We start from the raw sequence: 41,783 nt of genomic DNA on the forward strand, positions 1-41,783 counted from the left end.
CCGTCCGCCACTCGTCAGCAAAGCAGCAAGCTGCTTCCTGTTACCGTTCGACTTGCATGTGTTAGGCCTGCCGCCAGCGTTCAATCTGAGCCATGATCAAACTCTTCAATTTAAAAGTTTGATGCTCAAAGAATTAAACTTCGTAATGAATTACGTGTTCACTCCTGAGACTTGGTATTCATTTTTCGTCTTGCGACGTTAAGAATCCGTATCTTCGAGTGCCCACACAGATTGTCTGATAAATTGTTAAAGAGCAGTTGCGACGCGGCTTTCAGCTCACTGTCGCGAGGTGGCGTATATTACGCTTTCCTCTTTCAGAGTCAACCCTGAACTTCAGGATTTTTTCTCTTTGTTGTTACGACCATCTTGTGAAGTGTTTCACGTTGTCGTCTCAACGGAGGCGCATTATAGGGATCCCAATTTTTTGCACAAGTACTTTTTTGATCTTTTTTTCTGTTTGTTGCTTTTTCACCCTTTTTGCTGCATTCGCACACAAAACGGTGCTTTTTTGCATGCTAAAAGACTTGCACAAGGCCAATAATGCACCCAAAGTCATTAGTAAATCATTTATTGTTGAGGTGAGTATGTCTGATGTTTTACGCCCATACCGCGATCTTTTTCCACAAATCGGTCAGCGCGTAATGATCGACGATAGCAGCGTCGTGATTGGTGACGTTCGTTTGGCTGATGATGTGGGGATCTGGCCGCTCGTTGTGATTCGTGGAGATGTACATTATGTACAGATCGGAGCACGCACCAATATCCAGGATGGCAGTATGTTGCATGTCACTCATAAATCCTCGTACAACCCAGATGGCAACCCATTAACCATTGGCGAAGATGTCACTGTTGGTCACAAGGTGATGCTCCACGGCTGCACCATTGGCAATCGAGTTTTGGTTGGGATGGGCTCAATTTTACTTGATGGCGCAATAGTAGAAGATGATGTGATGATTGGTGCGGGTAGCCTGGTCCCACAAAATAAACGGCTGGAGAGCGGATATCTGTATCTCGGTAGCCCCGTCAAACAGATCCGCCCGTTAAGTGATGAAGAGAAGGCTGGGTTACGCTATTCCGCAAATAACTACGTGAAATGGAAGGACGAATATCTGGATCAAGGTAACCAGACCCAACCTTGATCATCTTCACTTTGTTCCTGAATTAAGTTTTCCGCTTCTTCTTCCAGGTCCCAGCGATGCTGACGAAAACTCGCTAACCACTGTTCTGGCGTATCTCCAGTAAAGCGATACGCCAGACTCTCGCCAGAGATCGCACATGTCAGTTGCATACCATTCACGAGAGCGGGAAAACATACACATCTTTTATTCTCGTCCCACTCTTCCCTATCCGGAAACTGGATGGCCTGATTCACGCTGACAATTCCTGTTGCAATAGTTTGATGACCGGTTCTACATCAGGCAGAACGCCATGCCAAAGAAGGAAGGCATGAGCCGCCTGTGCCACCAGCATTCCTAAACCATCAGCATTACGCTTTGAGCCTCGCTGCTCACACCATGCCAGAAAAGGAGTTTTTCCTTTCTGATAGAACATGTCATAGCAATAAATGCCTGGATGAATGAGCGATGACGGGATCGCCGGAATATCACCACTGATGCCACTGGATGTTGCATTAATAATGAGATCAAACTCATGACCTTCCAGTTCGTCCATACCCAACGCCTGAATACTGCCAGTGTGCGCAAACAATTTAGTCAACTCTTCTGCGCGAGATACCGTCCGATTAGTGATTGTCACCGCACAGTCCAGGGAAAGGAGTGGCAGTAGTACGCCGCGAGATGCTCCACCAGCGCCAATGAGCAGAATACGTAAACCAGGACGGATAAAAGACAGACGTTCCAGATCGCTTAACAAACCTATACCATCGGTATTGTCACCCAGCAGGCGTCCATCTTCTAACCGCTTGAGGGTATTAACAGCACCAGCCAACGCTGCCCGTTCAGTAAGCTCATCCGCTCTGGCAAAAGCCTCTTCTTTAAAAGGTACCGTCACATTCGCACCTTTACCACCAGCACTAAAGAAAGCGTTCAGTGTGTTGATGAAATCATTGATGGGTGCCAACACGCGTCCATAGGGATGTTCAATATTCAGTTGCTGAGCAAATTGCTGATGAATGAATGGCGATTTGCTGTGGGCTATCGGATTACCAAAAACAGCATAGGTTTCCATTATGTTACCCCTGTCGAAACAGTTCACCCGTCAGGGCATCGCGGATTTCTGAAGGATTTAAACGCCCCCCCGTTTCACCAGGCACAACCGGGAACGCCGCGCCAAATTGTGCGCGAACTTCGTCTACTGTTCGACAAGGTGGCAATCCACTCAAGTTGGCACTGGTAGAAACCAGCGGTTTACCATAAGCCTGGCACAAAGCAACCACCAACGGATGGTCGGTGACTCGTACAGCAAGCGAATCAAAGCGGCCCGTCAACCAGCGCGGTGTTGTCGCAGGCGCGGGAAAAACAAAGGTGACAGGACCTGGCCAGCGAGAAAATATAGTTTCACGCTGCGCGTCAGTCAGCATGGTGTCATCAATATAGGGTTTAAGCTGCTCGTAATTTGCGGCGATTAGAATCAGCCCCTTATCAACCGGACGCTGTTTTAACTCCAACAGTCGCATCACTGCTGTTTCGCTATCAGGATCGCACCCGACACCGAAAACGGCTTCCGTTGGATAGGCGATGACACGTTCTTCATTGAGGACATCTATCGCAGCTGCGATAGCGTCTCCTTGCAGGTTATTATTCACGTTATTATTCCGCCGAAATCGGCTTTCCACATTGTTTACTGGCACAAAAGTGTTTTACACCCTGCGCGGTTTTCTTTTCGATGAGTAGCGGATAATGGCACTCAGGGCATTCTCCAGCTATGGGTTTGAAGTTAATGGCAAATTGACACTCCGGGTAGCGATCACAGGAGTGAAATGTTTTGCCATAACGGGAGCGGCGCTGAACCAGATGGCCCGTCCGGCATTGGGGGCATGTAATTGCTGTTTCGTCCGGTTTATCGATAAGTTCGGTATGTTCGCATTCAGGGTAGTTACTGCAACCAATAAACATACCAAAGCGTCCCTGGCGTAATACCAGATTTGCGCCACATGCAGGGCAAACCTGCCCCTCCAGAACTTTGACAATATGTCCATCCGCTGAAGATTTCAGAGGACGGACGTAGTCACACGCCGGATACTGTGAGCATCCAAGAAACGGACCGTGTTTCCCGGATCGAATAACTAGTTCAGCCCCGCACTTTGGGCAGGACTCATTATTACGCACCGTGAACAGTGCTGATTTCGCCATAACTACTTATGCTGAATTAAAGAAATGATTAATGCAGCATACCTTCATTCACTTCAAAGAGTAATTCTTCCATTTGCTGGTACGCATTTTCGCAGCCCGGAATATTGAACAACACCATCAGGATTACCCATTTCAGGTCTTCCAGGTCGAACTCAGCGGTATCCAGCGCGAGCACTCGCTCTATCACCATTTCACGGGTTTCAAGGTTAAGCACCTGAATTTGCTCAAGGAAAAGCAGAAAACCACGACAGCTGGCATCCAGTCTTTCACACTCTTCAGGGGTATAAATACGCATGGAGAGTGGATCAGAGGCCAGTTGCATCGGTTCTGCCAGTCCTTCCTGATAATCCGCAAGCTTTTCCAGCCAAAGCAGGGCATTGTAGATATCTTCTCGATCAAATCCTGCGTCGGTAAGATCCTGTTCAAGTTTGTCTTGATCCACACGCAACTCAGCTTCTGTGTGAATATAGGTTTCAAACAAATACATTAGTACGTCGAACATGGCATGCCCTCCTCAATCGGACATAGCCGCCGGGTACAGCTGCGATCCATCCTGCTAACTCCAGTTCGAGTAGTTGAGTAACTACCTCTGGCACAGGTTGGCCGGCACGTTCAGCGACGACGTCAACAGGTGTTACCTCATCTCCTACGTTAGCCAGGAGCTCAGGAAATGGCAATGCCACGTCTTCCTGATCTGGTGAATAAAATGAATTTTCAGGGGCGTCTGGCAACCAGTGCAATCCAAATTGCAAGTTTTCCAGAATTTCTTCCGGTTCCGTCACAAGAATCGCACCTTGTTTTATTAACCAGTGAGGCCCTTCGCTTCCCGGATTCCCTATTGGACCTGGCAAAGCAAAAACTTCACGCCCCTGCTCAAGCGCACAACGTGCTGTCACCAGCGAACCACTGCGCAAAGCCGCTTCCACCACCAGTACACCTTTACTTAGACCACTGATAATGCGATTTCTTCGTGGGAAATTGTAAGCAAGGGGTGGAACATCGAGGGGAAATTCCGAGACGAGAGCACCACCTTGCTCAAGTAGACTGGCAGCCAGTGGAGCATGGCGGCGGGGATGAATGGTATTAAGTCCATTCCCCAATACAGCAATGCTAACGCCATTTACCTGTAAGGCCGCTTTATGCGCCACACCATCGATTCCACGCGCCAGTCCACTCGTAATTGTCACTCCACGCGTCGCCAGAGTTTCGCAAAATAATCGTCCCCATCGCTCGCCATACCATGAATGCGCCCGACTCCCCACTACGGCAAGCTGAAATGAATGCAACGCGTGCAGTTCTCCTTCAACAAACAGTGCGCCGGGGTAATCTGTCGTCGCCAGAAGTTGAGGAGGATAAAATTCGCTGTCCGCAGGGATTAAATGATGGTTGGGTTGCTCCAACCAACAAAGTGAGCTTTCGATACTCTTTCGCGGAAATGAAAGAAAGCGTTGTGCCTGCCGCAATGTAAGCCCTGTTTGCTGCAATACAACCGCATCAATATGCGACTGTTTTGCCAGCCAGTGAGCTATACGGACCATATCATCGCCATACAAGCTGCTGATGCTAATTAAACGCAGCCAAATTTCTGTATCGACCATCCTTATCTCCCTGCCATAAGCAGCCTTAGCAATCTTTGCGATTGGTCAGTGATGCTGTCAATCAGAGGGGGATTTGTCTAGAATAGAAGAAATAATCTTTCTAACTCCTGAACACATCTCTGGAGATTTATGTCAGTTTTGCAAGTGTTACATATTCCGGACGAGCGGCTTCGCAAAGTTGCTAAACCGGTAGAAGAAGTGAATGCAGAAATTCAGCGTATCGTCGATGATATGTTCGAGACGATGTACGCAGAAGAAGGTATTGGCCTGGCGGCAACCCAGGTTGATATCCATCAACGTATCATTGTAATTGATGTTTCGGAAAACCGTGACGAACGGCTGGTGTTAATCAATCCGGAGCTTTTAGAAAAAAGCGGCGAAACAGGCATTGAAGAAGGTTGCCTGTCGATCCCTGAACAACGTGCTTTAGTGCCACGCGCAGAGAAAGTTAAAATTCGCGCCCTGGACCGCGACGGTAAACCATTTGAACTGGAAGCAGACGGTCTGTTAGCCATCTGTATTCAGCATGAGATGGATCACCTGGTCGGCAAACTGTTTATGGATTATCTGTCACCGCTGAAACAACAACGTATTCGTCAGAAAGTTGAAAAACTGGATCGTCTGAAAGCCCGGGCTTAAGGATAAGAATTAACGTGTCAGAATCACTACGTATTATTTTTGCGGGTACACCTGACTTTGCAGCGCGTCATCTCGACGCGCTGTTGTCTTCTGGTCATAACATCGTTGGCGTGTTTACCCAGCCAGACCGACCGGCAGGACGCGGTAAAAAACTGATGCCCAGCCCGGTTAAAGTTCTGGCTGAGGACAAAGGTCTGCCCGTTTTTCAACCTGTTTCCCTGCGTCCACAAGAAAACCAGCAACTGGTCGCCGATCTGCAGGCTGATGTTATGGTCGTCGTCGCCTATGGTTTAATTCTGCCTAAAGCTGTGCTGGAGATGCCGCGTCTTGGCTGTATCAACGTTCATGGTTCACTGCTGCCACGCTGGCGCGGTGCTGCACCAATCCAACGCTCACTATGGGCGGGTGATGCAGAAACTGGTGTGACCATTATGCAAATGGATGTTGGTTTAGACACCGGTGACATGCTTTATAAGCTCTCCTGCCCGATTACTGCAGAAGATACCAGTGGTACGCTGTACGACAAACTGGCAGAGCTTGGCCCACAAGGGCTTATTACTACGTTGAAACAACTGGCAGACGGCACGGCGAAACCAGAAGTTCAGGACGAAACTCTTGTCACTTACGCCGAAAAGTTGAGTAAAGAAGAAGCGCGTATTGACTGGTCACTTTCGGCAGCACAGCTTGAACGTTGCATTCGCGCTTTCAATCCATGGCCAATGAGCTGGCTGGAAATTGAAGGGCAGCCGGTTAAAGTCTGGAAAGCATCTGTCATCGATACGACAACAAAGGCTGCGCCAGGAACAATCCTTGAAGCCAATAAACAAGGCATTCAGGTAGCGACAGGTGATGGCATCCTGAATCTGCTCTCAATGCAACCTGCAGGTAAGAAAGCGATGAGCGTGCAAGACCTCCTGAATTCTCGTCGGGAATGGTTTGTACCGGGCAACCGTCTGGCCTGATAGTCCACTCTTCTAAGCCCGGTCTTACCGGGCATCTTTATATTTATACTTATGAAAAAACAACGTAATTTACGTAGCATGGCGGCCCAGGCCATTGAACAAGTCGTTGAGCAAGGGCAATCACTGAGCAACATTCTGCCACCGCTCCAGCAAAAAGTTTCCGATAAAGATAAAGCTCTTCTCCAGGAGTTATGCTTTGGCGTACTGCGTACGCTCTCACAGTTAGACTGGCTGATTAATAAGCTAATGGCCCGTCCGATGACAGGCAAACAGCGTACTGTTCATTACCTGATTATGGTTGGTTTGTATCAACTGCTTTATACCCGCATTCCACCTCATGCCGCGCTGGCTGAAACGGTTGAAGGCGCAGTTGCAATTAAGCGCCCGCAACTTAAGGGATTGATTAACGGTGTATTACGTCAGTTCCAGCGTCAGCAAGATGAGTTATTAGCCGAGTTTAATGCCAGTGATGCACGTTATCTGCATCCTTCCTGGTTGCTGAAGCGTCTGCAAAAGGCGTATCCCGAGCAGTGGCAATCCATCGTCGAAGCCAATAACCAGCGTCCGCCAATGTGGCTGCGCGTTAATCGTACGCATCATTCCCGCGACAGCTGGCTTGCATTGCTGGATGAAGCAGGAATGAAAGGTTTCCCGCATGCGGATTACCCTGATGCTGTACAGCTGGAAACACCTGCACCTGTTCATGCGCTACCCGGTTTTGAAGAAGGATGGGTTACCGTTCAGGATGCTTCAGCACAAGGTTGCATGACCTGGCTTGCTCCACAAAATGGTGAACACATTCTGGATCTTTGCGCCGCCCCAGGCGGTAAAACAACGCATATTCTTGAGGTTGCTCCAGAGGCGCAAGTTCTGGCGGTCGATATTGATGAGCAGCGCCTCTCTCGCGTTTACGACAATTTAAAACGCCTTGGTATGAAGGCAACCGTAAAACAAGGTGATGGCCGTTACCCTTCCCAATGGTGTGGTGAGCAACAGTTCGATCGCATTTTATTAGATGCACCTTGTTCGGCAACTGGTGTAATTCGTCGCCATCCGGATATTAAATGGTTACGCCGCGATCGCGATATCCCAGAACTCGCGCAGTTGCAGTCTGAAATTCTCGACGCCATCTGGTCGCATTTAAAATCCGGAGGAACCCTGGTCTATGCCACCTGTTCGATGTTACCGGAAGAGAATAGCCTGCAGATTAAAGCCTTTTTGCAACGTACCGCTGATGCCGAACTTTGCGAAACAGGAACACCAGAGCAACCGGGTAAACAAAATTTGCCCGGTGCCGAAGAGGGCGACGGCTTCTTTTACGCTAAGCTAATCAAAAAGTGATGAGATAACGGGTCGCGACTGATGAAAATTATCATTCTGGGTGCCGGCCAGGTTGGCGGCACACTGGCGGAAAACCTGGTTGGCGAGAACAACGATATTACTGTTGTCGATACCAACGGTGAGCGTCTGCGGACCTTACAGGATAAATTTGACCTGCGAGTCGTGCAGGGGCATGGCTCTCATCCACGCGTATTGCGGGAGGCAGGTGCCGACGACGCCGATATGCTGGTTGCTGTAACCAGTTCAGATGAAACCAATATGGTTGCCTGCCAGGTAGCCTACTCACTTTTCAACACCCCTAATCGCATCGCTCGTATCCGCTCACCAGACTACGTGCGCGATGCCGATAAGCTATTTCATTCAGATGCTGTTCCGATTGATCATCTGATCGCACCAGAGCAGTTGGTTATCGATAATATTTACCGACTGATTGAGTATCCCGGCGCATTGCAGGTGGTGAACTTCGCTGAGGGTAAAGTCAGCCTGGCTGTGGTTAAAGCCTATTATGGCGGCCCGCTGATTGGTAATGCACTTTCGACCATGCGCGAACATATGCCACATATCGATACTCGTGTGGCAGCAATTTTCCGCCACGATCGCCCCATTCGTCCGCAAGGTTCGACCATTGTTGAAGCTGGTGATGAAGTGTTCTTTATTGCCGCTTCACAGCATATCCGCGCGGTGATGAGTGAATTACAGCGACTGGAAAAACCGTATAAGCGGATCATGCTGGTTGGTGGCGGTAATATCGGTGCAGGGCTGGCGCGTCGTCTGGAAAAAGATTACAGCGTTAAACTCATCGAACGTAATCAGCAGCGCGCTGCCGAACTGGCGGAAAAGTTGCAGAATACGATCGTCTTTTTTGGTGATGCGTCGGATCAAGAACTGCTGGCCGAAGAACATATCGATCAAGTTGATCTGTTTATTGCCGTCACCAACGATGACGAGGCCAATATCATGTCCGCCATGCTTGCCAAACGTATGGGTGCGAAAAAGGTGATGGTATTGATCCAACGTCGCGCTTATGTGGATCTGGTTCAGGAGAGCGTGATCGATATTGCGATTTCACCACAACAAGCAACTATTTCTGCGTTGCTTAGCCATGTGCGAAAAGCAGATATTGTTGGTGTTTCCTCATTACGCCGCGGCGTAGCAGAAGCTATTGAAGCCGTTGCTCACGGTGATGAAAGCACCTCACGCGTTGTCGGCAGAGTCATTGACGAAATCAAGCTACCGCCAGGAACGATTATTGGAGCGGTGGTACGTGGAAACGATGTGATGATTGCCAATGACAATCTGCGCATTGAGCAAGGCGATCACGTAATTATGTTCCTCACAGATAAAAAGTTTATTACCGACGTCGAAAGACTCTTCCAGCCAAGTCCTTTCTTCTTGTAATTAATAAGGCGTCTAATGACGCCTTATTATTTCCCTTTGATTATTAAGGATTAATTAAATCCATTCCTGGCAGGAAAATGGCTTAACATTTGTTAGACTTATGGTTGTCGGCTTCATAGGGAGAATAACATGAGCATTATTAAAGAATTTCGCGAATTTGCGATGCGCGGGAACGTGGTGGATTTGGCAGTGGGTGTCATTATCGGAGCGGCATTCGGGAAGATTGTATCTTCACTGGTTGCCGATATCATCATGCCACCTCTGGGCTTATTAATTGGCGGGATCGACTTTAAACAGTTTGCTGTCACGCTACGCGAGGCCCAAGGGGATATCCCTGCTGTTGTGATGCATTACGGTGTCTTCATTCAAAACGTCTTTGATTTTCTGATAGTGGCCTTTGCCATCTTTATGGCGATTAAGCTAATCAACAAACTGAATCGGAAAAAAGAAGAACCAGCAGCAGCAACACCTGCACCAACTAAAGAAGAAGTATTACTGACAGAAATTCGTGATTTGCTGAAAGAGCAGAATAACCGCTCTTAACAAGCGTCTGAAAGCAGAAGGCCAGTGGTAAAAAAGTGATTTACTTTCTTGCCACTGGCCTCCCAGTTCCCCCGATTGCCATGTTTTCCTTTTCGCATGTAACTGCCTTTCCCTTTCTTATTTTTCTCTACTCGCTGTCGGAATAAGGGATCATGTAGTAATGCTTCTATCGCATTATCCTTTATCTGCCCTTTAGTATGCTGATATCGGCTCATAAAAACTCCAGTTGGTTATTTAACGGCGCGAGTGTAATCCTGCCAGTGCAAAAAATCAACAGCCACTCTTAACGCCACTCGCCCCTTGTTCAAGAGCTTCAAGAATCGAGCAATAAACACTGCTATGGGCGGTCCCACAACAGGTATCATTAAGGCGTTGCAAGGAACGCTGCATACTCTGCAACTCGGCTATACGAGCTTCGACTTCCTGCAATCGTTCCTGCACAATGCCTTTTGACTCCTGACAGGTATGGTGTTCCGGATCGATACGGATCGACAGCAACTCGCGGATCGACTCCAGACTGAAACCTAGTTGTCTGGCATGGCGGATAAATTTCAATCGCTGGAGATCGCTTTCGGTATACAGGCGAAACCCACCTTCGGTGCGTACTTCATGCTCCATCATCTGCTGCTTTTCGTAATAACGAATCGTGTCGGGTGTTACTTCCGCCATTTTTGCCAGCTCACCAATGCGATACATACATACTCCACTAGTTATCGTTGATTTTGTTCAACAACTTGTCAGCATAATCGCCGCGTAAAAAATCGGTACTCAATCCAGCTTGTCGCAGCTTCAATTCCAGTAATGACAATCGACGACTAACCTCTTGATATTGCGGATCATCATGACGGATACCTTTGAGAATATCCAGAAGCTGTATTGCTTCCCTCCTATGCTCAAGTTCTGGCGGTAAGCAACCAGCATTCTTCAGCAAGCGATACCCCGCACGTAATTCCGGTGGCACATGAGAATCATCATCCAGTATCAATGGTTCGCCGCTACCTACCAGGTTATCAAACTCACCTTTCGCTTGCGCTTCTGCTATATGACGCTCTGCCCACTGGTCAAGTAACCACATAAATACTCCAGGGGATGAATAAAAAGAGTACAGCTATTGTAGATAAGTGGGGATGCTACGGGTATAAAAAAACCCGCCGGGGCGGGTTTTTTTACGTTGCTTCAGATTACTCTGCAGCAGCTTCTGCTTTCTCTGAACGATCAACCAGCTCGATGTAAGCCATCGGCGCATTGTCGCCTGCACGGAAGCCACACTTCAGAATACGAGTGTAACCACCGGCACGGCTCGCGAAACGCGGGCCCAGTTCGTTAAACAGTTTTGCCACGATCTCGTTATCACGAGTACGGGCGAATGCCAGACGACGATTAGCAACGCTATCAGTCTTGGCAAGAGTAATCAGCGGCTCAACTACGCGGCGCAGCTCTTTCGCTTTAGGCAGAGTCGTCTTGATGATTTCATGACGAACCAGTGAACCTGCCATATTGCGGAACATAGCCTGGCGATGGCTGCTGTTGCGGTTCAGTTGACGACCACTCTTACGATGGCGCATGACCTTATCCTTCTCAGTAAAACCTTAACCTGTGATCCGGTTACTCGTCAGCGATGCTTGCCGGTGGCCAGTTTTCCAGGCGCATGCCCAGAGACAGTCCACGGGAAGCCAGCACGTCTTTAATCTCAGTAAGAGATTTTTTACCAAGGTTAGGCGTTTTAAGGAGCTCAACCTCGGTACGCTGTACCAGATCACCGATATAGTGGATAGCTTCTGCTTTAAGGCAGTTAGCAGAGCGGACAGTCAATTCCAGATCGTCAACAGGGCGCAGCAGGATCGGATCGAACTCTGGTTTCTCTTCTTTCACTTCAGGCTGACGTACATCACGTAAGTCAACGAAAGCTTCCAGTTGTTCAGCCAGAATGGTTGCCGCACGACGAATCGCCTCTTCAGGATCGATTGTGCCGTTGGTTTCCATTTCGATGACCAGCTTGTCCAGGTCGGTACGCTGTTCTACACGCGCTGCTTCAACATTGTAGGCAATACGCTCCACAGGGCTGTAGCATGCGTCGACCAGCAGACGGCCGATTGGGCGCTCATCTTCTTCCGAATGAATTCGGGTAGAAGCCGGCACATAACCACGACCGCGCTGAACTTTGATACGCATGCTAATAGACGCGTTCTCATCGGTCAGGTGGCAGATCACGTGCTGCGGCTTGACGATTTCGACATCACCGTCGTGGGTGATATCGGCTGCAGTCACAGGGCCAATGCCAGATTTATTCAAGGTAAGAATAACTTCATCTTTGCCCTGAACTCTCACCGCCAGCCCTTTCAGGTTGAGCAGGATTTCCAGGATATCTTCCTGAACGCCTTCTTTGGTGCTGTACTCATGTAGTACACCATCAATCTCAACCTCGGTCACCGCGCAACCCGGCATCGATGAGAGCAGAATACGGCGCAGTGCGTTACCCAGAGTATGGCCAAAGCCACGCTCTAAAGGCTCAAGGGTCACCTTGGCGTGCGTCGAACTCACTTGCTCGATATCAACCAGGCGCGGTTTTAGAAACTCTGTCACAGAACCCTGCATTGTGTCCTCTCTTTGGTACTAAGCTTTACTTGGAGTAAAGCTCGACGATCAGGTGTTCGTTAATGTCCGCAGACAGATCAGAACGCTCCGGCTTACGCTTAAACGTACCTTCCATCTTGCCAGCATCAACTTCCAACCAGGTTGGCTTTTCACGCTGCTCAGCCAGCTCCAGAGCGGCTTTCACGCGAGACTGCTTCTTCGCTTTCTCACGAATGCTTACAACGTCATTCGGACTAACCTGATAAGAAGCGATGTTAACAACACGACCGTTTACCATAATTGCTTTATGGCTAACCAGCTGACGTGCTTCTGCACGAGTGGCACCGAAGCCCATACGGTATACAACGTTGTCCAGACGACCTTCCAGCAGAGCCAACAGGTTTTCACCGGTGTTGCCTTTCAGACGTGCTGCTTCTTTGTAGTAGTTACGGAACTGACGCTCCAGCACACCATAGATACGGCGAACTTTTTGCTTTTCACGCAACTGCACACCATAGTCAGACAGACGCGGTTTACGCGCACCGTGCTGGCCAGGAGCTTGTTCAATTTTACACTTGGTATCGATCGCGCGAACGCCAGACTTAAGGAATAAGTCGGTGCCCTCACGACGGCTCAGCTTGAGCTTAGGACCCAAATATCTTGCCATTTTCTTTCTCCAACAAACCTGGAAAACGAGGCGTTATACGCGACGTTTTTTCGGCGGACGACAACCGTTATGAGGGATCGGAGTCACATCAGTAATGTTAGTGATGCGGAAACCTGCGGCGTTCAGAGCACGAATAGTAGATTCGCGGCCTGGACCCGGACCTTTAACCATAACTTCCAGATTCTTGATGCCGTATTCTTTCACGGCGTCAGCGCAACGCTCTGCTGCAACCTGTGCTGCAAACGGAGTGGATTTGCGAGAACCACGGAAACCGGAACCACCGGCTGTTGCCCAACCCAACGCGTTACCCTGACGATCAGTGATAGTCACGATGGTGTTGTTGAAAGAAGCATGGATATGAGCCACGCCGTCAGAGACTTGTTTTCTTACACGTTTACGTGCACGAATTGGTGCCTTTGCCATTATTCAATCACCCCGATTATTTCTTGATCGGTTTGCGCGGACCCTTACGGGTACGTGCGTTGGTCTTGGTACGCTGACCGCGAACCGGGAGACCACGACGATGACGCAAACCGCGATAGCAACCAAGATCCATCAGGCGCTTGATGCTCATGCTGATTTCACGGCGCAGATCACCTTCAACGACAAATTTGGCAACTTCGTCACGCAGCGTGTCGATTTGTCCTTCAGACAGCTCACTGATCTTAACATCTTCAGCGATACCCGCTGCAGCCAGGATGGCTTTAGAACGGGTCTTGCCGACGCCATAAATCGAAGTTAATGCGATTACGGCATGCTTATGATCAGGAATGTTAATGCCTGCTATACGGGCCACTATGCACTCCTACTATTTAATATGTACGTTCCATGCTGAAAAGCCCGTTTTCAGGATACTCAAATGGAAACGCACAGACATACAAAAGATTGGCTGGCTAATCTAGCCAGCTCAACCCAACTTTGCAAGAAAAATATGCGAAAAAATCAGCCTTGGCGCTGTTTATGCTTCGGCTCGGCACTGCAAATCACACGGATGACACCATCACGCTTAACGATTTTGCAGTTACGGCATAATTTCTTGACGGAAGCACGAACTTTCATTTTTACTCTCCGTAACTTCTCGGGCGACCAATTATCGGCCGTAGCCTTTCAGGTTCGCCTTCTTCAATGCAGACTCATACTGACTGGACATCATCAGAGTTTGCACTTGAGCCATAAAGTCCATAATCACGACAACAACGATAAGCAGTGAGGTCCCACCGAAGTAGAACGGTACTTTCATTGCATCACGCATGAACTCCGGGATCAGGCAGATAAAGGTAATGTACAGCGCACCAACCAAGGTCAGGCGGGTCATTACTTTATCGATATACTTCGCCGTTTGCTCTCCCGGACGAATTCCTGGTACAAATGCACCGGACTTCTTCAGGTTATCTGCTGTTTCACGCGGGTTGAAAACCAACGCCGTGTAGAAGAAACAGAAGAAGATGATTGCAGACGCATAGAGTAACACATAAAGCGGTTGCCCAGGCTGCAAATACAGCGAAATTGTTGTCAGCCAGTTCCAACCAGTACCGCCCCCGAACCATGACGCGATGGTCGCCGGGAACAGAATAATACTGGAAGCGAAGATTGCCGGGATTACCCCCGCCATATTCACTTTCAGCGGTAAATGTGTGCTCTGTGCAGCATAGACACGACGACCTTGCTGACGTTTCGCGTAGTTTACCACAATGCGGCGTTGACCACGCTCAACAAATACAACAAAGAACGTCACTGCAAATACTAATACTGCAACCAACAGCAACACGAGGAAGTGCAGGTCGCCTTGACGCGCTTGCTCGATAGTATGGGCAATGGCTGGCGGGAGTCCCGCGACAATACCGGCGAAGATAATGATTGAAATACCGTTGCCGATACCTCGTTCAGTGATCTGTTCGCCCAACCACATCAGGAACATGGTTCCTGTGACCAGACTTACAACAGCGGTGAAGTAGAATGCAAAGCCCGGGTTAATGACCAGGCCTTGCATACCAGGCATATTCGGCAGACCGGTAGCAATACCGATCGACTGGAATATTGCCAGCACCAGAGTACCGTAGCGGGTGTACTGGCTGATCTTACGACGACCAGACTCCCCTTCTTTCTTAATTTCTGCCAACGTTGGATGAACCACCGTCAGTAGCTGGATAATGATCGACGCCGAAATATACGGCATGATCCCCAGAGCAAAGATAGAAGCACGGCTGAGAGCACCACCAGAGAACATGTTAAACATCTCAATGATGGTGCCTCGCTGTTGCTCAAGCAGTTTGGCAAGTACAGCGGCATCAATACCAGGGATCGGAATAAAAGAGCCAATACGGAACACAATCAGCGCACCGATAACAAACAGCAGTCTGCGTTTCAGCTCGCCTAAGCCACCTTTGGCACTTTGAAAATCTAATCCCGGTTGTTTAGCCATCTGCTACTTATTCCTCGATTTTACCGCCAGCAGCTTCGATAGCAGCACGAGCGCCTTTAGTAACACGCAGGCCACGAACAGTTACCGGAGTCGTTACTTCGCCAGCCAGGATCACTTTCGCGAACTCGATCTGGATACCGATAATGTTAGCCGCTTTCAGCGTGTTCAGGTCTACAACACCGCCTTCTACTTTAGCCAGGTCAGACAGACGAACTTCGGCTGTAATCGCTGCTTTACGAGAAGTGAAGCCGAATTTCGGCAGACGACGGTACAGAGGCATCTGACCACCCTCGAAACCGCGACGTACGCCACCGCCAGAACGAGATTTCTGACCTTTGTGACCACGACCACCGGTTTTACCGAGGCCAGAACCGATACCACGACCCAGGCGTTTACCCGCCTTTTTGGAGCCTTCGGCCGGAGACAGAGTATTTAAACGCATCTCTTACTCCTCAACTTTAACCATGAAGGAAACCGCGTTGATCATACCGCGAATAGCAGGAGTATCCTCGCGCTCTACGGTGTGACCAATACGACGCAGACCCAGGCCAAGCAGCGTTGCCTTGTGTTTCGGCAGACGACCGATTGCACTGCGGGTTTGAGTAATTTTAATAGTCTTTGCCATGGTTTATTTCCCCAGAATTTCTTCAACGGATTTACCACGCTTGGCAGCGACCATTTCTGGAGAATTCATATTTTCCAGGCCATCGATAGTTGCACGAACCACGTTAATCGGGTTGGTGGAACCATACGCTTTAGCCAGAACGTTATGAACCCCAGCGACTTCCAGAACGGCGCGCATTGCACCACCGGCGATGATACCGGTACCTTCGGAAGCCGGCTGCATGAATACGCGAGAACCCGTATGAACACCTTTAACAGGGTGTTGCAGAGTACCGTTATTCAGCGCGACGTTAATCATATTGCGACGGGCTTTTTCCATCGCTTTCTGGATCGCTGCTGGAACTTCACGCGCTTTACCGTAACCAAAACCAACGCGACCGTTACCATCGCCAACTACAGTCAGAGCTGTGAAGGAGAAAATACGACCACCTTTAACGGTTTTAGATACGCGGTTTACCGCGATCAGCTTTTCCTGCAGTTCGCCAGCTTGTTTTTCGATGTGAGCCATCTTACACCTCTACCTTAGAACTGAAGGCCAGCTTCACGGGCAGCATCTGCCAGTGCCTGGACACGACCATGATATTGGAACCCGGAACGGTCAAAGGATACATCTTTGATGCCTTTTTCCAGAGCGCGTTCAGCGACAGCTTTACCCACAGCTGCAGCCGCGTCTTTGTTACCGGTGTACTTCAGTTGTTCAGCGATAGCTTTTTCTACAGTAGAAGCAGCTACCAGAACTTCAGAACCGTTCGGTGCAATTACCTGTGCGTAAATGTGACGCGGGGTACGATGTACCACCAGGCGAGTTGCGCCCAGCTCCTGGAGCTTGCGGCGTGCGCGGGTCGCACGACGGATACGAGCAGATTTCTTATCCATAGTGTTACCTTACTTCTTCTTAGCCTCTTTGGTACGCACGACTTCGTCGGCGTAACGAACACCCTTGCCTTTATAAGGCTCAGGACGACGGTAGGCGCGCAGATCCGCTGCAACCTGGCCGATCACCTGCTTATCAGCGCCTTTCAGCACGATTTCAGTCTGAGTCGGACATTCAGCAGTGATACCCGCAGGCAGCTGATGGTCAACAGGATGAGAGAAACCCAGAGACAGGTTAATCACATTGCCTTTAACCGCTGCACGGTAACCTACACCAACCAGCTGCAGCTTCTTAGTGAAGCCTTCGGTAACACCGATAACCATTGAGTTCAGCAGGGCACGCGCGGTACCAGCCTGTGCCCAACCGTCTGCGTAACCATCACGCGGACCGAAGGTCAGGGTATTATCTGCATGTTTAACTTCAACAGCATCGTTGAGAGTACGAGTCAGCTCGCCGTTTTTACCTTTGATCGTAATAACCTGACCGTTGATTTTTACGTCAACGCCGGCAGGAACAACGACCGGTGCTTTAGCAACACGAGACATTTTTTCCTCCGATTAGGCTACGTAGCAGATAATTTCGCCACCAAGACCAGCCTGGCGCGCTGCACGATCAGTCATAACACCTTTAGAGGTAGAAACAACTGCGATACCCAGACCCGCCATAACTTTCGGCAGCTCATCTTTACGTTTATAGATGCGCAGACCTGGGCGGCTGACACGCTGAATGCTTTCTACAACAGCTTTGCCCTGGAAATACTTCAGAGTAAGTTCCAGTTCAGGCTTGGTGTCGCCTTCAACTTTAAAATCTTCAATAAAACCTTCTTCCTTCAGCACGTTGGCGATTGCCACTTTCAGCTTGGAGGAAGGCATGGTGACCGCAGCTTTGTTCGCGGCCTGACCGTTACGGATACGGGTCAGCATATCCGCGATCGGATCTTGCATGCTCATCTGTCTTTACTCCCGTGATTCAATTGGTGACAATTACCAGCTAGCCTTTTTCAGACCCGGGATTTCACCGCGCATAGCGGCTTCACGGACCTTAATACGGCTCAACCCGAACTTCCGCAGGAAACCATGCGGACGACCTGTTTGACGGCAGCGGTTACGCTGACGAGACGGGCTGGAATCACGCGGCAGAGTCTGCAGCTTGAGAACAGCGTTCCAACGATCTTCGTCGGAAGCGTTCACATCAGAGATGATCGCTTTCAGTTCAGCGCGTTTCGCGAAGTATTTATCAGCTAAAGCTACGCGTTTTACTTCGCGTGCTTTCATTGATTGCTTAGCCATTTAGTAACCCTACCTTACTTGCGGAACGGGAAGTCAAAGGCAGCCAGCAGAGCGCGGCCTTCTTCGTCAGATTTCGCAGTAGTGGTAATGGTAATATCCAAACCACGAACGCGGTCGACTTTATCGTAGTCGATTTCTGGGAAGATGATCTGCTCACGGACACCCATGCTGTAGTTACCACGACCGTCGAAAGACTTAGCGGACAGGCCACGGAAGTCACGGATACGAGGTACAGCAATAGTGATCAGGCGCTCAAAGAACTCCCACATGCGTTCGCCACGCAGAGTTACTTTACAGCCGATCGGATAGCCCTGACGGATTTTGAAGCCTGCAACAGATTTGCGTGCTTTGGTGATCAGCGGTTTTTGACCGGAGATTGCTGCCAGGTCTGCTGCTGCGTTATCCAGCAGTTTTTTGTCAGCGATCGCTTCACCAACACCCATGTTCAGGGTGATCTTCTCGACCCGAGGGACTTGCATGACAGAATTGTAGTTAAACTCAGTCATGAGTTTTTTAACTACTTCGTCTTTGTAGTAATCATGCAGTTTCGCCATCGTACTACTCCAAATTACTTGATAGTTTCGCTGTTAGACTTGAAGAAACGGACTTTTTTACCGTCTTCGAATCTAAAGCCTACACGGTCAGCCTTGCCGGTTGTCGCATTGAAGATTGCTACGTTGGAAACCTGAATAGCGGCTTCTTTTTCAACGATGCCACCCGGTTGGTTCAGGGCCGGAACCGGCTTCTGATGTTTCTTAACCAGGTTGATACCTTCAACAATGACCTTGCCGGAAGACAGGACATTCTTAACTTTACCGCGTTTACCTTTATCTTTACCGGTTAACACGATAACTTCGTCATCACGACGGATTTTCGCTGCCATGATTCGCTCCTTAGAGTACTTCTGGTGCCAGAGAGATAATTTTCATGAACTTCTCACTACGAAGCTCACGAGTTACCGGCCCAAAAATACGCGTACCGATAGGCTGCTCGCTGTTGTTGTTCAGAAGAACACAAGCATTACCATCGAAGCGAATGACAGAACCGTCCGGGCGACGAACACCCTTCTTGGTGCGCACCACTACCGCCTTCAGCACATCACCTTTTTTGACCTTACCACGCGGAATTGCTTCTTTGATGGTGATCTTGATGATGTCGCCTACGCCTGCGTAGCGACGGTGCGAGCCACCCAGAACCTTGATACACATTACGCGACGTGCACCGGAGTTGTCGGCGACGTTCAGCATAGTCTGTTCTTGGATCATTTTAGTGCTCCGCTAATGTCAACTACTACTGAGACCCGAAAATCAGGTCGTTAAAAATCCCCATATCGAGGGCGCGGCATTATAACACCGCTTCAAGGATATGGGTAGAAAAAATAAACGGCTCATTTCTGAGCCGTTTATTCGTATCGAGAGAGTGTACTGTATTACAGAACCGCTTTCTCTACAACGCGAACCAGCGTCCAGGATTTAGTCTTGGACAGCGGACGGCATTCGCGGATTTCAACCACGTCACCGATACCGCATTCGTTGTTCTCGTCATGTACGTGCAGTTTGGTCGTACGCTTGATGAATTTACCGTAGATCGGGTGTTTCACAAAACGTTCGATAGCAACAACAATGGATTTCTCCATTTTGTCGCTAACAACGCGACCTTGCAGAGTACGGATTTTATCGGTCATTACGCACCCGCCTTCTCGTTCAGTAAAGTCTTAACGCGTGCGACATCGCGACGCACTTGCTTCAACAGGTGAGACTGTTGCAGCTGGCCACTTGCAGCCTGCATACGCAGGTTGAACTGCTCACGCAGCAGGTTCAGCAGCTCGGTGTTCAGCTCTTCAACGCTCTTCTCACGCAGCTCTTTTGCTTTCATTACATCACCGTCTTAGTTACAAAGGTGGTTTTAATCGGCAGTTTCGCTGCTGCCAGCTTGAATGCTTCACGGGCCAGCTCTTCCGGAACACCGTCCATTTCATACAGGACTTTACCCGGCTGAATCAAGGCAACCCAATACTCCACGTTACCTTTACCTTTACCCATACGCACTGCCAGCGGCTTTTCAGTGATCGGTTTGTCCGGGAACACACGGATCCAGATCTTACCTTGACGCTTAACTGCACGGGTCATAGCACGACGTGCTGCTTCGATCTGACGTGCAGTCAGACGACCACGGCCAACAGCTTTCAGACCGAAGCTGCCGAAGCTAACATCCGTACCCTGCGCCAGACCGCGGTTACGGCCTTTGTGCATTTTACGGAATTTTGTACGCTTTGGTTGTAACATCAGCGACGCTCCTTATTTACGGCCTTTACGCTGCTGCTTTTTAGGCTGAGCAGCCGGTTTTTCCGGTTGTTCAACAGCAGCCATACCACCCAGGATCTCGCCTTTGAAGATCCACACTTTAACGCCGATTACACCGTAAGTGGTGTGCGCTTCAGAGGTGTTGTAGTCGATGTCAGCACGCAGAGTGTGCAGCGGTACGCGACCTTCGCGGTACCATTCGGTACGTGCGATTTCCGCGCCGCCCAGACGGCCGCTAACTTCAACTTTAATACCTTTAGCGCCCAGACGCATTGCGTTCTGTACAGCACGCTTCATAGCACGACGGAACATAACGCGACGTTCCAGCTGAGAAGTGATGCTGTCAGCAACCAGTTTTGCGTCCAGTTCAGGCTTACGAACTTCGGCGATGTTGATCTGTGCAGGAACGCCAGCGATGTCCGCTACGACCTTACGCAGTTTTTCTACGTCTTCACCTTTTTTACCGATAACGATACCCGGGCGAGCAGTGTGAATGGTTACACGGATGCTCTTAGCCGGACGCTCGATAACGATACGAGATACGGACGCTTTAGCCAGTTCCTTAGTCAGGTACTGACGTACTTTAAAATCGCTGTCCAGGTTGTCAGCGAATTCTTTGGTGTTCGCAAACCAGGTAGAGTTCCATGGTTTTACAATACCCAGGCGAATACCATTAGGATGTACTTTCTGACCCATTGCTAGTCTCCAGAGTCTCAGCGATCGGACACAACCACAGTGATGTGGCTGGTGCGCTTCAGGATGCGATCTGCACGACCTTTTGCACGCGGCATAATGCGCTTCATGCTCGGGCCTTCGTCTACGAAAATTTTCGTAACTTTCAGATCGTCAATGTCAGCGCCATCGTTGTGTTCAGCGTTAGCAATGGCAGATTCCAGAACTTTCTTGACCAGTACAGCCGCTTTCTTGTTGGTGTAGGTCAAAATATCCAGAGCCTGCGACACTTTCTTACCGCGAATCAGGTCAGCAACAAGGCGAACCTTCTGAGCAGAAGAACGAGCATGGCGATGTTTAGCGATAGTTTCCATCTCTTCCTCCTACCTTATTTCTTCTTCGCTTTTTTATCAGCAGCGTGGCCGCGATAAGTACGAGTCGGTGCGAATTCACCCAGTTTGTGACCGACCATTTCGTCGGTTACAAATACCGGAACGTGCTGACGACCATTATGGACAGCGATGGTCAAACCGATCATGTTAGGAAAGATCGTTGAACGACGGGACCAAGTGCGCAGGGGCTTCTTGTCTCCGCTTTCCACCGCTTTCTCTACCTTCTTCAGCAAGTGCAGGTCAATAAAAGGACCTTTCTTGAGAGAACGTGGCATGGCTTATCCTCTAAAATTATTTGCTACGGCGACGTACGATGAATTTATCAGTACGCTTGTTGCTGCGGGTCTTCTTACCTTTGGTCTGAACGCCCCACGGAGTTACCGGGTGCTTACCAAAGTTACGACCTTCACCACCACCATGTGGGTGGTCTACCGGGTTCATCGCGGTACCGCGAACGGTCGGACGAACACCACGCCAGCGTGCAGCACCTGCTTTACCCAGAACGCGCAGCATATGCTCAGCATTGCCAACTTCGCCCAGAGTTGCACGGCAGTCTGCTTCTACTTTACGCATTTCACCAGAACGCAGACGCAGGGTGACATAAGCACCATCACGAGCAACGATCTGAACGTAAGTACCAGCGGAACGTGCCAGCTGACCGCCTTTACCTGGTTTCATTTCTACGTTATGAACAGTAGAACCAACCGGGATGTTGCGCATCGGCAGGGTGTTACCTGGTTTGATTGCAGCATCAACGCCAGACTGAATCTGGTCGCCAGCTTTCAGGCCTTTAGGGGCCAGGATGTAACGGCGTTCACCGTCTTTGTACAGAACCAGCGCGATGTTCGCGGAACGGTTCGGATCGTACTCAAGACGTTCAACAACTGCCGGGATACCGTCTTTGTTGCGTTTGAAGTCAACAATACGGTAAGCCTGCTTGTGGCCACCACCGATATGACGAGTGGTGATACGGCCATTGTTGTTACGACCACCGGATTTGCTGTTTTTTTCCAGCAACGGAGCAAAAGGTTTGCCCTTGTGCAGCTCAGGGTTAACCACTTTAACTACGTGGCGACGACCCGGAGATGTCGGTTTACATTTAACAACTGCCATTGTATTACTCCTCCGACTTACTCAGCGCCGCCAACGAAGTCCAGATTCTGGCCTTCTTTCAGGGTGACGTAAGCTTTTTTCCAGTCGCTACGACGACCGATACGCTGTCCGTGACGTTTAACTTTCCCTTTAACTACCAGGGTGTTAACGACTTCGACTTCGACTTCAAACAGTTTCTGCACAGCAGCTTTGATTTCTGCTTTGGTCGCGTCTTTAGCAACTTTGAGTACGATGGTGTTGGATTTTTCCATCGCAGTAGACGCTTTTTCAGAAACGTGCGGTGCACGCAGCACCTTCAGCAGACGTTCTTCACGAATCATGCCAGCATCTCCTCAACTTGCTTAACAGCATCAGCAGTCATTACGACTTTGTCGAAGGCGATCAGGCTAACCGGGTCGATACCAGTTGCATCGCGTACGTCAACCTTGTGCAGGTTGCGCGCAGCCAGGAACAGGTTCTCGTCCAGCTCACCGGTGATGATCAGCACATCTTCCAGAGCCATGTCTTTCAGTTTCTGTGCCAGCAGCTTAGTTTTCGGCGCTTCTACAGAGAACTTCTCGACAACGATCAGACGATCCTGACGTACCAGTTCGGACAGGATGCTTTTCAGCGCGCCGCGGTACATCTTCTTGTTAACTTTTTGACTGTGGTCCTGCGGACGAGCAGCAAAGGTCACGCCACCAGAACGCCAGATCGGGCTCTTGATAGAACCAGAACGCGCACGGCCGGTGCCTTTCTGGCGCCACGGTTTTTTACCGGAACCAGTTACTTCAGCACGAGTCTTCTGAGCACGAGTACCCTGACGAGCACCAGCTGCATAAGCAACAACAACCTGGTGAACCAGCGCTTCGTTGAAATCACGACCGAAGGTAGTTTCGGAAACAGTCAGCGCGCTCTGCGCGTCTTTCAATACTAATTCCATTGCTATCTCCTTACGCCTTCACAGCTGGTTTAACGATCAGGTCGCTACCGGTTGCACCCGGGACAGCGCCTTTAACCAGCAGCAGGTTGCGCTCAGCGTCAACGCGTACTACGTCAAGGCTCTGAACGGTTACACGTTCGTTACCCATCTGACCTGCCATTTTCTTGCCTTTGAACACTTTGCCCGGAGTCTGGTTCTGACCGATAGAACCCGGAACGCGGTGAGACAAGGAGTTACCGTGAGTAGCGTCCTGGGTACGGAAGTTCCAGCGCTTAACGGTACCTGCGAAACCTTTACCTTTAGAGGTGCCAGTTACGTCAACTTTTTTAACGTCAGCAAACAGTTCAACGCTAATGCTCTGACCTACAGTGAACTCTTCGCCTTCAGCCAGGCGGAATTCCCACAGACCACGGCCAGCTTCTACGCCAGCTTTAGCGAAGTGTCCAGCTTCAGGCTTGGTCACACGGTTAGCTTTTTTAGCACCGGTGGTCACCTGAATAGCACGGTAGCCATCGTTAGCCAGGTCTTTAACCTGAGTAACGCGGTTTGCTTCAACTTCGATTACGGTTACTGGGATAGAAACGCCGTCTTCTGTGAAGATACGGGTCATACCCACTTTTTTACCGACTAAACCAATCATTGTTTCAACCTCTCAATCGCTCAATGACCTGATTAACCCAGGCTGATCTGCACGTCTACACCGGCAGCCAGATCCAGACGCATCAGAGCATCAACGGTTTTCTCGGTTGGCTCAACGATGTCAACCAGACGCAAGTGAGTACGGATTTCGTACTGATCGCGCGCGTCTTTGTTGACGTGCGGGGAGATCAGAACAGTGAAGCGCTCTTTGCGTGTCGGCAGCGGGATCGGACCACGGACCTGCGCACCAGTGCGCTTAGCAGTCTCGACGATTTCCGCGGTTGCTTGATCGATCAGACGATGATCAAACGCTTTCAGGCGGATACGGATTCTTTGGTTCTGCATGAGACCAGAGCTCCAATTATTTTATAAACGAAAATGATTACTCCTCAGACCCATTACGATTGATGGGAGAGTGTAACCGTTCTTACGTAGCTCCCCGATTGGGAGCATTGTTAGGTAGCCAAATTCGGCTAACTGAGGTTCAGATTGAACCTGCTGTCAACTACGACAAGCCCGCGCATTATACATACTTAACCACCGAACGCAAGCGTATTGCTAGTAAAGTAAACAGCCTTTGGGTTATCTCTCAAGTTCGTTCAGCGCATTTTTGACACGCTCTCTTAAACCGGCTTTCTCGTCGCTTTCTTCTACAGTATTTTCTTCGTCTTCAGAAGAAGAGGGGGCATTCTCAACCGCGACGCCTGGTTCATCTTCCTCCTCGACGGATTCGACGACGGGGAGTGGCTGTTTTTTGAAAAAATAGTGTTGTGTTGATTGTTTAAAAGCGGGCGTTTCAGCATCTACAGTGACTTCTGCTTTTACTATCCAAAGTGCCCATAGCTGCCGGGCATACCCACCAACCAACACCATTCCTGCAAACCACAGGCAAATCAGCAATAAACAAATGACATATATTATGGTGCTGTGTTTTTGTCGGGAGAAGATACCAGGGTGACCCGTTTCTTTCTGCTCACGCGCGGCGATATAGAATTCAAACATGTCATTTCCCCTTCACTGTTGTTTCTGGGGAAATATTTGCTTCATCCCGATATAAGTAGGCACTCTCCCCCGCCACCTGCCAGAGATGTACTAACGTTGAAAAGCCAACAACACCGTCAGTTTTCAAGTGATGGCTTTTTTGAAATTGCTTTATTTTTTCTACCAACAAGGGACGCCACTCTGCCGAAGATTCTGTCGAAATATGCAATGCGCGGTTTAACATCGTTTCCAGCCAGAGAATCTCTTCCTCGCTGCTATCACGCGTAATGGTACTCTCCCCTTCCGGCGACATTTTCCACAACAGAAGATAATCACCCGTCCATACCAACTCAAACCATTTATGTGTCAGCGTCCAGGTTTGCTGCCCTACGAGTACATCAACGGTAGCATCACCGACGCGAACGACCACAACAGGCAATTTTTTGTCCCCGACTTTAAGCGATGCGATCCAGGGCAAATTCTGATCCACCAATGTTTGTAAAGAAGCATTCCCACTTTTACATACCAGCCCCGCTCTTACTGCCTGATCGCACCAGGCCGAATCGGCTGGGACCTCGTACCCCCATACGCCGTATAACACGCTTAGCGCCTCACTATCGCGCATCACCACATGGGCAATATCCTTAGTCATATCTTGTTTAGCTACTGGCGTTACGGGTATCAGCCACGCAGGAACGGGTAACGGAGCTGTGAAAGAGGACAGCAGTAGCCAACCACAGGTAAGTGCGATAATGGTTCCACTCATCACCACGGCAAGCTGCATTTTCCGGGGGCGGTTATCACCTAATACGCGGTAAATCATTCGCCATTGTTTTGCAGTGAAAACGCGGGTCTGCTCGGCTTGCTGTAATAAGCTAATTGTTTCGCCGGCAAGCGCCAGCTTTCTGCGATCTCCCCGACATAATAAAGCTATCCGTTTCAGAACTCTGGCGGTTAAAAGGAGATCGGGCTGGTCAATATTCTGACCTTCAAGGATGCTTGCCTTAAGCTCGTGCTCCGTCAGACGACCTGTCGAGACAAGTTCAATGCCCTGTTTTTTAAAATCACGTTCAACTTTTCGATCGGGTCTGCCGATCAGCAAAAATTGACCGTCAGGAATAAGAGATATCGCGCGTTGGAGATCATCAAGTATGCGGCGGTGATTCAGGTGAGCATTTTCAATAATAATAAGAGGGCAGCGACTATCAGTTCGATGAAGTGCATGCAGTAATTGACCCGCCATCTCATCTCGCGTCCAGGCGCTGTCACGGCAGCCCTGTTCAGCCGCATTATCGTCGGTAACGATCCATGCGGCCTTACCTTGCCAGGAAACAACGAGGCTTAAAGTAATCACACGGCGATGTTTATCTTTTTGTAGTTGCTGCGCCAGCCAGGTTTTTCCACTTCCAGCCTCACCCAACAAATAGCACAGACGCCAGGTCTGACGTTTCTCACGCAACCAGGAAAGAATGACTTCTCTTCTCGTAGACATAGAACTTCCTGTTTTAATTATTGATTATCCTTAATCATAAAAATAATGTATGTATTTATTAATTAAATACATATTACTAATATAAATAAATTTTGCTTGATTCATGCAAGCGGCATTAATACTATTTATACTAACGTCAATATACAACCCACCCAATCTATTTTATTAGAACATACATCGTGCCCACACTACCTTTCCCTTTCCATCTGGCGAATCATAATAAAGATGCTGCCATCAATATATTGATTATATTTATAAGCATAGGGTTGATTATTTTTAATGTGAATTATTTCCATACAACTATAGTTAAAAATGAACAGATCATTAATCAACCAACAAATGCATTTCAGTCTGAATTCAGCCTTGCCGCTTTATGGCGCAACGAAAATCATGCTGGGGTAAAAGATGCAAATCCCGTGGCAGTTAATCAGGAAACACCTAAGCTCTCTATAGCGCTTAATGGCATTGTACTCACATCGAATGATGAGACTTCTTTTGTCTTAATTAATGAGGGGAACGAACAAAAGCGATACTCCCTCAACGAAGCCCTTGAGTCAGCGCCGGGAACGTTTATTAGAAAAATAAATAAAACCAGCGTTGTGTTTGAAACTCACGGGCATTACGAAAAAGTAACTCTCCATCCAGGGCTACCTGACATCATCAAGCAGCCTGATTCGGAAAATCAAAATGTACTCGCCGATTATATTATCGCCACACCTATACGTGATGGAGAACAGATATACGGTCTTCGATTGAATCCTCGTAAGGGTCTCAATGCATTTACCACCAGCTTGCTGCAACCTGGGGATATCGCCCTCAGGATCAATAATCTTTCGCTGACCCACCCTGATGAGGTTTCACAGGCATTAAGTTTACTGCTAACTCAACAAAGTGCTCAGTTTACAATTCGTCGCAACGGCGTACCCCGCTTGATAAATGTTTCCGTCGCGGAACTTACAGGAATGAATGGACAGCGCAATGAAGGGACTCAATAAAATCACCTGCTGCTTGCTGGCAGCACTACTCATGCCTTGTGCAGGACACGCTGAGAACGAACAATACGGCGCTAACTTCAATAACGCCGATATCCGCCAGTTCGTGGAAATAGTGGGTCAGCATCTTGGCAAAACGATCCTGATCGACCCTTCGGTACAGGGAACCATTTCCGTACGCAGTAATGATACGTTTAGCCAACAGGAGTACTACCAGTTCTTTTTAAGTATTCTTGATCTTTACGGTTATTCCGTGATCACACTGGACAATGGTTTTCTGAAAGTGGTGCGCTCAGCTAATGTAAAAACATCGCCAGGGATGATTGCTGACAGTTCTCGTCCAGGCGTAGATGATGAGTTGGTCACCCGAATCGTACCGCTTGAGAACGTTCCTGCTCGTGACCTGGCTCCCCTGCTCCGCCAGATGATGGATGCGGGTAGCGTCGGTAATGTTGTGCATTATGAACCCTCCAACGTTCTTATTCTGACCGGTCGTGCCTCCACCATTAATAAACTGATTGAAGTCATAAAGCGCGTTGATGTCATCGGCACAGAGAAGCAGCAAATTATTCATCTGGAATATGCATCAGCGGAAGATCTCGCCGAGATTCTTAATCAATTAATCAGCGAAAGCCACGGTAAAAGCCAGATGCCTGCCCTCCTTTCCGCGAAGATTGTGGCGGATAAGCGAACCAACTCTCTTATCATCAGCGGGCCGGAAAAAGCACGCCAGCGCATAACTTCATTACTGAAAAGCCTTGATGTAGAAGAGAGCGAGGAAGGAAATACCCGGGTCTATTACCTGAAATATGCTAAAGCCACGAATCTGGTGGAAGTGCTAACCGGTGTTTCCGAAAAGCTGAAAGATGAAAAAGGGAATTCGCGTAAGCCTTCTTCTACTTCTGCGATGGATAATGTGGCCATTACCGCCGATGAACAGACCAACTCGTTGGTCATTACCGCTGACCAGTCCGTCCAGGAGAAACTCGCCACGGTAATTGCGCGTCTGGATATTCGCCGTGCACAGGTGCTGGTTGAGGCAATCATCGTCGAAGTTCAGGATGGAAATGGACTCAACCTCGGCGTGCAATGGGCGAATAAAAACGTTGGCGCACAGCAATTTACCAATACGGGATTACCGGTTTTTAACGCTGCGCAAGGTGTAGCTGATTATAAAAAGAATGGCGGGATCACCAGCGCGAATCCTGCCTGGGATATGTTTAGCGCCTACAATGGCATGGCTGCAGGCTTCTTCAATGGCGACTGGGGCGTATTGTTGACTGCGCTGGCCAGTAACAATAAAAATGACATCCTCGCCACCCCGAGCATCGTAACGCTGGATAATAAACTCGCGTCCTTCAACGTTGGTCAGGATGTGCCGGTGCTATCCGGCTCTCAGACCACTTCTGGGGATAACGTCTTTAATACTGTCGAACGCAAAACGGTGGGCACAAAACTCAAAGTCACTCCGCAGGTCAATGAAGGCGACGCGGTACTGCTCGAAATAGAGCAGGAGGTTTCCAGCGTTGACTCTTCGTCTAATTCGACGCTCGGCCCGACATTTAACACCCGTACTATTCAAAACGCTGTGCTGGTTAAAACCGGTGAAACGGTGGTCCTGGGCGGATTGCTGGATGATTTTTCTAAAGAGCAAGTGTCAAAGGTTCCTCTGCTTGGCGATATTCCTTTAGTGGGACAACTCTTCCGCTATACCTCGACCGAGCGCGCTAAACGCAACCTGATGGTATTTATCCGCCCGACGATTATCCGTGACGATGATGTTTATCGCTCACTGTCAAAAGAGAAATACACCCGCTACCGTCAGGAGCAACAGCTGCGAATCGACGGGAAATCAAAAGCGTTGGTTGGCTCGGAAGATTTGCCGGTGCTGAATGAGAACACGTTCAACAGTCACGCCCCTGCGCCATCGTCACGGTGAGGCATTCTTATGAGAATTCACTCACCGTACCCCGCCAGTTGGGCGCTGGCACAACGAATTGGTTATCTCTATTCAGAGGGCGAGATTATTTATCTCGCCGATACGCCATTCGAACGGTTACTCGATATTCAACGTCAAGTTGGCCAGTGCCAGACCATGACCAGCTTGTCACAGGCTGATTTTGAAGCCCGACTGGAAGCGGTGTTCCATCAGAATACCGGTGAGTCGCAACAGATTGCGCAGGATATCGATCAATCCGTCGATCTTCTCTCGCTTTCGGAAGAGATGCCCGCAAATGAAGATCTCCTGAATGAAGATTCAGCGGCACCGGTTATCCGCTTGATCAATGCTATTTTGAGTGAGGCCATCAAAGAAACCGCCTCCGATATCCACATTGAAACCTATGAAAAAACAATGTCGATCCGTTTTCGCATCGACGGCGTTTTGCGGACAATTTTACAGCCCAACAAAAAACTGGCGGCACTGCTTATCTCCCGAATTAAGGTCATGGCTCGTCTTGATATCGCCGAAAAACGTATTCCACAGGATGGAAGAATCAGTTTGCGTATCGGGCGACGTAACATAGATGTCCGCGTATCCACACTGCCATCCATCTATGGTGAACGCGCTGTGCTCCGCCTGCTGGATAAAAACAGCCTCCAGCTTTCATTGAACAACCTGGGGATGACGGCAGCGGATAAACAGGATTTAGAAAATCTCATTCAGCTTCCGCACGGTATTATCCTGGTAACAGGGCCGACAGGCTCCGGTAAAAGCACCACGCTCTACGCCATTCTTTCGGCGCTTAATACCCCTGGCCGTAATATTCTGACGGTAGAAGATCCCGTGGAATATGAACTGGAAGGCATAGGACAAACGCAGGTGAATACCCGCGTGGATATGTCTTTCGCTCGCGGCCTGCGCGCCATACTTCGCCAGGACCCGGATGTCGTCATGGTGGGGGAAATTCGTGATACAGAAACCGCGCAAATTGCGGTTCAGGCCTCGCTCACAGGCCATCTGGTACTCTCAACACTCCACACTAACAGTGCATCAGGCGCAGTCACCCGGCTACGCGACATGGGCGTCGAATCATTCCTGCTTTCGTCTTCACTGGCAGGGATTATCGCGCAACGTCTGGTTCGTCGTCTGTGTCCGCAATGCCGACAATTCACGCCCGTATCGCCGCAACAAGCGCAGATGTTTAAATATCATCAGCTCGCGGTGACAACAATTGGCACTCCCGTAGGTTGCCCTCATTGCCATCAATCCGGTTATCAGGGGCGCATGGCGATCCACGAAATGATGGTGGTGACGCCGGAATTGCGGGCCGCTATTCATGAAAATGTGGATGAACAAGCACTGGAGCGACTGGTCCGGCAACAACACAATGCCTTAATCAAAAATGGCCTGCAAAAAGTGATACGCGGTGACACCTCCTGGGATGAGGTTATGCGCGTCGCCAGTGCCACGCTGGAGAACGAAGCATGAATTATCGCTATCGCGCCATGACCCAGGATGGTCAAAAATTGCAGGGGATCATTGATGCTAACGATGAACGTCAGGCACGACTGCGGCTGCGTGAAGAAGGGCTTTTCCTGTTGGATATTCGCCCCCAAAAAAGTTCGGGAGTAAAAACACGTCGCCCGAGGATCAGCCATAGTGAACTAACGCTTTTCACCCGGCAGTTGGCAACCTTAAGCGCAGCGGCATTACCCCTAGAAGAGAGCCTTGCCGTAATTGGTCAACAAAGCAGTAATAATCGACTGGCTGACGTGTTAAATCAGGTACGCAGCGCCATCCTTGAAGGGCATCCCCTTTCCGATGCGTTACAACATTTTCCCACGCTTTTCGATTCGCTCTACCGTACCCTGGTAAAAGCGGGCGAAAAGAGCGGTCTGCTGGCCCCGGTGTTGGAAAAGCTGGCTGATTACAATGAAAACCGGCAGAAAATCCGCAGCAAGCTCATTCAGTCACTGATCTACCCCTGCATGCTCACTACGGTGGCGATTGTGGTCGTGATTATTCTCCTCACTGCTGTCGTGCCCAAAATTACCGAACAGTTCGTGCATATGAAGCAGCAACTGCCACTGAGTACACGCATTCTTTTAGGTCTGAGCGACACGTTGCAACGTACCGGCCCGACATTATTAGCGACAGTATTTATTGTCGCTGTGGGTTTCTGGCTCTGGTTAAAACGCGGCAATAACCGCCACCGTTTTCATGCCATGTTACTGCGCGTTGCGCTCATCGGCCCGCTGATTTGCGCCATTAACAGCGCACGCTATCTCCGCACTTTAAGTATTTTGCAATCCAGCGGCGTCCCTCTGCTGGATGGGATGAATTTGTCCACCGAAAGCCTCAACAACCTCGAAATTCGCCAGCGCCTGGCAAATGCGGCAGAAAACGTTCGCCAGGGTAACAGCATTCATCTTTCACTGGAACAAACCGCAATTTTCCCGCCGATGATGCTCTACATGGTGGCCTCTGGCGAAAAAAGCGGGCAACTCGGCACGTTAATGGTCAGAGCCGCAGATAACCAGGAGACACTCCAACAAAATCGGATCGCCTTAACGCTCTCCATCTTCGAGCCAGCACTCATTATTACGATGGCACTGATCGTCCTGTTTATTGTCGTGTCGGTACTCCAACCTCTTCTTCAACTTAACTCAATGATTAATTAAGGAAATCATATGCGCGCAACGGATAAGCAACGCGGTTTTACATTACTGGAAATTATGGTGGTAATTGTCATCATTGGCGTACTCGCCAGCCTGGTGGTTCCCAACCTGATGGGCAATAAAGAAAAGGCGGATAAACAAAAAGCCGTCAGCGATATTGTGGCGCTGGAAAACGCCCTGGATATGTACAAGCTCGACAATCATCGCTATCCAACCACAAATCAGGGGCTTGAATCCTTAGTAGAAGCGCCGACACTGCCACCGCTGGCCGCAAACTATAACAAGGAAGGTTATATCAAGCGTCTGCCTGCCGATCCCTGGGGCAATGATTATGTCCTCGTTAATCCTGGTGAGCATGGTGCATACGATCTGCTTTCAGCAGGACCCGATGGTGAAATGGGAACCGAGGACGACATCACCAACTGGGGTTTGAGCAAGAAGAAAAAGTAAGTCAGCGATGAATCAGCAACGCGGGTTTACCCTGCTGGAGATGATGCTGGTGCTGGCGCTGGTCGCTATCACGGCAAGTGTGGTGCTCTTCACATATGGTCGGGAGGATGCCGCCAGCACTCGTGCGCGCGAAACAGCGGCGCGGTTTACCGCTGCACTTGAATTAGCCATCGACCGCGCCACGCTCAGTGGTCAGCCTGTCGGTATCCATTTCTCTGATTCAGCATGGCGCATTATGGTACCGGGCAAAACACCATCAGCCTGGCGCTGGGTTCCATTACAAGAAGATGCCGCAGACGAGAGCAAAAATGACTGGGGTGAAGAACTCTCAATTCAACTTCAGCCATTTAAACCTGATGACAGCAACCAACCGCAGGTGGTGATTGTGGCCGACGGACAAATCACGCCCTTCTCTTTGTTGATGGCTAATGCCGGGACCGGTAAGCCGCTCCTGACGTTAGTCAGTTCAGGCTCATGGCCCCTGGATCAAACGCTCGCCAGAGATACCCGCCCATGAACAAACAATCAGGGATGACACTGCTTGAAGTCTTACTGGCGATGAGTATTTTCACCGCTGTTGCGCTGACTTTAATGAGCAGTATGCAAGGGCAACGAACTGCCATCGAGCGGATGCGTAATGAGACGCTGGCATTGTGGATAGCGGATAACCAGCTTCAGTCACAAGATTCATTCGACGAGGAAAACACGTCCAGTTCTGGCAAAGAGTTAATAAATGGCGAAGAGTGGAACTGGCGCAGCGATATCCACTCAAGCAAAGACGGCACGCTTCTGGAACACACCATAACGGTGACATTACCCAGCGGTCAGACAACCTCGCTTACGCGCTATCAAAGCATCAATAATAAATCCGGGCAGGCACAAGATGATTAATCGCCAGCAGGGTTTCACATTGCTGGAAGTCATGGCGGCGCTGGCGATTTTCTCAATGCTTAGCGTGCTGGCGTTTATGATTTTTTCTCAAGCTTCCGAGTTGCATCAACGTTCACAGAAAGAAATCCAGCAGTTCAATCAGCTACAGCGCACCATCACCATTCTTGATAACGATCTCCTGCAACTGGTCGCCCGGCGGAATCGGAGTACGGACAAAATCATGGTGTTGGGTGAAGAAGCGATTTTTACCACGCAAAGTCGCGATCCGCTGGCCCCTCTCAGTGAAGCACAAACCTTACTCACTGTTCACTGGTATCTGCGAAATCATACGCTCTACCGTGCTGTTCGTACTTCTGTGGATGGCAGGAAGGATCAACCCGCCCAGGCGATGCTGGAACATGTCGAGAGCTTTCTTCTGGAAAGTAACAGCGGAGAAAGCCAGGAGCTTCCTCTCTCAGTCACGTTACATCTGAAGACTCAGCAATATGGGGCGTTACAGCGCCGTTTTGCATTACCTGAGCAGTTAGCGAGAGAAGAGTCGCCAGCTCAGACGCAGGCCGGGAATAATAACCATGAATAATGAACAACGCGGCGTAGCACTGCTCATTGTACTCATGTTACTGGCGCTCATGGCTGCTCTGGCTGCAGACATGACGATCAGTTTTCACGGCCAGCTTCATCGAACCCGCCAGGTAAACCATCATTTGCAACGGCAATATGATATTGAGCTGGCGGAGAAACTTGCGCTTGCCAGCCTCACCCAGGACGTTAAAGATAACGACAGACAAACCACGTTGCAGCAGTACTGGGCACAACCGCAACAGTTGCAGCTGGAAAATGGCAATACAGTGAAGTGGCAGTTACGCGATGCCCAGCACTGTTTTAATCTCAATGCCTTAGCAAAAATCTCTGACGCCCCGCTGGCTTCCCCTGATTTCCCCGTCCAGGTATTCAGTGCCCTGCTGATTAACGCCGGTATCGATCGCGGAAACACCGATGAGATCGTGCAATCAATCGCTGACTATATTGATGCCGATGATTCGCCACGCTTTCACGGCGCAGAAGATAACTTTTACCAAAGCCAAACGCCGCCTCGCCATAGCGCCAATCAAATGCTTTTTCTGACCGGTGAATTGCGTCAGATAAAAGGCATAACCGAAAACATCTATCAGCGGCTTATCCCGTATGTCTGCGTTCTCCCGACCTCGGAACTTAGCATCAATCTTAATATGCTAACGGAGAACGATATTCCGCTCTTCAGAGCATTATTCCTCAATAACATCACGGATGCTGACGCTCGGGTCTTATTACAAAAAAGGCCCAGGGAAGGCTGGCTCACCACAGATGCATTTCTTTACTGGGCGCAGCAGGATTTCTCCGGCGTGAAGCCCCTGGTTGCTCAGGTGAAAGGGCATCTCTTTCCCTATAGCCGCTATTTTACGCTGAATACGGAAAGTATCAGCGACGAACAATCCCAGGGATGGCAAAGCCATATTTTTTTCAACCGTAAACAGCAGAGCGCCCAAATCTATCGGCGTACGCTGCAACTCTACTAATCATAAGGATCGTGATGCCTGAATCGTTGATGGTAATACGTTCTTTCTCGACGCTGCGTAAGCATTGGGAATGGATGACGTTCTCCGCAGATAGCGTATCTTCGGTACATACGCTCACAGACGATCTTCCGCTGGAGTCGCTGGCCGATCAGCCCGGTGCCGGAAATGTTCACCTTTTGATCCCACCTGAGGGTCTTTTATATCGTTCCCTCACGCTGCCCAACGCCAAATACAAACTCACCGCGCAAACATTACAGTGGTTGGCGGAGGAGACATTACCCGACGCCAGCCAAAATTGGCACTGGACGGTTGTCGATAAACAAAACGAAAGTGTCGAGGTGATAGGCATTCAGTCGGAGAAATTTAGTCGTTATCTTGAGCGTTTACATACTGCCGGACTCAACGTGACGCGGGTTTTGCCAGATGGCTGCTATCTTCCCTGGGAAGTAGATAGCTGGACTCTGGTTAACCAGCAAACAAGCTGGCTTATTCGCAGTGCCGCACATGCCTTCAACGAACTGGATGAACACTGGTTACAGCATCTTGCTAACCAGTTTCCGCCAGAGAATATGCGTTGTTATGGTGTAGCGCCTCACGGCGTTGCAGCGGCCAATCCACTTATCCAGCATCCTGAAATACCATCACTGAGTTTGTATTCTGCCGATATTGCATTCCAGCGCTATGACATGCTGCATGGTGTTTTTCGTAAACAGAAAACTGTAAGCAAATCGGGAAAATGGCTCGCCCGCCTGGCAGTAAGCTGTCTCGTTCTCTCCATTCTTTCTTTTGTTGGCAGCCGGGGCATCGCGTTCTGGCAAACGCTTAAGATTGAAGATCAACTTCAGCAACAACAGCAAGAAACCTGGCAACGTTATTTCCCGCAGATCAAACACACCCACAACTTTCGTTTTTACTTTAAGCAGCAACTCGCTCAGCAATATCCTGAAGCTGTACCGTTGCTCTATCATTTACAAACACTTCTGCTTGAACACCATTAACTGCAGTTAATGGAGGCGAACTATAGCCAGAGGCAAAAGTCGCTGACCTTAAAAATGAGTGCTAAGAGTGAAGCCAATATCGATCGTTTCTGTGAGTTAACACAGTCCTGGCTTCCGATGGAAAAAACAGAAAAAGATCCGGTCAGTGGTGTATGGACAGTAAGGAACTCAGGGAAATGATTAAATCATGGTGGGCAGAAAAATCCACATCGGAAAAACAGATCGTTGCGGCATTGGCGGTTCTCTCGCTCGGCGTTTTTTGTTGGCTTGCGGTGATAAAACCGATAGATACCTACATTGAAGAGCATCAGTCCCACGCGCAAAAAATTAAGAAGGACATCAAATGGATGCAGGATCAAGCGAGCACCCATGGTTTACTCGGTCATCCAGCGCTTACGCAGCCCATCAAAAATATCCTTCTCGAAGAAGCAAAACGTGAGAATTTGACTATCACGCTGGAAAACGGTCCGGACAATACTCTGACAATTAACCCTGTCACAGCTCCCCTCGAAAACGTCTCCCGCTGGCTCACTACGGCACAGATAACATACGGTATTGTTATTGAAGACCTTCAGTTTACTCTTGCCGGAAACGAAGAGATCACCCTCAAGCATTTGTCCTTCAGGGAGCAACAATAATGACAATGCTACTGCCGCTCTTCATTCTGGTTGGTTTTATTGCAGGTTATTTTGTTAATGTCATGGCCTATCACCTCTCGCCTTTGGAGGATAAAACGGCGTTAACGTTTCGCCAGGTATTGGTTCATTTCTGGCAAAAAAAATATGCCTGGCATGATACAGTGCCCCTGATACTTTGCGTTGCTGCTGCTATCGCCTGCGCCCTGGCACCTTTCACGCCCATTGTGACTGGCGCACTCTTTCTCTATTTCTGTTTCGCACTCACGCTCAGTGTTATTGATTTTCGCACTCAGCTCCTGCCCGACAAACTCACCTTACCGCTGCTCTGGCTTGGCTTGGTATTTAATGCGCAGTCTGGATTAATTGATTTACATGATGCGGTTTATGGCGCGGTCGCTGGCTATGGGGTGCTGTGGTGTGTTTACTGGGGCGTCTGGTTAGTTTGTCACAAAGAGGGATTGGGCTACGGTGATTTCAAGCTACTGGCCGCTGCAGGCGCGTGGTGTGGCTGGCAAACGTTGCCAATGATACTGCTGATTGCCTCGCTGGGTGGCATTGGTTACGCCATCGTTTCACAACTTCTGCAACGCCGGACTATAACCACTATCGCATTCGGCCCGTGGCTTGCGCTCGGCAGCATGATAAACCTGGGATATCTGGCCTGGATCTCTTATTAACCGGGAGGGTTCTCCCTCCCGACACGGCTCAACCTTCTTCGCGAATCTGTGCTTGCAGATAATTTTGCAGTCCCATCTTCTGAATCAGATCAAGTTCCGTTTCCAGCCAGTCGATATGGCCTTCTTCATCGCGCAAAATTTCTATCATCATATCGCGGCTGACGTAATCATGAACGCTATCGGCATAACCAATTGCCTCACGCAAATTCTTCGCGCCATCCAGCTCAAGTGCCAGATCAGAACGCAGCATTTCCTCAACATCTTCACCAATGTTCAGTTTGCCCAGGTCCTGTAAGTTTGGAAGACCTTCCAGAAAAAGAATGCGCTCAATATAACGATCGGCGTGTTTCATCTCATCAATGGATTCATGATACTCCACATCATTGAGACGTTTGAGACCCCAGTTTTTAAACATCCGGGCATGAAGAAAGTACTGATTGATTGCGACAAGCTCATTTCCCAACAGTTTGTTGAGATAATTTATAACTTTAGTATCACCTTTCATTTTTTGACTCCTTCGCTTCCACTCTTTGAAGCGTAGAACGGCTTACGAGTAAGTCAAAAAACACACTCCGTTTATGCGGACTCCTTAAACTCCGGCAGTTGCATTAATTCATCCTCCATCACTTCACGCGCGGCCCGGACACATTTACCGCACTGATTGCCGACCGGAATGAATTTTTTTAATTGCTGGAACGAGTGGGGGGAAAACTGGCGCACAGCCTGACGAATTTTTTTATCGCTGATACCATTACAAAGACAAACGTACATAGAGACTCCCGTATACTTTCTTCAAAAGTAAATGAAAATAGTTCTTATTTCAATTACAGAAAGACTCTTTTTTAAGCAAAGAATAGAAATATGAATAAAAATAATGGGCTACCAAAAGTAGCCCATTGACAAAAAATGCGGCGATACCGGAAGGTATCGCCAACACATTTATTGCTTAGTAAACGGCGCGAAGATTTCGCTAAATGCGTACTTCGGAGCCTGTTCTTTAGTCAGACCGTGGAATTCCGGAGACAGGTTAGTGCCGCCCGGCAGGTCGCGCGCGATTGACCAGATACCAACCATACCGAGATTACGCTTCTGCGCATCCTGCATGACCAGACGAGCATCAGAGAGATAGAACACCTCACCCTGAACGTCGTTCACGCCAACCATCGGCGTGGTACCCATCATGGCGTCAATTTCTGCATCACTCTTATTGCCATAGAGGCCTTTCAGCTGCGCATGCAGGTTGGCAATCGCAGACGTTGCACACTTACCGTGGATGTTCTGGCCTTCGGTGTTTGCAGACTGACAAATAGCGTTACCGTAGTCCATTGTCATCACGTTCACACCCGCCAGCTCAACACCTTTCGCTTTGGCATCGCTCAGGACATTCATCCCTTCCGGCGTCAGGCCTGTCGGCAGAATTGGCAAGGTATACCAGATAGCAATATCTTTGCCTTCTGACTTCCATTTATCCTGCACTTTCTTCACAGCAAGGTTACGACGTTCAATAGATGCCTGATCCGCAACCCAGGTGCCTTCGATATCGAAGTCCAGGACTCTGAGGTTCAGGTTATCAACGATGTCATAATAATGCTGCATTAGATCGTCAACGTTCTTACAGGAAGCTGCCAGCGGGGCATTATTAGCACCACCGATAGACAGCATCACATCACCGCCAGCCTCACGCAGAGCTTTGATTTTGCTGTACTGAGCGTAATTCTGCATACCGTAAGCGGTACCCCATGTCGGTAGACAGGTGTTCGCATCTTTACTCACCACAAACGCCAGCGTGAAGTGGTTGACGTTATGATTCTTAGCCAGCGCAGCCAAATCCGGGATCGTATTCAGCGTAAAGTCGACATACGGTGCATAAACGTGTTTCGGCCACGCTTTCTTCGGCGTACCTACGCGCTCTTTGGTTCCGGTCCAGTCAACAAAAACACGCCACGGGTTGCTGTCAGAAGGAGAAACTTTCTGCACTTTACTCTGAGAAATGTAGTTCTCACCGTTAAAGCGAATCAGCGTATCACTGGCATAAAGCGTTTCTGGATTAAACTGCGGCGCATTATTCAGCTCTTCGTTGCTATAGCTCTGAGTCTTACCTAACGGCTTCCACGGGCGACTATTGCTACCGGTGGCGTTTTGGTTCGCAACCAGAGCAGGGTTGTCACTTTGCGTCCAGAACAGCGCTTCATAAGCCTGCCCATCAACAACAACGCGATCACCTTTCACGTACACGGTGGAAGCGGACCATGCTTTCGCCGGTTCGTATTTCTTCCACGGGTTATCGCCGCCGGGGACAAAGCCCCATGCGTCTTGATCGACAGAGGTTTTATAATGTGCATCGTTATAATCTACGATGCTGTTCGCGCTGTACGCTTTGCTGGCCTGGAAACCATTCGCAATAATGACGCCGCCATTATCAATTTCACAGGTAGTCGGGTTACCGTACTGACTCATTTCCGCAGCGGTAGCTGTACGCACGAGGCGCCATGGGTTATTGGAGTTTTCTACACTGGTGCCACGCGGGCAATCTTCAGAACCAACCCACCAGGCATTCTGATAAACATTACCATTGAAGATAACATGGTAAATTTCGCTGCCTTCCTGGCCACTCCACGCCTGCAGTGAGTAATCGTTACTGCTATCCGCTGGTGTTGATGGCTCGTTGTTATCCGGAGTTGGAGTAACTGGAGTTTCCGGTGTTTCCGGAGTTGGATCAACCGGAGTCACAGCACCGCCATTATTATCCGGCTTAACGGAACAGGAGCCTGGGTTACCATACTGAGTGATTTCTGTTGCCGTTGCCGCGCGAACATAACGCCATGGGTTGCTGGCATCGTTTTCTTTCGCATCGCCTGGGCAATTTGCCGCGCCCACCCACCAGGCATTCTTATAAATGCCGCCGTTGTAGATAACGTACCATGTAGAAGAACCTTCCTGACCTTTCCAGGCTACGACAGCATAGTTGTCGTTTGACTTATCAGCTGGGGCTGGCTGAACATCAGGAGCCGGTTTAACGTCCGGTGCCGGTTTCACATCCGGTGCAGGCTGTGGTGCTGAAGTACAAGACTGTGGATTACTGGTTTCTGAGATTTCCGTTGCCGTAGCGGCACGAACATAACGCCATGGGTTGCTGGCATCATTGCCTTTCGCATCACCCGGGCAGTTAGAAGAGGCTACCCACCAGGCATTTTTATATACCGCACCATTAAAGACGACATACCAGGTTTGACCGCCCTGCTGTTTATTCCAGGCAACTACAGAAGAATTAGACGGAACAGTGCCCTGTGCTGGTGTAGCCGAACCGCCATTAGCAGGCGTATTAGATGCTGGCGTATTTGAATTTGAAGAAGATGAGCTGCCGCTCTTTTCGCAGGAAAGTGTATTGCCAAACTGACTAATTTCAGCAGCTGTTGCGGTACGCTTTAAACGCCACGGGTTAGTTGCATCATTTGCTTTCGCTTTTCCCGGGCAATTTGTAGAAGAAACCCACCAGGCATTTTCATAAATTTTGCCATCGAAAATAACCTGATATTTATTACCACCTTGTTGGTTATTCCATGCTTCCATTGCCAATGCTGGCAGAGCGGAACACACCAGCCCCATACCAATCATAGATTTAGTAAATATATTTAATTTCATTATAATCCCTTGTAACGTAAAAACTGCAAAACAAAAGTCCTACGCAGGAATTATTTACGTTTTACGAGAACCCTTCAATATGAATTAAAGTGCGGCATTAAAAATAAGAAAAAAGCCTGACAAATGAAGCATTTTAAAAACAGAAACATTCATATTTAAAATATTAAATTGAATTGATATTTTAAATATGAATAATTTATTCGTTCTGACAGTACGAATAAGATATGCAGTCAACAAATGCAAAAAGGGCGCCGAAGCGCCCTTTTCAATTCAAAACTAATTAACGTGTAATTAGCCCAGAACTTTAGCAACAACGCCCGCGCCAACGGTACGGCCGCCTTCACGGATTGCGAAACGCAGACCGTCGTCCATCGCGATCGGGTGGATCAGGGTAACAACCATTTTGATGTTGTCGCCCGGCATTACCATCTCTACGCCTTCCGGCAGTTCGATGGTACCAGTCACGTCAGTAGTACGGAAGTAGAACTGCGGACGGTAGCCTTTGAAGAACGGAGTATGACGACCGCCTTCATCTTTGGACAGAATGTACACTTCAGATTCGA

At 49.2% G+C, this 41,783-nt stretch carries 59 protein-coding genes, 1 rRNA gene and 2 pseudogenes; 18 read left to right on the plus strand and 44 right to left on the minus strand.

The window, feature by feature from the left end:
• Positions 1-112: ribosomal RNA gene (locus C4F37_RS23580) — 16S ribosomal RNA — on the minus strand; the annotation flags it as partial.
• Positions 113-584: 472 nt separating this feature from the next.
• Here C4F37_RS23580 and C4F37_RS23585 point away from each other — a divergent pair.
• A complete protein-coding gene (locus C4F37_RS23585; protein WP_001286216.1) occupies positions 585-1,139 on the plus strand; it encodes a gamma carbonic anhydrase family protein in 555 nt (184 codons plus the stop codon).
• Here the strand turns inward: C4F37_RS23585 and C4F37_RS23590 are convergent.
• From C4F37_RS23590 to dprA, 6 genes are read right to left on the minus strand one after another with little or no spacing between them, the layout of a single operon-like run.
• Positions 1,115-1,372: a DUF1488 domain-containing protein gene (locus C4F37_RS23590; RefSeq protein WP_001070567.1), complete on the minus strand. Its 258-nt coding sequence runs from the start codon at positions 1,370-1,372 to the stop codon at positions 1,115-1,117. The two genes, C4F37_RS23585 and C4F37_RS23590, sit on opposite strands and share 25 nt — an antisense overlap.
• Positions 1,369-2,187 carry a shikimate dehydrogenase gene (gene aroE, locus C4F37_RS23595; RefSeq protein ID WP_000451230.1) on the minus strand — a complete coding sequence of 273 codons (819 nt, stop codon included), beginning with the start codon at positions 2,185-2,187 and terminating at the stop codon, positions 1,369-1,371. The genes C4F37_RS23590 and aroE overlap by 4 nt, the downstream gene beginning before the upstream one ends.
• Before the next feature lie 4 nt (positions 2,188-2,191).
• Positions 2,192-2,764, minus strand: coding sequence for an L-threonylcarbamoyladenylate synthase type 1 TsaC (gene tsaC, locus C4F37_RS23600; protein WP_001297709.1), 573 nt, complete (start codon positions 2,762-2,764; stop codon positions 2,192-2,194).
• A 4-nt stretch (positions 2,765-2,768) separates the two neighbouring features.
• Entirely contained in the window at positions 2,769-3,311 is a 543-nt protein-coding gene (locus C4F37_RS23605) for a DNA topoisomerase family protein (protein ID WP_001312137.1), read from the minus strand.
• A gap of 28 nt (positions 3,312-3,339) precedes the next feature.
• Positions 3,340-3,813 (minus strand): DUF494 family protein Smg, encoded by a 474-nt coding sequence (smg, locus tag C4F37_RS23610; RefSeq protein WP_000460672.1) that lies wholly within the window; start codon positions 3,811-3,813, stop codon positions 3,340-3,342.
• The gene (dprA, locus tag C4F37_RS23615; RefSeq protein WP_000228508.1) at positions 3,785-4,909 is read right to left on the minus strand and encodes a DNA-protecting protein DprA; all 1,125 of its coding nucleotides are present in this window, start codon (positions 4,907-4,909) and stop codon (positions 3,785-3,787) included. The genes smg and dprA overlap by 29 nt, the downstream gene beginning before the upstream one ends.
• A 129-nt stretch (positions 4,910-5,038) precedes the next feature.
• Here dprA and def point away from each other — a divergent pair, with 129 nt between their 5' ends.
• The 5 genes from def (at position 5,039) to mscL (ending at position 9,792) form a co-directional block, all read left to right on the plus strand.
• The gene (gene def / locus C4F37_RS23620) at positions 5,039-5,548 is read left to right on the plus strand and encodes a peptide deformylase (RefSeq protein ID WP_000114984.1); all 510 of its coding nucleotides are present in this window, start codon (positions 5,039-5,041) and stop codon (positions 5,546-5,548) included.
• A gap of 14 nt (positions 5,549-5,562) precedes the next feature.
• The gene (fmt, locus tag C4F37_RS23625) at positions 5,563-6,510 is read left to right on the plus strand and encodes a methionyl-tRNA formyltransferase (RefSeq protein ID WP_000004421.1); all 948 of its coding nucleotides are present in this window, start codon (positions 5,563-5,565) and stop codon (positions 6,508-6,510) included.
• A gap of 51 nt (positions 6,511-6,561) precedes the next feature.
• Positions 6,562-7,851, plus strand: a complete 1,290-nt coding sequence (rsmB, locus tag C4F37_RS23630) for a 16S rRNA (cytosine(967)-C(5))-methyltransferase RsmB (protein ID WP_000744766.1) — start codon at positions 6,562-6,564, stop codon at positions 7,849-7,851.
• A gap of 21 nt (positions 7,852-7,872) precedes the next feature.
• Positions 7,873-9,249, plus strand: coding sequence for a Trk system potassium transporter TrkA (trkA, locus tag C4F37_RS23635; protein ID WP_001539892.1), 1,377 nt, complete (start codon positions 7,873-7,875; stop codon positions 9,247-9,249).
• A 129-nt stretch (positions 9,250-9,378) separates the two neighbouring features.
• Positions 9,379-9,792, plus strand: coding sequence for a large-conductance mechanosensitive channel protein MscL (gene mscL / locus C4F37_RS23640; RefSeq protein WP_000022450.1), 414 nt, complete (start codon positions 9,379-9,381; stop codon positions 9,790-9,792).
• On the opposite strand, the gene arfA is transcribed toward mscL, so the two are convergent.
• The 33 genes from arfA to gspA form a co-directional block, all read right to left on the minus strand.
• Positions 9,789-10,007: an alternative ribosome-rescue factor ArfA gene (arfA, locus tag C4F37_RS23645; protein ID WP_000092695.1), complete on the minus strand. Its 219-nt coding sequence runs from the start codon at positions 10,005-10,007 to the stop codon at positions 9,789-9,791. The two genes, mscL and arfA, sit on opposite strands and share 4 nt — an antisense overlap.
• Before the next feature lie 55 nt (positions 10,008-10,062).
• Positions 10,063-10,488, minus strand: coding sequence for a Zn(2+)-responsive transcriptional regulator (gene zntR, locus C4F37_RS23650; RefSeq protein WP_000285610.1), 426 nt, complete (start codon positions 10,486-10,488; stop codon positions 10,063-10,065).
• Between the two features lie 10 nt (positions 10,489-10,498).
• Complete coding sequence (locus tag C4F37_RS23655) at positions 10,499-10,867, minus strand: DUF1992 domain-containing protein (protein ID WP_000266504.1); 369 nt, start codon at positions 10,865-10,867, stop codon at positions 10,499-10,501.
• Between the two features lie 106 nt (positions 10,868-10,973).
• Positions 10,974-11,357, minus strand: a complete 384-nt coding sequence (gene rplQ, locus C4F37_RS23660; RefSeq protein WP_001216368.1) for a 50S ribosomal protein L17 — start codon at positions 11,355-11,357, stop codon at positions 10,974-10,976.
• Between the two features lie 40 nt (positions 11,358-11,397).
• Positions 11,398-12,387, minus strand: coding sequence for a DNA-directed RNA polymerase subunit alpha (locus C4F37_RS23665; RefSeq protein WP_001162094.1), 990 nt, complete (start codon positions 12,385-12,387; stop codon positions 11,398-11,400).
• A gap of 25 nt (positions 12,388-12,412) precedes the next feature.
• Complete coding sequence (gene rpsD / locus C4F37_RS23670) at positions 12,413-13,033, minus strand: 30S ribosomal protein S4 (protein WP_000135224.1); 621 nt, start codon at positions 13,031-13,033, stop codon at positions 12,413-12,415.
• Positions 13,034-13,066: 33 nt separating this feature from the next.
• Positions 13,067-13,456 carry a 30S ribosomal protein S11 gene (gene rpsK / locus C4F37_RS23675; RefSeq protein ID WP_001029684.1) on the minus strand — a complete coding sequence of 130 codons (390 nt, stop codon included), beginning with the start codon at positions 13,454-13,456 and terminating at the stop codon, positions 13,067-13,069.
• Positions 13,457-13,472: 16 nt separating this feature from the next.
• Entirely contained in the window at positions 13,473-13,829 is a 357-nt protein-coding gene (rpsM, locus tag C4F37_RS23680; protein ID WP_000090775.1) for a 30S ribosomal protein S13, read from the minus strand.
• 146 nt (positions 13,830-13,975) lie between these two features.
• The gene (rpmJ, locus tag C4F37_RS23685; protein WP_000868187.1) at positions 13,976-14,092 is read right to left on the minus strand and encodes a 50S ribosomal protein L36; all 117 of its coding nucleotides are present in this window, start codon (positions 14,090-14,092) and stop codon (positions 13,976-13,978) included.
• A 31-nt stretch (positions 14,093-14,123) separates the two neighbouring features.
• Entirely contained in the window at positions 14,124-15,455 is a 1,332-nt protein-coding gene (secY, locus tag C4F37_RS23690) for a preprotein translocase subunit SecY (protein ID WP_001118861.1), read from the minus strand.
• A 7-nt stretch (positions 15,456-15,462) separates the two neighbouring features.
• Positions 15,463-15,897 (minus strand): 50S ribosomal protein L15, encoded by a 435-nt coding sequence (gene rplO / locus C4F37_RS23695; RefSeq protein ID WP_001238917.1) that lies wholly within the window; start codon positions 15,895-15,897, stop codon positions 15,463-15,465.
• Positions 15,898-15,900: 3 nt separating this feature from the next.
• Positions 15,901-16,080 carry a 50S ribosomal protein L30 gene (gene rpmD / locus C4F37_RS23700; RefSeq protein WP_001140433.1) on the minus strand — a complete coding sequence of 60 codons (180 nt, stop codon included), beginning with the start codon at positions 16,078-16,080 and terminating at the stop codon, positions 15,901-15,903.
• A 3-nt stretch (positions 16,081-16,083) separates the two neighbouring features.
• A complete protein-coding gene (rpsE, locus tag C4F37_RS23705) occupies positions 16,084-16,587 on the minus strand; it encodes a 30S ribosomal protein S5 (RefSeq protein WP_000940121.1) in 504 nt (167 codons plus the stop codon).
• 14 nt (positions 16,588-16,601) lie between these two features.
• Positions 16,602-16,955 (minus strand): 50S ribosomal protein L18, encoded by a 354-nt coding sequence (rplR, locus tag C4F37_RS23710; RefSeq protein ID WP_000358960.1) that lies wholly within the window; start codon positions 16,953-16,955, stop codon positions 16,602-16,604.
• Between the two features lie 9 nt (positions 16,956-16,964).
• Positions 16,965-17,498, minus strand: a complete 534-nt coding sequence (rplF, locus tag C4F37_RS23715; RefSeq protein WP_000091945.1) for a 50S ribosomal protein L6 — start codon at positions 17,496-17,498, stop codon at positions 16,965-16,967.
• A gap of 12 nt (positions 17,499-17,510) precedes the next feature.
• Positions 17,511-17,903, minus strand: coding sequence for a 30S ribosomal protein S8 (gene rpsH / locus C4F37_RS23720; RefSeq protein ID WP_000062611.1), 393 nt, complete (start codon positions 17,901-17,903; stop codon positions 17,511-17,513).
• Between the two features lie 33 nt (positions 17,904-17,936).
• Positions 17,937-18,242, minus strand: coding sequence for a 30S ribosomal protein S14 (gene rpsN / locus C4F37_RS23725; protein WP_001118930.1), 306 nt, complete (start codon positions 18,240-18,242; stop codon positions 17,937-17,939).
• 14 nt (positions 18,243-18,256) lie between these two features.
• Positions 18,257-18,796, minus strand: coding sequence for a 50S ribosomal protein L5 (gene rplE / locus C4F37_RS23730; protein WP_001096200.1), 540 nt, complete (start codon positions 18,794-18,796; stop codon positions 18,257-18,259).
• 14 nt (positions 18,797-18,810) lie between these two features.
• Positions 18,811-19,125 (minus strand): 50S ribosomal protein L24, encoded by a 315-nt coding sequence (gene rplX, locus C4F37_RS23735; RefSeq protein WP_000729186.1) that lies wholly within the window; start codon positions 19,123-19,125, stop codon positions 18,811-18,813.
• Positions 19,126-19,135: 10 nt separating this feature from the next.
• Positions 19,136-19,507 carry a 50S ribosomal protein L14 gene (gene rplN / locus C4F37_RS23740; RefSeq protein WP_000613955.1) on the minus strand — a complete coding sequence of 124 codons (372 nt, stop codon included), beginning with the start codon at positions 19,505-19,507 and terminating at the stop codon, positions 19,136-19,138.
• Positions 19,508-19,671: 164 nt separating this feature from the next.
• Positions 19,672-19,926, minus strand: coding sequence for a 30S ribosomal protein S17 (rpsQ, locus tag C4F37_RS23745; RefSeq protein ID WP_000130100.1), 255 nt, complete (start codon positions 19,924-19,926; stop codon positions 19,672-19,674).
• The gene (gene rpmC / locus C4F37_RS23750; protein WP_000644741.1) at positions 19,926-20,117 is read right to left on the minus strand and encodes a 50S ribosomal protein L29; all 192 of its coding nucleotides are present in this window, start codon (positions 20,115-20,117) and stop codon (positions 19,926-19,928) included. The genes rpsQ and rpmC overlap by 1 nt, the downstream gene beginning before the upstream one ends.
• Positions 20,117-20,527 carry a 50S ribosomal protein L16 gene (rplP, locus tag C4F37_RS23755; RefSeq protein ID WP_000941212.1) on the minus strand — a complete coding sequence of 137 codons (411 nt, stop codon included), beginning with the start codon at positions 20,525-20,527 and terminating at the stop codon, positions 20,117-20,119. Before rplP ends, rpmC begins: the two co-directional genes overlap by 1 nt.
• A 12-nt stretch (positions 20,528-20,539) precedes the next feature.
• Positions 20,540-21,241: a 30S ribosomal protein S3 gene (gene rpsC / locus C4F37_RS23760; RefSeq protein ID WP_000529945.1), complete on the minus strand. Its 702-nt coding sequence runs from the start codon at positions 21,239-21,241 to the stop codon at positions 20,540-20,542.
• 17 nt (positions 21,242-21,258) lie between these two features.
• Complete coding sequence (gene rplV, locus C4F37_RS23765) at positions 21,259-21,591, minus strand: 50S ribosomal protein L22 (protein WP_000447529.1); 333 nt, start codon at positions 21,589-21,591, stop codon at positions 21,259-21,261.
• Positions 21,592-21,605: 14 nt separating this feature from the next.
• Positions 21,606-21,884, minus strand: a complete 279-nt coding sequence (rpsS, locus tag C4F37_RS23770; protein ID WP_001138117.1) for a 30S ribosomal protein S19 — start codon at positions 21,882-21,884, stop codon at positions 21,606-21,608.
• Positions 21,885-21,900: 16 nt separating this feature from the next.
• Positions 21,901-22,722, minus strand: coding sequence for a 50S ribosomal protein L2 (gene rplB, locus C4F37_RS23775; protein WP_000301864.1), 822 nt, complete (start codon positions 22,720-22,722; stop codon positions 21,901-21,903).
• A 17-nt stretch (positions 22,723-22,739) separates the two neighbouring features.
• Positions 22,740-23,042, minus strand: a complete 303-nt coding sequence (rplW, locus tag C4F37_RS23780) for a 50S ribosomal protein L23 (protein ID WP_000617544.1) — start codon at positions 23,040-23,042, stop codon at positions 22,740-22,742.
• Positions 23,039-23,644: a 50S ribosomal protein L4 gene (gene rplD / locus C4F37_RS23785; protein ID WP_000424395.1), complete on the minus strand. Its 606-nt coding sequence runs from the start codon at positions 23,642-23,644 to the stop codon at positions 23,039-23,041. Before rplD ends, rplW begins: the two co-directional genes overlap by 4 nt.
• A 10-nt stretch (positions 23,645-23,654) precedes the next feature.
• On the minus strand, positions 23,655-24,284 hold the full coding sequence (rplC, locus tag C4F37_RS23790; RefSeq protein WP_000579833.1) for a 50S ribosomal protein L3: 630 nt from the start codon (positions 24,282-24,284) through the stop codon (positions 23,655-23,657).
• 32 nt (positions 24,285-24,316) lie between these two features.
• Positions 24,317-24,628, minus strand: a complete 312-nt coding sequence (gene rpsJ, locus C4F37_RS23795; RefSeq protein WP_001181004.1) for a 30S ribosomal protein S10 — start codon at positions 24,626-24,628, stop codon at positions 24,317-24,319.
• Between the two features lie 237 nt (positions 24,629-24,865).
• Complete coding sequence (gene gspB / locus C4F37_RS23800) at positions 24,866-25,285, minus strand: putative general secretion pathway protein GspB (protein WP_000461443.1); 420 nt, start codon at positions 25,283-25,285, stop codon at positions 24,866-24,868.
• A gap of 1 nt (position 25,286) precedes the next feature.
• Positions 25,287-26,756 (minus strand): type II secretion system protein GspA, encoded by a 1,470-nt coding sequence (gene gspA / locus C4F37_RS23805; RefSeq protein ID WP_000107589.1) that lies wholly within the window; start codon positions 26,754-26,756, stop codon positions 25,287-25,289.
• A gap of 179 nt (positions 26,757-26,935) precedes the next feature.
• Between gspA and gspC the strand changes: the two genes are divergently transcribed.
• The 12 genes and pseudogenes from gspC to gspO all read left to right on the plus strand — a co-directional run bounded on the left by gspC (position 26,936) and on the right by gspO (position 37,578).
• Complete coding sequence (gspC, locus tag C4F37_RS23810; protein ID WP_001142674.1) at positions 26,936-27,751, plus strand: type II secretion system protein GspC; 816 nt, start codon at positions 26,936-26,938, stop codon at positions 27,749-27,751.
• Positions 27,735-29,687 carry a type II secretion system secretin GspD gene (gspD, locus tag C4F37_RS23815; protein WP_001774055.1) on the plus strand — a complete coding sequence of 651 codons (1,953 nt, stop codon included), beginning with the start codon at positions 27,735-27,737 and terminating at the stop codon, positions 29,685-29,687. Before gspC ends, gspD begins: the two co-directional genes overlap by 17 nt.
• 9 nt (positions 29,688-29,696) lie before the next feature.
• Positions 29,697-31,178, plus strand: coding sequence for a type II secretion system ATPase GspE (gene gspE / locus C4F37_RS23820; RefSeq protein WP_001219895.1), 1,482 nt, complete (start codon positions 29,697-29,699; stop codon positions 31,176-31,178).
• Positions 31,175-32,371 (plus strand): type II secretion system inner membrane protein GspF, encoded by a 1,197-nt coding sequence (gspF, locus tag C4F37_RS23825; protein ID WP_001109576.1) that lies wholly within the window; start codon positions 31,175-31,177, stop codon positions 32,369-32,371. Before gspE ends, gspF begins: the two co-directional genes overlap by 4 nt.
• Before the next feature lie 9 nt (positions 32,372-32,380).
• Positions 32,381-32,818: a type II secretion system major pseudopilin GspG gene (gspG, locus tag C4F37_RS23830; RefSeq protein ID WP_001202877.1), complete on the plus strand. Its 438-nt coding sequence runs from the start codon at positions 32,381-32,383 to the stop codon at positions 32,816-32,818.
• A gap of 7 nt (positions 32,819-32,825) precedes the next feature.
• Entirely contained in the window at positions 32,826-33,335 is a 510-nt protein-coding gene (gene gspH / locus C4F37_RS23835) for a type II secretion system minor pseudopilin GspH (RefSeq protein ID WP_001539909.1), read from the plus strand.
• The gene (gspI, locus tag C4F37_RS23840; RefSeq protein ID WP_001041748.1) at positions 33,332-33,709 is read left to right on the plus strand and encodes a type II secretion system minor pseudopilin GspI; all 378 of its coding nucleotides are present in this window, start codon (positions 33,332-33,334) and stop codon (positions 33,707-33,709) included. Before gspH ends, gspI begins: the two co-directional genes overlap by 4 nt.
• Positions 33,702-34,289 carry a type II secretion system minor pseudopilin GspJ gene (gspJ, locus tag C4F37_RS23845; protein WP_000610632.1) on the plus strand — a complete coding sequence of 196 codons (588 nt, stop codon included), beginning with the start codon at positions 33,702-33,704 and terminating at the stop codon, positions 34,287-34,289. Before gspI ends, gspJ begins: the two co-directional genes overlap by 8 nt.
• Complete coding sequence (gene gspK, locus C4F37_RS23850; protein WP_001058513.1) at positions 34,282-35,265, plus strand: type II secretion system minor pseudopilin GspK; 984 nt, start codon at positions 34,282-34,284, stop codon at positions 35,263-35,265. The genes gspJ and gspK overlap by 8 nt, the downstream gene beginning before the upstream one ends.
• Positions 35,266-35,279: 14 nt before the next feature.
• Positions 35,280-36,443: pseudogene (gene gspL, locus C4F37_RS23855) on the plus strand (type II secretion system protein GspL).
• Positions 36,440-36,901 carry a type II secretion system protein GspM gene (gene gspM / locus C4F37_RS23860; RefSeq protein ID WP_001298207.1) on the plus strand — a complete coding sequence of 154 codons (462 nt, stop codon included), beginning with the start codon at positions 36,440-36,442 and terminating at the stop codon, positions 36,899-36,901. Before gspL ends, gspM begins: the two are co-directional and overlap by 4 nt.
• Positions 36,901-37,578: a prepilin peptidase GspO gene (gene gspO, locus C4F37_RS23865; RefSeq protein WP_000178175.1), complete on the plus strand. Its 678-nt coding sequence runs from the start codon at positions 36,901-36,903 to the stop codon at positions 37,576-37,578. The genes gspM and gspO overlap by 1 nt, the downstream gene beginning before the upstream one ends.
• 28 nt (positions 37,579-37,606) lie before the next feature.
• Here gspO and bfr read toward each other — a convergent pair whose 3' ends face one another.
• The 4 genes and pseudogenes from bfr to tuf all read right to left on the minus strand — a co-directional run.
• The gene (bfr, locus tag C4F37_RS23870) at positions 37,607-38,083 is read right to left on the minus strand and encodes a bacterioferritin (RefSeq protein WP_000675504.1); all 477 of its coding nucleotides are present in this window, start codon (positions 38,081-38,083) and stop codon (positions 37,607-37,609) included.
• Between the two features lie 71 nt (positions 38,084-38,154).
• Positions 38,155-38,349, minus strand: a complete 195-nt coding sequence (gene bfd / locus C4F37_RS23875; RefSeq protein ID WP_000289085.1) for a bacterioferritin-associated ferredoxin — start codon at positions 38,347-38,349, stop codon at positions 38,155-38,157.
• Positions 38,350-38,517: 168 nt separating this feature from the next.
• Complete coding sequence (chiA, locus tag C4F37_RS23880) at positions 38,518-41,220, minus strand: bifunctional chitinase/lysozyme (RefSeq protein WP_000773146.1); 2,703 nt, start codon at positions 41,218-41,220, stop codon at positions 38,518-38,520.
• Between the two features lie 291 nt (positions 41,221-41,511).
• Positions 41,512-41,783, minus strand: a pseudogene (gene tuf, locus C4F37_RS23890) (elongation factor Tu); the annotation flags it as partial.

Origin of the sequence: Escherichia sp. R1, from assembly GCF_003000935.1 — a bacterium.
Lineage (GTDB): Bacteria > Pseudomonadota > Gammaproteobacteria > Enterobacterales > Enterobacteriaceae > Escherichia > Escherichia coli.

Coding starts and splice junctions, on each gene's coding strand:
- rplV (WP_000447529.1), bottom strand. CDS start 21,591: ATGGAAACTATCGCTAAACATCGCCATGCTCGTTCTTCTGCTCAGAAG.
- rplW (WP_000617544.1), bottom strand. CDS start 23,042: ATGATTCGTGAAGAACGTCTGCTGAAGGTGCTGCGTGCACCGCACGTT.
- C4F37_RS23665 (WP_001162094.1), bottom strand. CDS start 12,387: ATGCAGGGTTCTGTGACAGAGTTTCTAAAACCGCGCCTGGTTGATATC.
- rplR (WP_000358960.1), bottom strand. CDS start 16,955: ATGGATAAGAAATCTGCTCGTATCCGTCGTGCGACCCGCGCACGCCGC.
- gspK (WP_001058513.1), top strand. CDS start 34,282: ATGAATAATGAACAACGCGGCGTAGCACTGCTCATTGTACTCATGTTA.
- rplE (WP_001096200.1), bottom strand. CDS start 18,796: ATGGCGAAACTGCATGATTACTACAAAGACGAAGTAGTTAAAAAACTC.
- gspD (WP_001774055.1), top strand. CDS start 27,735: ATGAAGGGACTCAATAAAATCACCTGCTGCTTGCTGGCAGCACTACTC.
- aroE (WP_000451230.1), bottom strand. CDS start 2,187: ATGGAAACCTATGCTGTTTTTGGTAATCCGATAGCCCACAGCAAATCG.
- gspJ (WP_000610632.1), top strand. CDS start 33,702: ATGATTAATCGCCAGCAGGGTTTCACATTGCTGGAAGTCATGGCGGCG.
- rplD (WP_000424395.1), bottom strand. CDS start 23,644: ATGGAATTAGTATTGAAAGACGCGCAGAGCGCGCTGACTGTTTCCGAA.
- smg (WP_000460672.1), bottom strand. CDS start 3,813: ATGTTCGACGTACTAATGTATTTGTTTGAAACCTATATTCACACAGAA.
- rpsH (WP_000062611.1), bottom strand. CDS start 17,903: ATGAGCATGCAAGATCCGATCGCGGATATGCTGACCCGTATCCGTAAC.
- bfd (WP_000289085.1), bottom strand. CDS start 38,349: ATGTACGTTTGTCTTTGTAATGGTATCAGCGATAAAAAAATTCGTCAG.
- C4F37_RS23655 (WP_000266504.1), bottom strand. CDS start 10,867: ATGTGGTTACTTGACCAGTGGGCAGAGCGTCATATAGCAGAAGCGCAA.
- rpmC (WP_000644741.1), bottom strand. CDS start 20,117: ATGAAAGCAAAAGAGCTGCGTGAGAAGAGCGTTGAAGAGCTGAACACC.
- zntR (WP_000285610.1), bottom strand. CDS start 10,488: ATGTATCGCATTGGTGAGCTGGCAAAAATGGCGGAAGTAACACCCGAC.
- gspH (WP_001539909.1), top strand. CDS start 32,826: ATGAATCAGCAACGCGGGTTTACCCTGCTGGAGATGATGCTGGTGCTG.
- rpsQ (WP_000130100.1), bottom strand. CDS start 19,926: ATGACCGATAAAATCCGTACTCTGCAAGGTCGCGTTGTTAGCGACAAA.
- rplN (WP_000613955.1), bottom strand. CDS start 19,507: ATGATCCAAGAACAGACTATGCTGAACGTCGCCGACAACTCCGGTGCA.
- rplC (WP_000579833.1), bottom strand. CDS start 24,284: ATGATTGGTTTAGTCGGTAAAAAAGTGGGTATGACCCGTATCTTCACA.
- trkA (WP_001539892.1), top strand. CDS start 7,873: ATGAAAATTATCATTCTGGGTGCCGGCCAGGTTGGCGGCACACTGGCG.
- rplP (WP_000941212.1), bottom strand. CDS start 20,527: ATGTTACAACCAAAGCGTACAAAATTCCGTAAAATGCACAAAGGCCGT.
- rpsN (WP_001118930.1), bottom strand. CDS start 18,242: ATGGCTAAGCAATCAATGAAAGCACGCGAAGTAAAACGCGTAGCTTTA.
- rplF (WP_000091945.1), bottom strand. CDS start 17,498: ATGTCTCGTGTTGCTAAAGCACCGGTCGTTGTTCCTGCCGGCGTTGAC.
- rplX (WP_000729186.1), bottom strand. CDS start 19,125: ATGGCAGCGAAAATCCGTCGTGATGACGAAGTTATCGTGTTAACCGGT.
- rplB (WP_000301864.1), bottom strand. CDS start 22,722: ATGGCAGTTGTTAAATGTAAACCGACATCTCCGGGTCGTCGCCACGTA.
- rpsC (WP_000529945.1), bottom strand. CDS start 21,241: ATGGGTCAGAAAGTACATCCTAATGGTATTCGCCTGGGTATTGTAAAA.
- arfA (WP_000092695.1), bottom strand. CDS start 10,007: ATGAGCCGATATCAGCATACTAAAGGGCAGATAAAGGATAATGCGATA.
- mscL (WP_000022450.1), top strand. CDS start 9,379: ATGAGCATTATTAAAGAATTTCGCGAATTTGCGATGCGCGGGAACGTG.
- dprA (WP_000228508.1), bottom strand. CDS start 4,909: ATGGTCGATACAGAAATTTGGCTGCGTTTAATTAGCATCAGCAGCTTG.
- rsmB (WP_000744766.1), top strand. CDS start 6,562: ATGAAAAAACAACGTAATTTACGTAGCATGGCGGCCCAGGCCATTGAA.
- gspG (WP_001202877.1), top strand. CDS start 32,381: ATGCGCGCAACGGATAAGCAACGCGGTTTTACATTACTGGAAATTATG.
- gspB (WP_000461443.1), bottom strand. CDS start 25,285: ATGTTTGAATTCTATATCGCCGCGCGTGAGCAGAAAGAAACGGGTCAC.
- chiA (WP_000773146.1), bottom strand. CDS start 41,220: ATGAAATTAAATATATTTACTAAATCTATGATTGGTATGGGGCTGGTG.
- gspF (WP_001109576.1), top strand. CDS start 31,175: ATGAATTATCGCTATCGCGCCATGACCCAGGATGGTCAAAAATTGCAG.
- rpsJ (WP_001181004.1), bottom strand. CDS start 24,628: ATGCAGAACCAAAGAATCCGTATCCGCCTGAAAGCGTTTGATCATCGT.
- def (WP_000114984.1), top strand. CDS start 5,039: ATGTCAGTTTTGCAAGTGTTACATATTCCGGACGAGCGGCTTCGCAAA.
- rpsD (WP_000135224.1), bottom strand. CDS start 13,033: ATGGCAAGATATTTGGGTCCTAAGCTCAAGCTGAGCCGTCGTGAGGGC.
- rpmJ (WP_000868187.1), bottom strand. CDS start 14,092: ATGAAAGTTCGTGCTTCCGTCAAGAAATTATGCCGTAACTGCAAAATC.
- rpsS (WP_001138117.1), bottom strand. CDS start 21,884: ATGCCACGTTCTCTCAAGAAAGGTCCTTTTATTGACCTGCACTTGCTG.
- rpmD (WP_001140433.1), bottom strand. CDS start 16,080: ATGGCAAAGACTATTAAAATTACTCAAACCCGCAGTGCAATCGGTCGT.
- gspA (WP_000107589.1), bottom strand. CDS start 26,756: ATGTCTACGAGAAGAGAAGTCATTCTTTCCTGGTTGCGTGAGAAACGT.
- C4F37_RS23605 (WP_001312137.1), bottom strand. CDS start 3,311: ATGGCGAAATCAGCACTGTTCACGGTGCGTAATAATGAGTCCTGCCCA.
- rplO (WP_001238917.1), bottom strand. CDS start 15,897: ATGCGTTTAAATACTCTGTCTCCGGCCGAAGGCTCCAAAAAGGCGGGT.
- rpsE (WP_000940121.1), bottom strand. CDS start 16,587: ATGGCTCACATCGAAAAACAAGCTGGCGAACTGCAGGAAAAGCTGATC.
- secY (WP_001118861.1), bottom strand. CDS start 15,455: ATGGCTAAACAACCGGGATTAGATTTTCAAAGTGCCAAAGGTGGCTTA.
- gspM (WP_001298207.1), top strand. CDS start 36,440: ATGATTAAATCATGGTGGGCAGAAAAATCCACATCGGAAAAACAGATC.
- gspI (WP_001041748.1), top strand. CDS start 33,332: ATGAACAAACAATCAGGGATGACACTGCTTGAAGTCTTACTGGCGATG.
- rpsK (WP_001029684.1), bottom strand. CDS start 13,456: ATGGCAAAGGCACCAATTCGTGCACGTAAACGTGTAAGAAAACAAGTC.
- rplQ (WP_001216368.1), bottom strand. CDS start 11,357: ATGCGCCATCGTAAGAGTGGTCGTCAACTGAACCGCAACAGCAGCCAT.
- bfr (WP_000675504.1), bottom strand. CDS start 38,083: ATGAAAGGTGATACTAAAGTTATAAATTATCTCAACAAACTGTTGGGA.
- C4F37_RS23585 (WP_001286216.1), top strand. CDS start 585: ATGTCTGATGTTTTACGCCCATACCGCGATCTTTTTCCACAAATCGGT.
- gspO (WP_000178175.1), top strand. CDS start 36,901: ATGACAATGCTACTGCCGCTCTTCATTCTGGTTGGTTTTATTGCAGGT.
- gspE (WP_001219895.1), top strand. CDS start 29,697: ATGAGAATTCACTCACCGTACCCCGCCAGTTGGGCGCTGGCACAACGA.